This is a genomic window from Aidingimonas lacisalsi, from assembly GCF_008079445.1.
In the GTDB taxonomy this organism is placed as follows: Bacteria; Pseudomonadota; Gammaproteobacteria; order Pseudomonadales; family Halomonadaceae; genus Aidingimonas; species Aidingimonas lacisalsi.
In genome coordinates, this window is the sequence record NZ_VRYH01000007.1 from 1 (window position 1) to 55,681 (window position 55,681).

General features: G+C 58.0%; 58 protein-coding genes and 4 tRNA genes (1 of these 62 cut by a window edge). 27 read left to right on the forward strand and 35 right to left on the reverse strand.

Translation table 11 applies throughout. The annotated features are described in order from the left end of the window. Window positions 1-501 precede the first annotated feature (501 nt). On the forward strand, window positions 502-1,356 hold the full coding sequence (locus tag FVV99_RS14565) for an alpha/beta fold hydrolase (protein ID WP_148254828.1): 855 nt from the start codon (window positions 502-504) through the stop codon (window positions 1,354-1,356). 28 nt (window positions 1,357-1,384) lie between these two features. Further along, on the forward strand, window positions 1,385-2,464 hold the full coding sequence (locus FVV99_RS14570; RefSeq protein WP_148254983.1) for a patatin-like phospholipase family protein: 1,080 nt from the start codon (window positions 1,385-1,387) through the stop codon (window positions 2,462-2,464). On the opposite strand, the gene FVV99_RS14575 is transcribed toward FVV99_RS14570, so the two are convergent. Next, entirely contained in the window at window positions 2,459-3,046 is a 588-nt protein-coding gene (locus FVV99_RS14575; RefSeq protein WP_148254829.1) for a Smr/MutS family protein, read from the reverse strand. The genes FVV99_RS14570 and FVV99_RS14575 overlap by 6 nt on opposite strands. Before the next feature lie 146 nt (window positions 3,047-3,192). Between FVV99_RS14575 and prmB the strand changes: the two genes are divergently transcribed. From prmB to phaC, 5 genes are all read left to right on the forward strand, one after another. Beyond that, window positions 3,193-4,146 (forward strand): 50S ribosomal protein L3 N(5)-glutamine methyltransferase, encoded by a 954-nt coding sequence (gene prmB, locus FVV99_RS14580; RefSeq protein WP_148254830.1) that lies wholly within the window; start codon window positions 3,193-3,195, stop codon window positions 4,144-4,146. Window positions 4,147-4,167: 21 nt separating this feature from the next. Next, entirely contained in the window at window positions 4,168-5,253 is a 1,086-nt protein-coding gene (gene aroC / locus FVV99_RS14585; RefSeq protein WP_148254831.1) for a chorismate synthase, read from the forward strand. A gap of 113 nt (window positions 5,254-5,366) precedes the next feature. Then, window positions 5,367-5,783: a hypothetical protein gene (locus FVV99_RS14590; protein WP_148254832.1), complete on the forward strand. Its 417-nt coding sequence runs from the start codon at window positions 5,367-5,369 to the stop codon at window positions 5,781-5,783. A gap of 129 nt (window positions 5,784-5,912) precedes the next feature. Further along, window positions 5,913-6,353 (forward strand): phasin family protein, encoded by a 441-nt coding sequence (locus tag FVV99_RS14595; protein ID WP_148254833.1) that lies wholly within the window; start codon window positions 5,913-5,915, stop codon window positions 6,351-6,353. 65 nt (window positions 6,354-6,418) lie between these two features. Then, window positions 6,419-8,239, forward strand: a complete 1,821-nt coding sequence (phaC, locus tag FVV99_RS14600; protein ID WP_148254834.1) for a class I poly(R)-hydroxyalkanoic acid synthase — start codon at window positions 6,419-6,421, stop codon at window positions 8,237-8,239. 30 nt (window positions 8,240-8,269) lie between these two features. Here phaC and lnt read toward each other — a convergent pair whose 3' ends face one another. The 5 genes from lnt to miaB form a co-directional block, all read right to left on the reverse strand. Next, entirely contained in the window at window positions 8,270-9,751 is a 1,482-nt protein-coding gene (lnt, locus tag FVV99_RS14605; protein ID WP_148254835.1) for an apolipoprotein N-acyltransferase, read from the reverse strand. Continuing rightward, on the reverse strand, window positions 9,751-10,659 hold the full coding sequence (locus FVV99_RS14610) for an HlyC/CorC family transporter (protein ID WP_148254836.1): 909 nt from the start codon (window positions 10,657-10,659) through the stop codon (window positions 9,751-9,753). Before FVV99_RS14610 ends, lnt begins: the two co-directional genes overlap by 1 nt. Further along, the gene (ybeY, locus tag FVV99_RS14615) at window positions 10,656-11,174 is read right to left on the reverse strand and encodes an rRNA maturation RNase YbeY (protein ID WP_148254837.1); all 519 of its coding nucleotides are present in this window, start codon (window positions 11,172-11,174) and stop codon (window positions 10,656-10,658) included. Before ybeY ends, FVV99_RS14610 begins: the two co-directional genes overlap by 4 nt. Continuing rightward, the gene (locus tag FVV99_RS14620; RefSeq protein WP_148254838.1) at window positions 11,171-12,262 is read right to left on the reverse strand and encodes a PhoH family protein; all 1,092 of its coding nucleotides are present in this window, start codon (window positions 12,260-12,262) and stop codon (window positions 11,171-11,173) included. The genes ybeY and FVV99_RS14620 overlap by 4 nt, the downstream gene beginning before the upstream one ends. A 99-nt stretch (window positions 12,263-12,361) precedes the next feature. Continuing rightward, entirely contained in the window at window positions 12,362-13,705 is a 1,344-nt protein-coding gene (miaB, locus tag FVV99_RS14625; protein WP_148254839.1) for a tRNA (N6-isopentenyl adenosine(37)-C2)-methylthiotransferase MiaB, read from the reverse strand. 415 nt (window positions 13,706-14,120) lie between these two features. Between miaB and FVV99_RS14630 the strand changes: the two genes are divergently transcribed. Together FVV99_RS14630 and FVV99_RS14635 are read left to right on the forward strand one after the other, a co-directional pair. Beyond that, window positions 14,121-14,741: a TIGR04211 family SH3 domain-containing protein gene (locus FVV99_RS14630; RefSeq protein WP_148254840.1), complete on the forward strand. Its 621-nt coding sequence runs from the start codon at window positions 14,121-14,123 to the stop codon at window positions 14,739-14,741. A gap of 15 nt (window positions 14,742-14,756) precedes the next feature. After that, entirely contained in the window at window positions 14,757-15,407 is a 651-nt protein-coding gene (locus FVV99_RS14635; protein WP_148254841.1) for a class I SAM-dependent methyltransferase, read from the forward strand. A 23-nt stretch (window positions 15,408-15,430) separates the two neighbouring features. Here the strand turns inward: FVV99_RS14635 and FVV99_RS14640 are convergent, their stop codons facing one another. Further along, entirely contained in the window at window positions 15,431-16,018 is a 588-nt protein-coding gene (locus FVV99_RS14640) for a YajG family lipoprotein (RefSeq protein ID WP_148254842.1), read from the reverse strand. A gap of 112 nt (window positions 16,019-16,130) precedes the next feature. Further along, window positions 16,131-17,870, reverse strand: coding sequence for a gamma-glutamyltransferase (gene ggt / locus FVV99_RS14645; RefSeq protein ID WP_148254843.1), 1,740 nt, complete (start codon window positions 17,868-17,870; stop codon window positions 16,131-16,133). 163 nt (window positions 17,871-18,033) lie between these two features. On the opposite strand from ggt, the gene rpe reads away from it, so the two are divergent. Both rpe and FVV99_RS14655 read left to right on the forward strand, forming a co-directional pair. Continuing rightward, window positions 18,034-18,732 (forward strand): ribulose-phosphate 3-epimerase, encoded by a 699-nt coding sequence (gene rpe / locus FVV99_RS14650; protein WP_148254844.1) that lies wholly within the window; start codon window positions 18,034-18,036, stop codon window positions 18,730-18,732. Then, entirely contained in the window at window positions 18,729-19,043 is a 315-nt protein-coding gene (locus FVV99_RS14655) for a GIY-YIG nuclease family protein (RefSeq protein ID WP_148254845.1), read from the forward strand. Before rpe ends, FVV99_RS14655 begins: the two co-directional genes overlap by 4 nt. On the opposite strand, the gene FVV99_RS14660 is transcribed toward FVV99_RS14655, so the two are convergent. After that, window positions 19,018-20,316, reverse strand: a complete 1,299-nt coding sequence (locus FVV99_RS14660; protein WP_148254846.1) for an NAD(P)/FAD-dependent oxidoreductase — start codon at window positions 20,314-20,316, stop codon at window positions 19,018-19,020. The two genes, FVV99_RS14655 and FVV99_RS14660, sit on opposite strands and share 26 nt — an antisense overlap. Window positions 20,317-20,594: 278 nt before the next feature. On the opposite strand from FVV99_RS14660, the gene FVV99_RS14665 reads away from it, so the two are divergent. Continuing rightward, window positions 20,595-21,266, forward strand: coding sequence for a phosphoglycolate phosphatase (locus FVV99_RS14665; RefSeq protein ID WP_148254847.1), 672 nt, complete (start codon window positions 20,595-20,597; stop codon window positions 21,264-21,266). Window positions 21,267-21,574: 308 nt separating this feature from the next. Further along, window positions 21,575-23,059: an anthranilate synthase component I gene (trpE, locus tag FVV99_RS14670; protein WP_148254985.1), complete on the forward strand. Its 1,485-nt coding sequence runs from the start codon at window positions 21,575-21,577 to the stop codon at window positions 23,057-23,059. 266 nt (window positions 23,060-23,325) lie between these two features. Here the strand turns inward: trpE and FVV99_RS14675 are convergent, their stop codons facing one another. Continuing rightward, on the reverse strand, window positions 23,326-23,544 hold the full coding sequence (locus FVV99_RS14675; RefSeq protein WP_148254848.1) for a hypothetical protein: 219 nt from the start codon (window positions 23,542-23,544) through the stop codon (window positions 23,326-23,328). A gap of 452 nt (window positions 23,545-23,996) precedes the next feature. On the opposite strand from FVV99_RS14675, the gene FVV99_RS14680 reads away from it, so the two are divergent. Beyond that, entirely contained in the window at window positions 23,997-24,332 is a 336-nt protein-coding gene (locus FVV99_RS14680) for a zinc ribbon domain-containing protein (protein WP_148254849.1), read from the forward strand. Window position 24,333: 1 nt separating this feature from the next. After that, the gene (locus FVV99_RS14685) at window positions 24,334-24,669 is read left to right on the forward strand and encodes a hypothetical protein (RefSeq protein ID WP_148254850.1); all 336 of its coding nucleotides are present in this window, start codon (window positions 24,334-24,336) and stop codon (window positions 24,667-24,669) included. A 148-nt stretch (window positions 24,670-24,817) separates the two neighbouring features. On the opposite strand, the gene FVV99_RS14690 is transcribed toward FVV99_RS14685, so the two are convergent. The 4 genes from FVV99_RS14690 to FVV99_RS14705 form a co-directional block, all read right to left on the reverse strand. Further along, window positions 24,818-25,018, reverse strand: a complete 201-nt coding sequence (locus FVV99_RS14690) for a hypothetical protein (RefSeq protein WP_148254851.1) — start codon at window positions 25,016-25,018, stop codon at window positions 24,818-24,820. A 103-nt stretch (window positions 25,019-25,121) separates the two neighbouring features. Beyond that, window positions 25,122-25,343: a DUF1654 domain-containing protein gene (locus FVV99_RS14695; RefSeq protein WP_148254852.1), complete on the reverse strand. Its 222-nt coding sequence runs from the start codon at window positions 25,341-25,343 to the stop codon at window positions 25,122-25,124. Between the two features lie 623 nt (window positions 25,344-25,966). Beyond that, a complete protein-coding gene (locus FVV99_RS14700; protein WP_148254853.1) occupies window positions 25,967-26,161 on the reverse strand; it encodes a hypothetical protein in 195 nt (64 codons plus the stop codon). Window positions 26,162-26,251: 90 nt separating this feature from the next. After that, window positions 26,252-26,593, reverse strand: coding sequence for a hypothetical protein (locus tag FVV99_RS14705; RefSeq protein WP_148254854.1), 342 nt, complete (start codon window positions 26,591-26,593; stop codon window positions 26,252-26,254). A gap of 356 nt (window positions 26,594-26,949) precedes the next feature. On the opposite strand from FVV99_RS14705, the gene FVV99_RS14710 reads away from it, so the two are divergent. From FVV99_RS14710 to trpC, 3 genes are read left to right on the forward strand one after another with little or no spacing between them, the layout of a single operon-like run. Then, window positions 26,950-27,543, forward strand: coding sequence for an anthranilate synthase component II (locus FVV99_RS14710; protein WP_148254855.1), 594 nt, complete (start codon window positions 26,950-26,952; stop codon window positions 27,541-27,543). Window positions 27,544-27,558: 15 nt separating this feature from the next. Next, a complete protein-coding gene (gene trpD / locus FVV99_RS14715; RefSeq protein ID WP_148254856.1) occupies window positions 27,559-28,578 on the forward strand; it encodes an anthranilate phosphoribosyltransferase in 1,020 nt (339 codons plus the stop codon). Between the two features lie 18 nt (window positions 28,579-28,596). Continuing rightward, entirely contained in the window at window positions 28,597-29,406 is an 810-nt protein-coding gene (gene trpC / locus FVV99_RS14720) for an indole-3-glycerol phosphate synthase TrpC (protein WP_148254857.1), read from the forward strand. A gap of 12 nt (window positions 29,407-29,418) precedes the next feature. On the opposite strand, the gene FVV99_RS14725 is transcribed toward trpC, so the two are convergent. The 5 genes from FVV99_RS14725 to ydiJ form a co-directional block, all read right to left on the reverse strand. Beyond that, window positions 29,419-31,221 carry a cation:proton antiporter gene (locus FVV99_RS14725; RefSeq protein ID WP_148254858.1) on the reverse strand — a complete coding sequence of 601 codons (1,803 nt, stop codon included), beginning with the start codon at window positions 31,219-31,221 and terminating at the stop codon, window positions 29,419-29,421. Between the two features lie 96 nt (window positions 31,222-31,317). Next, complete coding sequence (locus tag FVV99_RS14730) at window positions 31,318-31,518, reverse strand: DUF2905 domain-containing protein (protein ID WP_148254859.1); 201 nt, start codon at window positions 31,516-31,518, stop codon at window positions 31,318-31,320. 89 nt (window positions 31,519-31,607) lie between these two features. Continuing rightward, window positions 31,608-32,246, reverse strand: coding sequence for a c-type cytochrome (locus tag FVV99_RS14735; RefSeq protein ID WP_161599010.1), 639 nt, complete (start codon window positions 32,244-32,246; stop codon window positions 31,608-31,610). 10 nt (window positions 32,247-32,256) lie between these two features. Next, on the reverse strand, window positions 32,257-33,501 hold the full coding sequence (locus FVV99_RS14740) for a PQQ-dependent sugar dehydrogenase (protein WP_148254861.1): 1,245 nt from the start codon (window positions 33,499-33,501) through the stop codon (window positions 32,257-32,259). 170 nt (window positions 33,502-33,671) lie between these two features. After that, window positions 33,672-36,806: a D-2-hydroxyglutarate dehydrogenase YdiJ gene (ydiJ, locus tag FVV99_RS14745; protein ID WP_148254862.1), complete on the reverse strand. Its 3,135-nt coding sequence runs from the start codon at window positions 36,804-36,806 to the stop codon at window positions 33,672-33,674. Between the two features lie 156 nt (window positions 36,807-36,962). On the opposite strand from ydiJ, the gene serS reads away from it, so the two are divergent. After that, on the forward strand, window positions 36,963-38,240 hold the full coding sequence (gene serS, locus FVV99_RS14750) for a serine--tRNA ligase (RefSeq protein ID WP_148254863.1): 1,278 nt from the start codon (window positions 36,963-36,965) through the stop codon (window positions 38,238-38,240). Window positions 38,241-38,340: 100 nt separating this feature from the next. Here serS and groL read toward each other — a convergent pair whose 3' ends face one another. The 3 genes from groL to FVV99_RS14765 all read right to left on the reverse strand — a co-directional run bounded on the left by groL (window position 38,341) and on the right by FVV99_RS14765 (window position 41,076). Further along, window positions 38,341-39,987, reverse strand: a complete 1,647-nt coding sequence (groL, locus tag FVV99_RS14755; RefSeq protein WP_148254864.1) for a chaperonin GroEL — start codon at window positions 39,985-39,987, stop codon at window positions 38,341-38,343. A 96-nt stretch (window positions 39,988-40,083) separates the two neighbouring features. Further along, entirely contained in the window at window positions 40,084-40,377 is a 294-nt protein-coding gene (locus tag FVV99_RS14760; protein ID WP_043526490.1) for a co-chaperone GroES, read from the reverse strand. Between the two features lie 207 nt (window positions 40,378-40,584). Continuing rightward, window positions 40,585-41,076, reverse strand: coding sequence for an FxsA family protein (locus FVV99_RS14765; protein ID WP_148254865.1), 492 nt, complete (start codon window positions 41,074-41,076; stop codon window positions 40,585-40,587). Window positions 41,077-41,273: 197 nt separating this feature from the next. On the opposite strand from FVV99_RS14765, the gene FVV99_RS14770 reads away from it, so the two are divergent. Continuing rightward, window positions 41,274-42,035, forward strand: coding sequence for an SDR family oxidoreductase (locus FVV99_RS14770; protein ID WP_148254866.1), 762 nt, complete (start codon window positions 41,274-41,276; stop codon window positions 42,033-42,035). Between the two features lie 50 nt (window positions 42,036-42,085). On the opposite strand, the gene FVV99_RS14775 is transcribed toward FVV99_RS14770, so the two are convergent. After that, the gene (locus FVV99_RS14775; RefSeq protein WP_148254867.1) at window positions 42,086-42,352 is read right to left on the reverse strand and encodes a ComEA family DNA-binding protein; all 267 of its coding nucleotides are present in this window, start codon (window positions 42,350-42,352) and stop codon (window positions 42,086-42,088) included. Between the two features lie 257 nt (window positions 42,353-42,609). Between FVV99_RS14775 and pyrF the strand changes: the two genes are divergently transcribed. After that, a complete protein-coding gene (gene pyrF / locus FVV99_RS14780) occupies window positions 42,610-43,311 on the forward strand; it encodes an orotidine-5'-phosphate decarboxylase (protein ID WP_148254868.1) in 702 nt (233 codons plus the stop codon). A gap of 1 nt (window position 43,312) precedes the next feature. Here the strand turns inward: pyrF and lapB are convergent, their stop codons facing one another. The 3 genes from lapB to FVV99_RS14795 all read right to left on the reverse strand — a co-directional run bounded on the left by lapB (window position 43,313) and on the right by FVV99_RS14795 (window position 45,186). Further along, window positions 43,313-44,494, reverse strand: a complete 1,182-nt coding sequence (lapB, locus tag FVV99_RS14785) for a lipopolysaccharide assembly protein LapB (RefSeq protein WP_148254869.1) — start codon at window positions 44,492-44,494, stop codon at window positions 43,313-43,315. Beyond that, complete coding sequence (locus FVV99_RS14790) at window positions 44,495-44,800, reverse strand: LapA family protein (protein WP_148254870.1); 306 nt, start codon at window positions 44,798-44,800, stop codon at window positions 44,495-44,497. An 89-nt stretch (window positions 44,801-44,889) separates the two neighbouring features. Further along, the gene (locus FVV99_RS14795) at window positions 44,890-45,186 is read right to left on the reverse strand and encodes an integration host factor subunit beta (RefSeq protein WP_148254987.1); all 297 of its coding nucleotides are present in this window, start codon (window positions 45,184-45,186) and stop codon (window positions 44,890-44,892) included. A 225-nt stretch (window positions 45,187-45,411) separates the two neighbouring features. Here FVV99_RS14795 and FVV99_RS14800 point away from each other — a divergent pair, with 225 nt between their 5' ends. Together FVV99_RS14800 and FVV99_RS14805 are read left to right on the forward strand one after the other, a co-directional pair. After that, window positions 45,412-45,705 (forward strand): FAD assembly factor SdhE, encoded by a 294-nt coding sequence (locus FVV99_RS14800; protein ID WP_148254871.1) that lies wholly within the window; start codon window positions 45,412-45,414, stop codon window positions 45,703-45,705. Window positions 45,706-45,736: 31 nt separating this feature from the next. Further along, the gene (locus tag FVV99_RS14805) at window positions 45,737-46,081 is read left to right on the forward strand and encodes a hypothetical protein (protein ID WP_148254872.1); all 345 of its coding nucleotides are present in this window, start codon (window positions 45,737-45,739) and stop codon (window positions 46,079-46,081) included. 57 nt (window positions 46,082-46,138) lie between these two features. Here FVV99_RS14805 and nadB read toward each other — a convergent pair whose 3' ends face one another. The 7 genes from nadB to uvrY all read right to left on the reverse strand — a co-directional run bounded on the left by nadB (window position 46,139) and on the right by uvrY (window position 51,415). Further along, complete coding sequence (gene nadB / locus FVV99_RS14810; protein ID WP_407921351.1) at window positions 46,139-47,713, reverse strand: L-aspartate oxidase; 1,575 nt, start codon at window positions 47,711-47,713, stop codon at window positions 46,139-46,141. Between the two features lie 52 nt (window positions 47,714-47,765). Further along, window positions 47,766-47,855 (reverse strand) — tRNA-Leu (locus FVV99_RS14815). A 67-nt stretch (window positions 47,856-47,922) separates the two neighbouring features. Continuing rightward, window positions 47,923-47,996: transfer RNA gene (locus FVV99_RS14820), tRNA-Cys, on the reverse strand. A 33-nt stretch (window positions 47,997-48,029) separates the two neighbouring features. Beyond that, window positions 48,030-48,104: transfer RNA gene (locus FVV99_RS14825), tRNA-Gly, on the reverse strand. Window positions 48,105-48,191: 87 nt separating this feature from the next. Beyond that, a complete protein-coding gene (gene pgsA, locus FVV99_RS14830; protein WP_148254873.1) occupies window positions 48,192-48,740 on the reverse strand; it encodes a CDP-diacylglycerol--glycerol-3-phosphate 3-phosphatidyltransferase in 549 nt (182 codons plus the stop codon). Between the two features lie 61 nt (window positions 48,741-48,801). Beyond that, the gene (gene uvrC, locus FVV99_RS14835; RefSeq protein WP_148254874.1) at window positions 48,802-50,616 is read right to left on the reverse strand and encodes an excinuclease ABC subunit UvrC; all 1,815 of its coding nucleotides are present in this window, start codon (window positions 50,614-50,616) and stop codon (window positions 48,802-48,804) included. A gap of 151 nt (window positions 50,617-50,767) precedes the next feature. Then, window positions 50,768-51,415 (reverse strand): UvrY/SirA/GacA family response regulator transcription factor, encoded by a 648-nt coding sequence (uvrY, locus tag FVV99_RS14840; protein WP_148254875.1) that lies wholly within the window; start codon window positions 51,413-51,415, stop codon window positions 50,768-50,770. 214 nt (window positions 51,416-51,629) lie between these two features. Here uvrY and FVV99_RS14845 point away from each other — a divergent pair. Continuing rightward, window positions 51,630-51,705: transfer RNA gene (locus FVV99_RS14845), tRNA-Ala, on the forward strand. 92 nt (window positions 51,706-51,797) lie between these two features. Here FVV99_RS14845 and argF read toward each other — a convergent pair. After that, window positions 51,798-52,718: an ornithine carbamoyltransferase gene (argF, locus tag FVV99_RS14850; RefSeq protein WP_148254876.1), complete on the reverse strand. Its 921-nt coding sequence runs from the start codon at window positions 52,716-52,718 to the stop codon at window positions 51,798-51,800. A gap of 201 nt (window positions 52,719-52,919) precedes the next feature. Between argF and grxD the strand changes: the two genes are divergently transcribed. Then, entirely contained in the window at window positions 52,920-53,270 is a 351-nt protein-coding gene (gene grxD, locus FVV99_RS14855) for a Grx4 family monothiol glutaredoxin (protein ID WP_148254877.1), read from the forward strand. A 33-nt stretch (window positions 53,271-53,303) separates the two neighbouring features. Here grxD and rnt read toward each other — a convergent pair whose 3' ends face one another. Then, complete coding sequence (rnt, locus tag FVV99_RS14860; protein WP_148254878.1) at window positions 53,304-53,969, reverse strand: ribonuclease T; 666 nt, start codon at window positions 53,967-53,969, stop codon at window positions 53,304-53,306. A gap of 203 nt (window positions 53,970-54,172) precedes the next feature. Between rnt and FVV99_RS14865 the strand changes: the two genes are divergently transcribed. Together FVV99_RS14865 and FVV99_RS14870 are read left to right on the forward strand one after the other, a co-directional pair. Beyond that, the gene (locus FVV99_RS14865; protein WP_148254879.1) at window positions 54,173-55,393 is read left to right on the forward strand and encodes an argininosuccinate synthase; all 1,221 of its coding nucleotides are present in this window, start codon (window positions 54,173-54,175) and stop codon (window positions 55,391-55,393) included. A gap of 19 nt (window positions 55,394-55,412) precedes the next feature. Further along, window positions 55,413-55,681: the 5' portion of an HlyU family transcriptional regulator gene (locus FVV99_RS14870; protein ID WP_148254880.1), read on the forward strand. Its footprint extends 28 nt past the window's final position; 269 of the gene's 297 nt are visible here — the first part of the coding sequence; the start codon lies at window positions 55,413-55,415; its stop codon lies off the right edge, out of view.

Genomic DNA, 55,681 nt, shown 5'->3' on the forward strand with positions numbered 1-55,681 from the left:
TGCGGCCGGTGTGCTACCAGAACCTGCCGGGCACCCTGCTGCCGACGGCACTGCAGGACGACAATCCGCTGAAGGTCACGCGCCTGGTGGACGGCAAGCGGGAACACTGAGAAATGAAGAGCAATGCCTGACTGGTAACGCAGGCAGTATATGTTCAGGGGCGGCTTTGCTTGGCAAAGCCGCCCCTTTTCGTCATGCACGGCCGCACAGTCGAAGAGTCAACGGGTCAGCCACAATCCCACAACGATGGCAATGACCACGGTAGTGAAGAATATACGGTTGCGACGTCGGGTATTTTTGGGCGATCCAGACAAGCACGACTCCAGTTGCGATGATTGGGATACCATGTAACGGGTTAAAACAATCGTTTTAATTCGGCGAGCAAGCCAGTAACCTAGCAGCATAAATGTGTGAGACCATATCTGCTAGGCACTATTCAGACAGCGCCTAGCGAAGACAAGAACTTCGCCTGTAATAGGTATTAACAATCGGTTGGCCGCTATGATCAAGCCAGAACCCATTGAATTTGGTGATGGACGTATTGCTGCGTTGTCGTGGGGGGAGACAGGCGCACCTGTCTGGGTAGCTCTACATGGCTGGCTGGATAATGCGGCCAGTTTTTCGCGCTTGGCGCCACTGCTGGTCGAGTCATTGGGTATCCGTCTGGTCGCCATCGACTTCTCCGGCCACGGCATGTCCCGCCATAGTGCCGCGGAAGGTTATGCGATCTGGGATTATGTGCACGATCTGCTCGATGTGCTGGATGATCTCGCTCTGGCATCGGTGCCTGTGCTAGGGCATTCGATGGGGGCGGGAGTCGCCTGTCTGGCAGCGGCGGCGTTACCCGAGCGAGTCGATCGGCTGGTGCTGATCGATGGGCTTGGAACCTTGACGACCCAACCAAACGACACGGCCAGTCAACTGCGTAAAGGCATTCTTCGACACCGTCGGCGAATCTCTCCGTCGCCGCGCTATCCTGACAAGGCAACGGCTGTCGCCGCTCGGGTAGCGGGCGGCGTGACACCGATGGATTCGGTAACGGCGGAGCCGTTGGTCGAGCGTAATCTGGCAATCCTCGCCGACGGCCACCTGCGCCTGCGTTCCGATGGACGGTTGTTACAGCCGTCACCGGTGCGCTTCAGTCCAGCCCAGATGTTGGCCGTGTTGTCCGATATCAAGGCGCCTACACTGTTGATCGAGGCAGAATCCGGTATCTTGGCGCAGTATCCGGCAGCGGCGGATGCGCGCGCAATGGTGAGCGATTTGCATCGTGTTGTGTTGGCGGGTGGTCATCACCTCCATCTGGAGCCTGCTGCCGTCTCCCGTGTTGCGGATGTCATGGTAGATTGGTACTAGGATCGATCACGCTGAGGGTAGGATGGAGATGCAGGCACGGGGAAGCACGCAACCTACGGAATCCGGACATCGGGTTGCCCTGGTGTTGGGTAGCGGTGGTGCCAGAGGTTACGCACATATTGGGGTGATCGAAGCGCTGGAAGCACGCGGGTACGAGATCGTAGCCATTTCCGGTTGCTCCATGGGCGCCCTGGTGGCGGGGGTATTTGCCGCCGGCAAGTTGGAGGCCTATCGCGAATGGGTGTGTGATCTCGATTATTTCGATGTGCTCAGATTGGTCGACGTGACCTGGAGTCCCATGGGGGCTATGCGGGCGAGCAAGGTCATGAGCAAGCTGGAAAGCCTGATCGGCGACAAGCGCATCGAGGACCTGGCCGTCCCCGTCACGACCGTGGCGACGGATCTCGTTCGTCAACGTGAAGTGTGGTTCCAGTCCGGCTCCTTGCTACAAGCGATTCGAGCCTCGATAGCGGTTCCCGGTATCATCACCCCGGTGCATCTGGGCGATCAGGTACTTGTCGATGGTGGGTTGATGAACCCATTGCCCATCATTCCCACCGTGTCAGCGCAAGCGGATTTCGTATTGGCCGTCAACGCTACGGCACATAGCCCTCGGCCCGTGAGCCTTCAGGACTTGTTGCCGCCGGCTCAGGCTGCCAGGGAGCAGGCGAGGGAGGAAGCTCTGGAGGCGGAAGGGCATGGCTTCGCTGGCTGGATTGGAGGCATCCGGGAACGCGCGCAGCGACTGTTTTCCGGTACGGCGGATACCCTGGAGGAAGCTGGGGACGCAGGCACGGCGCCATCGGACAGCCAACGCGCCTGGGGACGGCTGGACATGATTCTGGCATCCTTCGACATCGCTCAAGGGGCTCTGGCGAAATACAAAGTGGCAGGCTATCCACCGGATGTATTGATCGAGATCCCTAAAACGGTATGTGGCGCTTATGAGTTTCATCGTGCCCCGGCCTTGATAGATTTGGGCCGGCATCTGGCGTTGCAGGCGCTGGATCGGTACGAAGGACGTACCGGTGTCGGGGACATGACCTCCGAGCAAGTGAGTGTCGTCCCTCGAACACCGCCATCGGGCGATGAACCCGCATCGTCATAAGGCGTCCCCGTGCCGTCGTAGCAGAACGTAGACGGCCCCGGTTCCTCCGTCGAGTTCTCGTGCCGAACAGAACGCCAGCACGGTCGGCCATTCTCGCAACCAGGCATTGACATGGCTCTTGATCACCGGATAGTCGGTCAATCCGCTGCTGATGCTGGTTCTGGCCTTGCCGTGAACGATCAGTACACAACGGTAGCGGCGGGACAGGGCATCATGCAGGAAGCTTTCGAGCTCCTGACGTGCTTCATCCAATGTGTATCCATGCAGGTCAAGCCCAGCTTCCCAGTTGATCCGTCCGCGTTTCAGCTGCGAGTACGTTCGGTAGGGCAGGTCGCTGACGGCAAAGTCGAGAAAGGCGGAAGGACGCACCGGTTCGACGCGTCCATCGGAGGTGCGACTGGTATCATGATTCGCGGAAGCCGAGGTGGCGTCGGCACGCCGCTGAGCCTTGGCCTCGTCGGAGGTGTCGCGGGGTTTGCCGGGATCGGCGCGATTCGACGCTAGCCGCCTGACGCCGGCCTCTTCAAGTGCCTGGCGGAAAACGGAAACTTCGTCGTCGGGCAAGCCGCGGCGTCGATTCATGGATAAGACCTGTCGTGACAATGGTTGGCAGAAGCTATGTATAGTTTCAGTATACCTGCCTGCCAGTGGCTGTGAACCTTGCATCGAGGTGGGTACAATCGTAGCTCTAGATAACCGACATTCGCCTGACGATGACAGGATGACGCGTGGCAGCACTTCGACCCGATTCGACCTCGACATTGACGCTTACTGATCACGACCTCGTGGCTGGTCTGATCAGCTTGCGCGACTGCCTGCGCTGGGCCACCAGCGAGTTTCATAACCATGGCTTGTTCTATGGGCATGGGACGGCTTCCGCCTGGGATGAAGCCGTGGCCTTGACGTTGGGTGCCCTGCATCTTCCCTGGGATATCGATCCCTCGGTACTGGATGCACGTTTGTTGCCGCTGGAACGTCAGCGTGTCGTGACTCTCGTCAGGCAGCGTGTGGAGACCCGACGCCCCTTACCGTACTTGTTGGGTGAGTCGTTCTTTGCCGGTTACCCCTTCGATGTCGACGAGCGGGTGCTGATACCTCGCTCACCGATCGCTGAGTTGATCGAAGACGGCTTCGCAGCCTGGTTTCCCGAGCACCCTCCGGAACGCGTCCTCGATTTGTGTGCCGGGTCGGGCTGTATCGGTATCGCAACGGCCTTGCACTTGCCGACTTGCAGGGTGGACCTGACCGATATCAGTGCTGAGGCACTGGCGGTTGCCAAGGCCAACATCCGTCGTCATGACGTAGGCGATCGTGTGCGGGCGGTGGTGTCGGATGTATTCGACGGCATCGCGGGGCAACGTTACGACGTAATCGTTACCAATCCGCCGTATGTCGATGCCCGCGACTTGGCAGCCATGCCGGCTGAATTTCACCATGAGCCGGCGTTGGCGCTGGAAGCCGGACACGATGGTTTGGCGATCGTGCGGCGAATCCTGCGTCAGGCTCGCGATCACTTGCAGGATGACGGCATGTTGATCGTCGAAGTCGGTAACTCGGACCAGCAGTTGCAGGAAACCTTCCCTGATGTTCCTTTCCTGTGGCTTGAGTTCGAACGTGGTGGGCATGGCGTATTTGCTTTGTCAGCACTGGAACTCGAAGCTCATGCGGCGGCCTTCGCCTGATTCGTTGAGGATTCTACTCCCATGTCTGGCAATACCTTTGGCAAATTGTTTAGCGTGACGACGTTCGGAGAAAGTCATGGCCCCGCACTGGGTGCCGTCGTCGATGGATGTCCACCCGGGTTGGCGCTTTCCGAGTCCGACCTCCAGCATGATCTGGATCGACGTCGTCCAGGTAGTTCTCGCTATACGACGCAGCGCCGCGAGGCCGATGAAGTTCGCATTCTATCCGGGGTGTTCGAGGGGCAGACCACGGGAACGTCCATTGGGTTGCTGATCGAAAACACCGATCAGCGTTCCAAGGACTATGCTCGGATCAAGGATCAATTTCGTCCGGCACATGCCGATTACACCTATCATCACAAGTACGGAATTCGCGATTATCGCGGCGGTGGACGTTCCAGTGCACGCGAGACTGCCATGCGTGTGGCTGCCGGGGCGATCGCCAAGAAATATCTCGCCACGCAAGGCATTCGAGTCCGGGGTTACATGAGTCAGCTCGGCGACATGAGCATCGATTTCAAGACGTGGGCGTCAGTCGATGACAATGCCTTTTTCTGTCCGGATCCCGATAGAATTGCTGAACTCGAGGCCTTCATGGATCAGTTGCGCCGTGACCAGGACTCTGTCGGTGCCAGGATCACTGTCGTGGCGGAAGGTGTGCCTGTCGGCCTGGGTGAGCCGGTATTCGACCGGCTGGATGCAGAACTGGCTCATGCCCTGATGAGTATCAATGCCGTCAAAGGCGTGGAAATCGGGGATGGTTTTGCTGCTGTCTCACAGCGGGGCAGCGAGCATCGTGATGAAATGACGCCAGACGGCTTTCTTTCCAATCATGCCGGTGGTGTGCTGGGCGGGATCTCCTCCGGTCAGCCCTTGATTGCCCATCTAGCCCTGAAGCCGACGTCCAGCATCACCATCCCGGGGCAGTCGATCGATGTTCATGGCAATCCGGTCGAGGTCGTCACCCGCGGGCGTCACGATCCTTGTGTCGGTATTCGTGCGACGCCAATCGCGGAAGCGATGATGGCATTGACCCTGATGGATCACTTGATGCGGCATCGTGCTCAGAATGCTGACGTCAGCGTGGATACCCCGCGTCTGAGCTGATCCGTGGCCACATGTCCCATAGCGTTGATACTGCTGATGGGAAATACAGCGTGTCAGTCGCCTGTCGGCTGCTAGACTGGTGAGTAAATCACCCTTATCAGTCGAGTCACGCCATGAAGATAAACGTCGAGTTCGATCTCACGCCCGCCGAATTTCGTCAGGCCATGGGATTGCCGGATGTCGAGGGGTTTCAGCAGGAGCTGATGTCCCGTATCCAGAAACAGATGGATGCCGGCGTCGAAGGCTATGATCCCATGAGCTTGATGGAACCTTTCCTCAAGCAGCCTTATTTCAAAGAGGGTATGGCCAATCTTGGCAGTTATCAGCAGATGATGTTCGACATGTTGCGTCAGGCGGGTTCGGCCTCCTCGCGACAATCAGCGACCTCGGCATCTCATGATACTCAGACGGCCGATGACCAGAACTCCAGTCGTACCGGTCCCGAGACGGCCGGTGAGGGAGACGAATCGACGACTCGCTCATCAACGAAAGGTAGCGCCAGTGCCACATCGCGTGGCAAACGACGTTGAGAGGTCGGCTAACGTCGACCGGATGATTGCATGAGAGTGTTGCAAGCCAAGATGGGTCGGACTACGCTTGTTGCAGTGCAACAAGGCGATTGATATGCCGACCGTATCGATTCTCAGGAGGAATCCGTCATGCAAGACAAGATGTTTACTGCCTTCAATGAACAGTCGCGCAGCTTCTTCGAGCCGATGCGCAAGCTCAATACCCTGATGCTGGATAACATGGAGAAGATGACGCAGTATCAACTCGAGTCGATGAAACGGTACAGTCAACTGGGTACGGAACGATTGCGTGACGCCAGTGAGATCGACTCGGCCGAAGATTTACGCGATTTTGGATCGCGTCAGGCTGAAGTGCTCAACGAGCTATCCAAGCAGATGCTCGAGGACGCCCGTGCCATGACGGAGCTGAGCCTGCAGTTCAAGAGTGAAATGGAGCAACTGTTTGCCGAAGCAGGAGAGCAGGCAGCGGACAAGACGGAGAGTACCGCCAAATCCGCTGAGCCTGCCAAGGCAACGAGTCAGTCATCCCGCAACTCGGGGCAGTCATCGGGTAGCAAGAGCTCATCATGATCGCGCTGATGCCGATCGGATCATCGAGTCAACAGTAGCTAGCGGGCAGCCAATAGGAGCGGGGCATGCAGTCAGGGGCTGAAATACCATCCCAGGAAGAGATCCAGCAGTGGGCTGAACAGCTCGAAGCGATTGGACAGGAATATCAGGCGCTAACGCGGGAACTGTTGGCTCGGATGTTGCCCAGCGATGCAGGTAAGACGGTTTATGACGACATGCGCGATACGTTGCAGACCGGCCTGGAAGCGTTGTTGAGTGACCCTCAGTCGTTTTATGGGGCGCAAATGCGTCTTGCCCAGGATCAATGGCAGCTTTGGCAACAGCAGCTTCGCTCTCTGGCCGGCGAGGAGGTCGAGCCGTTGGTACAGCCCGAGCGTCATGATCGTCGCTTCAAGGATCCCGCCTGGTTCGATGATCCCTTTTATCGAGCGATCATGGAGCAGTATCTGCTCTTTTCCCGGTTGGTCGAGGAGTTGGTGGCTAACCTGGATCAGTTGCCCCCCGAGCAGAAACGCAATCTCGAGTTCTATGCACGTCAGTGTGTCAGCGCCATGGCGCCATCGAATTTCGTGACGACCAATCCCGAAGTGATGCGTTTGACCCTGGAAACTCATGGACAGAACCTGGTCGATGGGTTGGCCCGGTTGCGTGAAGACCTGGCCAACTCTGCGGAAGGTCTCAATGTCGCCATGACGGACCGTTCAGCCTTTGAAGTGGGGAAGAACATTGCCGTCACTCCGGGGCAGGTAGTCTATGAAAATGAACTAATGCAGTTGATTCAGTACTCGCCGAGTACGGAGAAAGTGTTCAAAACCCCACTGCTGATCATTCCCCCCTGGATCAACAAGTATTACATCCTCGACTTGCGTGAAGACAACTCCCTGGTCAAGTGGTTGGTCGATCAAGGACATACGGTATTCTTGATCTCCTGGCGTAACCCCGGTCCCGAACAACGAGATCTCTCTTGGGCCGATTACATGCAGTTAGGTCCAATCGATGCCATGAGTGCGATCGAGCAGGCTTGTGGTGAAAAATCGGTCAACTTGCTCAGTTACTGCATTGGCGGAACGCTAGCGGCATCGACGGTAGCGTATCTCACCAGTACTCGACGTGGCCGCAAGATACGGTCGGTGACCTATATGGCGACGCTTCAGGATTTCAGCGATCCTGGCGAAATCGGTGTGTTTCTCTCGGAACCGGTGCTGCAGGGGGTGGAGCGTCAACTCGAGGCCGATGGGTACCTCGATGGGCGTGTGATGGCGTTCTCGTTCAACCTGTTGCGTGAAAACGATCTGTTCTGGTCGTTTTATGTCAGCAATTATCTCAAGGGGGAAACGCCGGCAGCGTTCGATCTGCTCTACTGGAATACCGATGGCACCAATCTGCCGGCGGGAACGCATGGCTGGTATCTCCGCCATATGTACAAGGAGAATCGTCTCATCGAGCCGGGGGGAATCGAACTCGATGGTGTCAAGATCGACCTCCGTAAGATCTCTACACCCAGCTACTTCGTCTCGGCGCGTGATGATCACATCGCCAAGTGGAACAGCTGCTATGGTGGGACCCAGTTACCCAAGGGGCCGGTGACGTTCGTTCTCGGCGGTTCCGGGCATATCGCAGGCATCGTCAATCCGCCGGCCAAGAACAAGTACGGTTATTGGACCAATGAGGCATTACCTGCCGATCCGGATGAGTGGCTTGCGGGTGCGACGTTCCATGAAGGCTCCTGGTGGCCGCATTGGCAGGCCTGGATGACAGACAACGGGTATGCCGATACCGGCAGGATGGTGCCTGCTCGGCATCCAGGAGACGGCGAACTGTCGTTGCTGGAACCGGCACCGGGGCGCTATGTGAAACAGACCATTCCTGACGTGCTGGGCGAGTAGGTAACGTGTGCCTGCTTAGGCGCTTGCCCCCTAGCCCTGGCTGCGTATGCGCTTCAAGCCCGGCAGTACCAGAACGGTTGCCAGTACCCAGCTTGGCCAGCTCCCCGTGCGTGTGAAGGGAGTGTAGCCTTCCATGGCGTGGATATCATCGGTAAGGCTGGCCATCTTGAACTGTGGCGCACGAGCGGTGATTCGCCCTTGAGGGTTGGCGATGGCCGTGACGCCGTTGCTGGTGGCACGTATTACATAACGGCCATTTTCCAGGGCACGCAGCCGGGCCATCTGCAGGTGCTGCAATGGCCCGATCGACGCACCGAACCAGGTATCGTTGGATACGGTCAGCAGTATGTCAGTGTGTCTGGCACGTTTGGCGACCAGATCGGCATAGACGATCTCGTAGCAGATGGCGCTGCCGATATCGAGTCCGGCCGCTTTGATCGGCGGTTGATTCGGTGCGCCGGCTGTCGTGAACGAAGTGGGTAAGTCGAAAAAGGCGACGGCACCGCGCAGCACGCTTTCCAGTGGCAGATATTCGCCGAAGGGGACGAGATGCTCCTTGCGGTATTCCCCCTCGGTATTGCCCACACCAACGATACCATTGAAGAAACGCCCCTCGCTGTTTCGCTGAAGGATACCCGTCAGCAAGGCCGCCTGAGGCGGCAAGTTATCTTCCACGCGTTCCAGGATCGGTCTGGCATCCGCTTCCAACATCGGTAGGGCCGTTTCTGGCCACACGACGAGGTCGATATCGTCGCTCTGCTGACGGGTCAGATTGGTGTAAGTCGTGATGGCGTCTTGCTGCCCTTCTTCCGTCCACTTCATCAACTGAGGAAGGTTCCCCTGTAACAGTGAAACGCGTGTCGGTGTTTCACTGGCGGTGGTCCATTGTGCGGGCAGTCCCATGGGGATAAGCCATAATGCGGCGAGAGGCAGAGCGGCTAACCAGCGGCGATGCAGCAACTCTACGCCCAGAGTGCCGGTCAAAGCGGTGATCAGAGAGAGTAGATAGACACCACCGACAGGCGCCCAGGGCGCTAACGGCGAGTCGATTTGTGGTGTGCCGGCCAGCAGCCAGGGAAAGCCCGTAAATAGATAAGTGCGTAACACCTCACCGAGTACCCAGGCGCCGGCGAAACTCAGGGCGGCCCACCTCGGACCGGTCAGCCAGCGATATAGCCAGAACGTCACAGCGAAGAAGAGAGCGATCGACATGACGAACAGCACCGTCAGGAACAGCGCCAATGGAACGCCTGTATAACCATAGTCATGGATCGATACGTAGACCCAGGAGGCACCGGAACCAAACAACCCGATACCATACAACCAGCCCTTGATGGCTGCCTGCACAGGGGTCAATGCATGAATGCCGACATAGAGCAGGCCAATGGCGACAGGGCTTAGCCACCATAGCGAGAAGGGAGCCGTGGCAAGCGTCGTCAGGCCGCCGGCCAGCAGGGCGATCAAATAACCGATGGCCGGCGAACGGTGCCAGTCATGTGTCTGCGTTTCCATCACTCGCCCTTGGTTTCCGTGTCGTCGCTCTCTGAATCCTGGTGGGGGGAGGTGTCTGGCTGCGGCTCGACTTGCAGCAAGCGAATACGCCGGTTGTCGGCGTTGAGAACGGTGAAGCGCCATTCCCCCAGGTCGGTGAACTCGCCGCGGCGGGGCAAGTGTCCGAAGCGCTGCATCACCAAGCCGCCAACGGTATCGAAGTCTTCGTCGGAAAAACGGGTGTCGAAGTGTTCGTTGAAATCCTCAATGGGAGTGAGGGCGCGAATGGCGAAGGTCTGGTCTCCCAGTGCGCGTATGTCCTCTTCTTCGTCGGTATCGTGTTCATCTTCGATATCGCCGACGATCTGCTCGAGGATATCTTCGATGGTGACGATGCCTGCAGTCCCGCCGTATTCGTCGACCACTACCGCCATATGGTTATGGGTATCGCGAAACTCCTTGAGCAAGCTATTGAGCCGCTTGGATTCCGGCACGAACATGGCCGGCCTCAGCGTACTCTTGAGGTCGAAACTGTCGCGGTTGAGCTCGCTTTTACTGAGCAGCGGAAGCAAGTCCTTGACCAGCAGAATGCCGAGTACCTCGTCGAGATTCTCTCCGACGACAGGGTAGCGAGAGTGACCGGTTTCCAGGATGACGGGCAGATACTCGTCGGGAGGTTGGTCGATGGCGATGGCCGTGACTTGCGAACGGGGGATGAGAATTTCCCGAACCTGCTGGTCACTGATCTGCAGGGCGCCTTCGATGATGGTCAGGGCGTCCTGGTCGAGATGTAGGCGCGAACCGGCTTCACGTACCGAGTCCATCAATTCGACTCGCGAGTTCGGTTCGTCGTCGTCGGATGAAAATGCGCTGAACAACTTCTCGAGCCAGGACTTGCCGCCCTGGCTACTCGATCGGTCTTCGCTCATGCGTCGAGTCTCTCGTCCCCGTTATTGTGGTCACATGGCCGGTTGTAAGGGTCGTCGATACCGAAAGCCGCAAGGATCTCGATTTCCAACCGCTCCATGCGTTCGGCCTCGTCATCCTCAATATGGTCATGACCCAATAAATGCAAGGTACCATGGACCACCATGTGCGCGTAGTGTGCGGTGAGTGTCTTGTCTTGCTCGACGGCTTCCGCCGCCACTACATCATGGCAAATGACGAGGTCACCAAGTAGCGCAATGTCTAGTTCGGGAGGCATGTCGAACGGGAAGGAAAGCACATTCGTCGGTTGGTCCCTGCCGCGATAATCACGATTGAGAGCCTGACTCTCCTGGCGGTCGACGAACCGGACAGTGACTTCCTGATGAGGCGACATTCCCTGCTTGAGAAGCGTCTCGCCGATCCAGCACTCCAGTTCCTGTCGTGTCGGCAGCCATTCGTCCCCGTTGTCGTCGATGACTATCTGACGATCGACAATGACCTCATTGCTCGTTGTCATGATGACTCCGGACCCTCGTTCGAATCCCGTGAGGTCGTATTGTCCGAAGGCACCTGATACTGACGTTTGCGCTCTTCCCGGCGTTGCCGATCGGCTGATTCTTCCTCGGCTTCGAAGATATCGTAGGCTTCGATGATGCGTTGCACCAGGGGATGGCGGACGACGTCCTTGGCGGCGAAATGCGTGACACCGATGCCTGGAGTCTCCTTGAGAACATCCAGCACCTGGATCAATCCCGAACTCTGGCCGCGGGGTAGGTCCACCTGCGTGATGTCGCCGGTAATCACGGCAGTGGATCCGAAACCAATGCGGGTCAGGAACATCTTCATCTGCTCACGAGTGGTGTTCTGGCTTTCATCGAGAATGATGAATGCGTTGTTCAGTGTGCGACCGCGCATATAGGCTAATGGGGCAATCTCGATGATCTGCCGTTCGATTAGCTTGCCGACCTGTTCGAAGCCAATCATTTCATACAGGGCATCATAGAGCGGGCGCAGGTAAGGATCGATTTTCTGGGCAAGGTCACCGGGCAGGAATCCCAGCTTTTCACCAGCCTCCACGGCTGGGCGCACCAGCAGGATACGACGCACTTCCTGTTGATTGAGGGCTTCCACGGCCGCCGCGACGGCGAGATACGTCTTGCCGGTTCCGGCAGGGCCAATGCCGAAATTGATATCGTGAGCGCGAATACTCTGCACGTATCCTTGCTGATTGAAGCCGCGAGGTTTGATGACGGCCTTGGGCGTTCTCAATAACACCTCGCCGCTGGCCGCGTTGTCTTCCTCTTCTTCTTCAAGCGCTTCCAGGCCGGATTCCTGCAGAAACAGGTGGACCGTGTCAGGCGTCAATTCGGTGGCTTCGGTTTCCCGATAGAGGTGCTCGACCACATTGGCTGCTGCCTTGACCCGAGCATGTGGCCCGGCCAATTGGAACGTGTTGCCGCGATTGCGCAGGGTGACGCCCAGCCGCGATTCGACGAGTTTCAAGTGTTCGTCCTGCTGGCCACAGAGATTGGCCAGGCGCATGGGGTCGTTGGGTTCAAGGGTCAGAGTGATGATGCGATTGGCCTGGGAACTGTATTGGCTCAAGAGCAGAGGTTCCGTGCGTTGCGATGAGAATGGATGAGCTTACTGCCCCGAGGTGAATCGGGGCAATAAACAGAAGACTGGCTTGCCAGACGGTTCGGGTCAATAGCAGTAAGGACTGGCGAGTTCACCGCGTAGCGAATTGGGCAAAGCTTCGGTGATTTCGACGTCGACGAAATGGCCGATGAGATCGGTGGGATTGGCTGCGCGGAAATTCACCACACGATTGTTTTCGGTACGACCGGACAACTGTCCCGGATCCTTGGGGGAAAAACCGGTGACGAGAATGCGTTCGATCGATCCCACCATCCGACGGCTGATCTGCATGGCCTGCTGATTGATACGATCCTGCAGAATCGCCAGACGTTCTTTCTTGACGGCTTCAGGCGTATCGTCTTCGAGATTGGCTGCTGGAGTGCCTGGGCGAGCCGAATAGACGAAACTGAAGGAGACATCGAAACCGATTCGATGGATCAAGTTCATGGTGGCTTCGAAGTCGGCTTCGGTTTCCCCCGGGAAGCCAATGATGAAATCGGAAGAGAAACTGATATCGGGACGCAGCGCGCGAATGCGCTCCATCTTGTCGATGTACTCTTCGACGGTATGGCCGCGCTTCATGGCCGCCAGGATATCGTTGGAGCCGGACTGGACCGGAAGGTGCAAATGGCTGACCAGTTCGGGAATCTCGCCATAGGCTTCGATGAGAGAGTCCGAGAACTCGACCGGGTGCGACGTGGTGAAACGAATGCGATCGATGCCATCCACGGCTGCTACGCACGCGATCAATTCGGCCAGATCGATCTCATCGCCGAGCTGGTTTTCCCCCCGATAGGCATTGACGTTCTGGCCCAACAGGTTGATTTCGCGAACCCCCTGGTCGGCCAGGTGGATGACTTCGTCCATGACGGCTTCGAAAGGGCGCGACACCTCTTCTCCACGCGTATAAGGCACTACGCAGAAGGAACAGTACTTGGAGCAGCCTTCCATGATGGAGACGAAGGACGTGGCACCATCCGAACTCGGCTTGGGAAGGTGATCGAACTTCTCTATCTCGGGAAAGGTCACGTCGACCACCGATATCTGGTTCTCCTGGCGGGAGTCCAGCATATTCGGTACTCGGTGCAGGGTCTGGGGGCCGAACACCATGTCAACATGTGGAGCACGCTTGCGCAGCGCTTCTCCTTCCTGACTGGCCACGCAACCTCCAACCCCGATGACCAGGTCGGGATTGGCTTCCTTGAGTTTTTTCCAGCGCCCCAACTGATGAAACACCTTTTCCTGGGCTTTTTCGCGGATGGAGCAGGTATTGAGAAGGATGACGTCGGCATCCCGCTCATCGTCGGTCAGCTCCATTTGATGCGATTCGCCGAGCAGATCCGCCATGCGCGCGGAATCGTACTCGTTCATTTGGCAGCCGTGTGTCTTGATGAAGAGTTTCTTCGCCATAACAATAGGGTCGCGGCGCTTGACGCCTCGACATATCCGTCACCGATCTGGGAGATGAATGCGTGGCCTTGACGGCCTGATCAGAAATCTTGGGTCATTATACGCAGCCTTGGCGGTCAGGGCCAGCCATCTGCCGTCGCGCGCAGGTTGTGCTATTCTGCTGCCTTTGACGGGGAATGTAGGCCGGGTGGGGCTGGTTTCGCCATGATCAAAAAATGAACGATTTGTGGCAGAGGCAGATTCTCCGCAGAATGACGTGAGTTGATCGCCGGTTTTCCCAAGGCTTATCCACAGAAGTTGTGGATGTCGTCTCATCACCCGATGCCATCGACAGGACGTTGGATGGCTCGGCGTGTTATCGCTGGAGCCAGATCGTGTCAGTGAGCCTTTCTTTTGCCATGAAGACATCAGCATTATGCGAACTACCAAGACGTTGATTGCCGGGTGTGCCCTGAGTGCGCTCGCCACCGGATTGCAGGCCCAGCAGGATGACACGCGGTGGGTGTCGGATGAGCTCTCGACGTTCGTGCGCAGCGGCCCGTCCGATGAGTATCGCATCATTGGAACCCTGACATCGGGAGAACCCGTGACGGTGCTCGAGACGCAGGGCGATTACAGCCGGGTCCAGGCCGAGGATGACAATGAGACGGCGTGGATCCTCAGCGACGAGTTGCAAGCCGAGGAAAGCGCCCAGCAACGCTTGCCGGAACTCGAAGCCGAGATCGAGTCATTGACCGAGGAGCTCGATGGGATCAATGAAGAGTGGCAGAGCCGCATGGCAGGCACGGAAGACACTCTGGCGGATCGAGAAGCGCGTATCGATGAACTCGAAGACCGCAATGCCGAGCTTGATTCACGTTATCAGTCCGCCCAGGAAACGCTTCGCGAGCAGCAAGCACGCCTGGATACTCAGGAAGAGGACTTGCTGATTCGTTACTTCATGTATGGCGGTGGTGTGGCCGGTGCCGGTCTGGTCGTTGGCTTGATCGTTCCGCACTTGCCACGGCGACGCAAGAAACGCGATCGCTGGTTCTAGGCCGGGGAGGTCAATGTGAAAGAGGCGTGGTTGTCCCGGTGGCGTCAGGGACGGATCGGCTTTCACCGTGAATGGCCGCATCCGGCTCTGATCGAGTATTGGCCGGGCCTGGCGATCGTGCCGGGAACCAAAGTGCTGGTTCCGCTTTGTGGCAAGAGCCTGGACATGCGCTGGTTGTCCTCTCGAGGCTATCCGGTGCTGGGCGTCGAGCTATCGCTGGAGGCGATCGATCAGTTCGCGCGTCAAGCAGATGCGGAGACGCTGCGTTATCGTCAGGATGGCTTCGAGGTCTATCGGCAAGGCAACATAGAGCTCTGGGGAGGGGACTTCTTTCATTTCCATATCCAGCAAGCCGCCGATGTCGAAGCCTTTTATGACCGGGCCGCTCTGATTGCGCTGCCAGAGGCGGCACGCCACCGCTATGCCTTTCACCTGGCACAACTCTTGCCCCCTGGCGCCAAGGGGTTGTTGATCAGCCTGATACGCCCCTCAGACGATGAAGGCGGGCCGCCTTACAGTGTTTCTGCCGGTGAAGTCGATTGGCTGTTCAGTGCGAATTTCGAACTAACGCATCTGGCCGATGGTGAACCGGAAGAGAATGGGTGGCAGGAAAGCGTGTGGGCGCTGGTACGTCGCGGGCCGGGACGCTCATCGTCGGCCCGCTGACGCAGCAGCGTGCAGGTGGGCAGTCATCTGGCCAGCAGTCGGCCAAGTTCTTCATCATGGAATGTCCGCGCGAGCGCGTTGCTCAGTACCTGGTTGACCATCTTCGTATTAGCGGCTTCTCCCGGGCGGACCACGTAGCTCTGCTCGCGCCGTGCGGTATAGGAACCCGTGTAGGTCGTTCCACCGTTGACGGCTTTGGCGATAAATACGGCTTCCAACCTAGCGTTACCCAGCACGGGCTGGTCATCGCCGCGGCCATAGCCTAGGCGGTCGAGCGTTAGCGTCAAGCTGGGACGGCCTTCGGCCTCGTCACGCGTAGGCGAGAATCCCATGCGTTGCAGGGCATTCTCGGCTTGTGCCTGCAACTTGGGGATCAATTCATGGGCATATACGGTGATCGTCGCCGACGCGTTGGCGGCGCCACTACGAGTGCCGAGCACGTCGCTATCTCGCCCGTCCACCACGTTGACGGTGACCTGCTGGCCATTACCGCTACGGGGCAGGTCGCCGCTCACCCGTGGATCGGTTTCCAGGTAGTGGGGGCTGGCACAGCCGCCCACCAGGAGGAGTGCCAAAACCAGACATGAAAAGGCTAGCAGTCGTCGTTGCATTCGTGTGCTCCTGAATCGCTAGTCGGGGGCAATCCCGCGAAAACGCACCCGAGTATAAGTCGGGAAGGCGTTCTACGCGATAACATACGGGATCGCGCAGGTGCCGATACGATTACCAGCCTGCGGCTTTCGATGTCGAGCGGCGTGGGTCGGTACCGCCAAGGAAGAGCCCAGCGTCGACCATGACGGATTGGGCCGCTCCCATGGCACGGGTGGGCTCGATTCGATGACCCTTGGCCTCCAGTCGATCGATGGTATCCGGGCTGATGCCTGCCTCGATGGCGATCTCATCCGGGAGCCATTGATGGTGAATACGGGGCGCGCTGACGGCAGACTGAATGTTCATGCCGTGATCGATCACATTCATGACGACTTGCAGAGTCGTCGTGATGATGCGCGAACCGCCAGGGGTTCCCGTGGCGAGCAGGTTCTTGCCATCGCGCTTGACGATGGTCGGCGTCATCGACGATAGCATGCGTTTCCCGGGTTCGATCTTGTTGGCCTCGCCACCGATCAGGCCATAGGCATTGGGTTCGCCCGGTTTGGCGGAGAAATCATCCATTTCATTGTTGAGCAGGAAGCCTGCGCCGTCGACGACGATGCCGGAGCCATAGCTGAAGTTGATGGTATACGTATTGGACACCATCAATCCGTTGTCGTCGGCAATCGAATAATGGGTGGTTTCGCCCGACTCGTAGGGCCAAGGGTCGTCAGGGCCGATGTCGTCCGATGGCGTTGCGTGCTGAGGATCAATCTGATCGCGGAGATGGGTGGCATAGGCCTTAGCGGTGAGACCGCTCAAGGGAACGTCGACGAAATCCGTATCGCCGAGGAATTTCGACCGATCGGCATAGGCGCGCTTCATGGACTCCGCCATCAGGTGCAACGTGCTGGCGGAGTTGTGTCCTAACGCGGCAATATCGTCATTTTCGAGCATGTTCAGCATCTGGACGATATGCACGCCGCCGGACGAGGGTGGACTCATGGCATAAATGTCGTGACCGCGATACGTTCCATGGATTGGCTCGCGAATCTGCGGCTCGTAGCCGGCCATGTCGTCCATCGTGATCAACCCGTCGTTGCGCTCCATCTCGGCGACCAGCAACTCGGCGGTCTTGCCTGCGTAGAATTCACGGGGCCCGTGTTCGGCGATGCGCGTCAAGGTGGCGGCCAGGTCGGGTTGACGGAAGGTGTCGCCAGCCCGATAACGGCTGCCGTCCTCCTTGAAGAAAACCTGGCGCGTCGATTCCCAGGCACTGAGTCGATCCCGCGCTTCGTCCAGGCCGGCGGCAAAGCGTGGCGGCACCTTGAAACCGTCTTCGGCCAGCCGGATGGCCGGTTCCATTGCCTCGGCCAGACTCAAGGTGCCGTACGCATCGAGTGCCAGCGCCAGACCGGCGACGGTACCGGGGACGCCTGAGGCACGATGAGTGTACCGCGACCAGTCGCTTACCGCGTTGCCGGCCTCATTCTGAAACATGGTTTCGGTAGCGGCGGCCGGTGCCGTTTCGCGATAGTCGATAGCCACGACATCGTCGCTGTTTTCATCGGAAATCAACATGAAGCCGCCTCCACCGATATTCCCGGAGCGCGGCTGGACGACAGCCAGTACGAAGCCGGCAACAACGGCTCCATCCACGGCATTGCCGCCATCGGCCATCACGTCACGGGCGATGTCCGTGGCTAGTGTATGGCTGGAAGCGACCATACCATGGCTGGCCTGCTCGGGATGGAAACGCTCGCCTTCGAGAATCGCCGATTGGGCGTGGGCATCCAATGCATGTAGCGCTGTCATGAGAAGCAACGCCGTAGCCATCAGGCCGCTGGTGACTGGGCGCAGATGAAAAACCATAGTGATGATCCTCCCCTCGGTTCGTCGCATGAGCGGCATCGTCATGCTCTAACTATCGAAGCGAATCTCTTCAACGGCAAGCGCACGGTGTGCGGTGATCCTGCTAGAATGGCGTCTGTTGACATTCATTCGTACACAGAGAACCAGGAAATCCCGCAGACTCATGTCCGACAGAACGCTCGATTTCAAGATTGCGCCCTCGATCCTGTCCGCCGATTTCGCCCGTTTGGGGCAGGAAGTCGATGATGTCCTGGCATCCGGTGCCGATATCGTCCATTTCGATGTCATGGACAATCATTATGTGCCTAACCTGACGATCGGCCCGATGGTGTGCGAGGCCTTGCGTAACCATGGCGTGACGGCGCCTATCGATGCCCATCTGATGGTGAAACCGGTGGATCGTTTGATCGGTGACTTCATCGATGCCGGCGCCAGTTACATTACCTTTCATCCGGAAGCGTCCGAGCATATCGATCGTTCACTGCAGATGATCCGGGATGGTGGCTGCAAGTCGGGGCTGGTATTCAACCCCGCCACTCCTCTGACGTTTCTCGATTATGTCATGGACAAGGTCGATATGATCCTGTTGATGAGTGTCAATCCGGGGTTCGGGGGGCAATCCTTCATTCCATGGACGCTTGGCAAGCTGCGCGAGGCGCGTGAGCGTATCGAGGCATCGGGGCGGGATATTCGCCTGGAAATCGATGGCGGTGTCAATATCGACAATCTGCGTGACATTGCTCAAGCCGGAGCGGATACCTTCGTTGCCGGTTCGGCCATTTTCAAAGCGGCAAACGAACAGGATCCACACCGTTACGATAGTGTCATCGCTTCCATGCGGCGGGCGTTGGCCGAGTCATGACCGACGACACTGGTCAGGTCTGGCATCTATATGTCGTACGGACGGCCGGCGGGGCGCTTTATACGGGAATCACGACCGATGTCGAGCGGCGCTTGCGTGAACATCGTCAAAGTCGTCGTGGTGCAAGGGCCTTGCGAGGCAAGGGACCGTTGACGTTGTGCTATCACGTGGCTCTTGGCAGTCGAAGCGAGGCATTGAAGCTCGAAGCCAGGTTGAAGAAACTACCTGCCAACAAGAAACGCGCCTGGCTGGAAGCCAGGCGCAATGAGGCACCTGATCGCGGAATCAGTGCAACTTCATCTTGGGTCTGATAAAGCGGTTGAGGCCATCGACCACCACGGTCATACCGGTTTTTAGAGAGCCGTGAATGGCAAACTGATGCATACGGTAGAGCGACGCATAGAATATCTTTGCCAAACGCCCTTCGATGAACAGGCTGCGGGCCGAGGCGCCCCGCATCAAGCTACCCACGGCATCGAAATGGGCCAGCGAAATCAATGATCCCCGATCTCGGAATACGAACGGCTTCAATGGCTTTTCGTCGAGAACTGCCCGCAAGTTATGATAGAGGCGTGTTGCTTGTTGGTGAGCAGCCTGAGCACGAGGAGGTACCGGCTTGCCGTTGTCCTGAGGACAGCTGGCGCAGTCACCGAAAGCGAAAATATGTTCGTCATCGATGCTTTGTAGCGTGGGATGTACCTTGACCTGATGATTGCGCTCCGTCGACAGGCCGAGTTCCGACAGGAAGGCTGGTGCTTTGATACCGGCTGCCCAGACGCTCAAATCGGTCTCGATGTGTGTGCCTTCGACAGTGAGGAAGCCTGCCTCATCGACCTGAGTGACCTTGGTCTCGACGTGGATATTGACACCCAGCTTCTCGAGTTCGCGATGCACGGCGTTGCTGATACGGTCGGGAAGTGCCGGCAGAATGCTGGGGGCCGCTTCCAGCAAATGCACGTCGAGTTGACCGCTATCCAGTGAAGTGAAGCCATAGCTGTTGAGCATCTTGGAGGCATCGTAGAGCTCGGCTGCCAGTTCGACCCCCGTCGCACCGGCCCCGACGATACCCACCGTCAGCTTGGGATGCGCTCGACGTGCCGGATCGCTGTAACGCAGAAACGTATTGAGCATGTCATGCCGAAAGGTCTCGGCCTGCTGCGGGCTGTCGAGGAAGTGACAGTGTTCGGCGACGCCCGGTGTGCCGAAATCATTGGACACACTGCCGAGCGACAGTACGAGGTAGTCGTATTCGAGTTCGCGTGAGGGGAGTACGACACTACCGTCATCGTCGATGATCGGTGCCAGCGCGATACGGCGGGTGTCTCGGTCGATGTTGCTCAGCGTGCCGAGCTGAAAATGATAGCCATGAGCCTTCGAATGGCCCTGATAGGACACTTCATCGAGCCCGGAGTCCAGTGCTCCGGTGGCGACTTCATGCAATAAGGGTTTCCAGATGTGGGTCGGGTTGCGATCGACGAGCACGATTTCGGCACGCTTGCGCTTGCCGAGCTTGCGTCCGAGCCGGGTGACTAGCTCGAGTCCGCCCGCGCCTCCGCCGACCACCACGATACGTGGTTGGGTCATTCGAGACTCCTGCTTTCAATGTAAAGACATGAGAAAACGGTCGCCAGAGTCAGGAACACGTCTCAACACCGGTGGCTCGATGGCTGGCGAGGGTGGCAGCCTGTCGTTGGCGACATACTACGACCAGCATAAGCCTCTTGCTCGTTTCTGCCTATGGGGGAAGGGCGATTTTAGGCATGTTTTTTCGTAATATTACATGCGTAATGAGCAAGGTGGCGACGATAGTGGCACCATGGCGTCATCGAGCAAGCACCAGCAGGCGGAGGACACAGCGCAACATGCACCCCATAATGCAGGACATTCAACTCGTGGCATTCGACCTGGATGGCACCCTGATCGACTCGGTACCGGATCTGGCCGTAGCCGTGGACGCCGCATTGGCTTGGCTGGAGTTGCCGCCATGTGGCGAGATCGGGGTCAGGCATTGGGTGGGCAACGGTTCTCGCAAGTTGCTTGAGCGAGCACTACACGATGCCTTGGGCCGACAGCCGGACGAAGCTATGTTGGAGCGCGCTCATGACGCCTTTCTGTGCCATTATGCAGAGGCACCGGTGAAGCATACGCGCCTTTATCCCGGTGTTCAGGAAGCGCTTGACGGATTGTCTCGTCAAGCAATCAAGCTAGCCCTGGTCACCAATAAACCTCAGGCATTCCTTCAGCCGATTCTGGCACATTTCAACATGGACCGATATTTCGAGGTCGCCATTGGTGGAGATACGCTGGCGCGAAAGAAACCGCATCCCGATCCCTTATGGCATATTGCCGGGCATTGCCGAGTGTCGGCCGAACATTGCCTGATGGCCGGTGATTCGCGTCATGATATCGACGCTGGCCGCTGCGCCGGATTCCGTACGGTGGCGGTTCCTTATGGCTACAATCATGGTGAGTCGGTCGTGGCCAGCGACCCTGATGCCGTGGTTGAATCGCTTGAGGAACTCGTTTACTGTTGAGCTTCTGACGTCATGCGTGGCGCCATATACAAGTGTATTTCGCCAGTTTCAAGCGCAAAACGGATCGTTTCATGTCGCTGGAATCCCGCCTTTCTTCACAGTCTTTACGTATCGTCAGCGTTGCAGTAGCGCTGATGCGTGACGTCAAACGCTGGCGATGGTGATAGATGTCTCGCCAATGAGCCGCGGTCGTGCTTAGAAGGCTGGCGTAACATGGCCGCCGCCAGTGCAGTTGGCAGTAAGATAGACAGCGCCTTGAGCCCGATCGCGAAAGATTGTGAATTGACTGTAAGGAATGCCCCGGCATGATGACTCCTGAACGCTTCGCCGAGTTGGCGCAAGCCGGTTATAACCGTATTCCGGTGATGCGCGACGTCCTCGCCGATCTGGACACCCCGCTTTCCACGTACCTGAAACTGGCCGATGCTCCTTGGACTTTCCTGCTCGAGTCCGTTCAGGGTGGGGAGAAATGGGGGCGTTACTCGATCATTGGTCTGCCATGTCGTGAACGGATCGAGGTGCGTGGGTTCGAGGTCCGCCATATCGTCGATGACCAACCGCAGACGACGGAAACGGTCGATGACCCTCTGGAGTTCATTGAACGTTTTCAGGCCCGTTTCAAGGTTCCCCGACTTGAGGACCAACCACGTTTCGACGGCGGTCTGGTCGGGTACTTCGGCTATGACACCATCCGCTATATCGAGCCGCGTCTGCGCGGTGTCGATAAACCCGATCCGCTCGGCGTACCGGACATCCTGCTGATGGTCTGCAATGACCTGGTGGTCTTCGATAATCTATCCGGTCGCTTGACCTTGTGGACGCATGCCGATCCGGCCGATACCGCGGCTTATGACAATGCTCGTGAGTGGTTGGAACGCCTGGAAGTCCAGTTGCGTAGCGCGACCCACAACACGGTTAGCCCGGGGACCGGTCGCTACGTCGCCGAAGAGGATTTTCATGCCAGCTTCTCCGAACAGGGCTACAAGGATGCCGTCGAACGGATCAAAGAGTATGTGCTGGCTGGCGATGTCATGCAGTGTGTACCGTCACAACGCATGTCGATTCCGTATCATGCCCCTCCGCTGGACCTGTATCGGGCGTTGCGAAGCCTGAACCCGTCGCCTTACATGTTTTTTCTCAATCTGGATGATCACCATGTCGTTGGTGCGTCGCCGGAAATTCTGACGCGGCTGGAGGATGGCGAGGTTACCGTTCGCCCGATCGCCGGGACCCGTATGCGCGGACAGACGCCAGAGGAAGATCGCGCCCTTGAAGCCGATTTGCTCAGCGATCCCAAGGAGCTTGCCGAGCATCTCATGTTGATCGATCTGGGGCGTAATGATGTCGGTCGAATCAGTGAAACCGGGTCGGTCAAGGTCACCGACCAGATGGTGGTGGAAAAGTACTCGCATGTCATGCATATCGTGTCCAACGTGACAGGGCGTCTAACCCCCGGCATGTCCGCCATGGATGTTCTGCGCGCGACGTTCCCGGCCGGCACCCTGTCCGGTGCGCCGAAGATTCGAGCCCTCGAGATCATCGATGAACTCGAGCCGGTCAAACGTGGTGTCTACTCCGGCGCGGTGGGTTATCTTTCCTGGCATGGCAACATGGATACGGCTATCGCCATTCGCACGGGCGTACTGAAAGACGGCGAGCTGCATATTCAGGCCGGTGGCGGCATCGTGGCCGATTCCGACCCTGACGCGGAATGGCAAGAGACACTCAATAAACGCCGTGCCCTGTTCCGCGCCGTGACCATGGCCGAACGAGGGCTGGACAACCTCGAGTGAACACACGGGTAGTCACTGTTCGATGGTGCTCTTCGTCCGCGCCGTGAAGCGGACGATAGTCGGAGATTTCTCATGTCCGTGCTGATGATCGATAACTAGGGTACCGCTATATAGCACTATGCATGGCTATATATGGTGAAGGGAGAGCTTCCGGGGTAGGACGTACGTGATCAGCGAGGTCAACTGCTACCTCCGCTGGTCTATCCCAGCCCACCCGACTCCCCATCAAGGCTCGGGGATCAGGCATACCGTGCCGGGGCGTGCTATCAACTTAGCTTTCGTGTGACCGTGCAGTGGCACACATCACCCTCAATACTATCAATGCGAACAACAACCGGGCGATCCTCAGCCGGGCCCTCGGTGAACAGAAGCCAGGTATTTGAATCGAATCCTCGCACGTATTCCTTGCCTACCTCAGGTTCCTCTACCTGATGCGTGCCAATCTGAGTGGTCATGCCAACCTCAAGACGGTTTATATCTTGCATGGACTTTTCCTGTACCAACGAAAATGGAATACCCGCTGCCATGGGACATGGCGCGCTGAGCGCTCCTATGACCCTCTCCTGGAACCCAGCCTGCTATGCCCAGCATAGCACCGCGCCCCGTGGGGCATATATAGGCAAACCGGACGCCAAACTATGCCATCCGATGGGGTAGGGCGGTACTCCCTGGGTTTGGTTCAGAGATCCCCGACTACTGATTTTGCAGCGGCACGAGAATAGTGGCCCAGGCAGGCGCAGGGGGCAAGCGGTGGTGTTGTGTTAACCGTACCAGGATAGAGTCGCTAGATGGCCCGAATCGGTGGGGCGGATGGATGTTCAGTCATATGTAAGAGATTTCTGACAATGCTAATGGGGGGGTATGGAGACAGCCAGTAGGGTTCGCTAATCTAGCTCATGCAACCTAAGAAGATTGAGCAAGGGAACAGGAGGGGGCTATGGCTCTAATCGCGTGCCCTGAATGCGAGCATCAGGTGAGCGACACGGCCTACCAATGTAGCCAGTGCGGGAAGCGACTCCGCAAGCTGAAGCGTAGTTTCTTCGGCAAGCTGTGTAAGTGGGCGTTCATTCTCTTCAACATATTGATGATCGTCTGGCTGTTTGGCTACTGGACGGAGCTAGGTTCCATGTCGGATCAGTCGATGAGTGATGCGGAACAGACTGGCGCCGCAATTGGTGGCACCCTGGGAACGGGGCTGATCATCACGACCTGGGCGCTTGGCGACATCATTCTTGGCCTCTTTGTGCTTTTCACTCGCCCCAAGGAGAAATGACATGATCAAAGCGTTGATTGCCGGTGCAGCACTCGTGAGCGTGTCTGGTGTCGTGTCGGCCCAGGACGTTCCGAAGTACGACGTGGAGAGTCATTGCCAGGAAGTGGCCGATATTGGCGGTGGCTCCAGCAATACGATGTATAACAGCTGCATCGACATGGAACAGTCAGCCTATGACGGTCTCAAGGGCGTATGGGAGTCGGTACCGGCATCCACTCGCGAACACTGCGATCAGGTGGCTAGTGTCGGCGGGGCAGGCAGTTACTCGTTGCTGGAATCCTGTGTCGACATGGAAACCTCGGCGGCGGAGAACAAGAGCGAGTTCAGTTTCGACTGATCCTGCTTCGGCTGATGGGCGCCCGGCTCGACTTAAATGTCGCCGGGCGCCCTTCGTCTCGCGCTCCGCGATCAACTCCTCGAGTAGATCTGTCCTCGCTTGGCATGCCTGGTCGAGAGGCCGCTTTCGAAGCTTGGTGATGACCAGCTCAGGAGTGAGGTTTTTCTAAGTCGATCAAACTGCCGATATACTCATCTTCGGTGATTTCGTCTATCCGCAAACCAGCCTTACGCCAGTCGCCCTCACCAACCATGGTCAGGTTGCCGTCGCTGATCACATCTCCCTCTGCGCAGATACCTTGCACTTCAGCCTTTGAAATTGCCCACTTATGATTGTCTAACTGTCTCACTTTTAACTCCATCCGGATGATCGGATTAAGGCTATTCAATACCTAAATTAGTCTGCCATTTGGCGCCCAGCAATTAGGAGGCCGCTTCCGCCTAGGGGCCGCCTCACACCTCCGTGTGCACCCAGCTGACCAGCCAGCCTTCATCGGTGCGCGTCACGCCCAAGTTCTCGTTTTTGTCGAGCTCGCTGATGATCTGATCCCAGGCGTCGACGTCGTCGCTGTCCTCCGGCTTCAGATGCACCTGTCGGCACTGCCTGCGGTTCGCTCCTTGTATGGCGATCTGGATGCGTTGAGCCAGTTGGTCGTAGCTGGATGGTTGGTCCATGGTTGCGCCTCTCGATAACTGTACGGATGAACAGTGATAGAGGCATGGACGCGGTGATGCAAGGTTGTGATGGCAGTCACAAGCGTACAGGGATATTCAACGGGGCTAGGCCGAGTCGTGAGACAGAGGCGAAAAAGTGAGACAGAAAGTAGGGCAGAGCCCTGAAGGGGAAGGAGTTTTGGCCGGGGTGTGGCTCTACCATTGAACCGTACCCGCGAGACCTATTTCACAGCCACAGCATCTCGCAATTCCTGCCCAGCTGATAAGTATTTCTCGCGATTTTCTGGGCTGCAGGTGGGCTGACTGTACTCGTCCATTGAGCGTGCTTTTTCCTGAGAGGCTAAGTATTTACGCGCCTTAGGGGCAATACGCTTCCTGTCACGGTGACGAAGACTGGCTTTCATCTGGACCAAGTCACCTTCTGACGGAGCGCCCCTCTCTGTTTCGGGAGAGTGGCTGGCGATTAGTTTCTCCAATCCTACACGGACATCGTGGGTGAGATGGTTATATTCGGTCCTGCGAGAGTTCGCTAGGGAGCTTGCCCATCCAATAAAGCCACCTGCCAGTGTGGTGGCAACTGGTAGCGCTGCTTCTGTCCATATAGACATTATTAAAAGTCCTAGTTATGGATTGGCACCCATCCATGTGGCCTTGTCGGTGCGGTCACAGCACAGGCAATGGAAAGCAACGTCAGTGGATCCGTCTAAGCCCCGCCTGCGATTAAACTTGCTGAGGTGGTGTTCATCGCGGGCGGTTTCTGAGGCACCGCAAGGGCAGGTGATGGTGATCTCGTCAGGATTTTCAACAATGTTGAACATGGTGGTTTCTCCCGGTTCGTCTCTCTCGATAATGCCGTAAAACCTCGCCGGCACGCCAGTAACCGCGTGGAACTGTGCCAGCCTCTACGCTCAGGATTCTTTCGCCTCTGTGTCGGCCTGTGCAAAGGCTAATAATCGCTTTTGGGTATCATGATCTAGAGATAGTATCGCTTCCACTAGCTCGAATTCCTCTTTGCTGATTTTCAGCAGCCACTCGTTGTTTCGATCAAACCACCCCTCAGGCAAGCCTGCTGTCTGCTCGTATCGCCTGATCATAGGCGGATCGGGGGAATCAGTATCCTTATCAGCCCTAGTGTATTCGGAAATTTTGCTTTGCCCTCTTGGCTCCCCTAGCTTATAAGCAACGTTATGTTGAGTACCCTCTAGCCCAACTATGATCTGCATATTCCGAGCGGTCGTCGTGTTGCGCATGATTTCACCTTGGTTCCCTGAGCGTTCCCCCCCCATATCGTGGAAGGATAGGAGAGCCTTGACCACAACTCTAACCCCAGCGCTATAAAAGGATTGCCAATTGACACTCATAGTCGGACAGCGGCATCATTCCCTTATGATCAAATCAAATTCCGCACATATTTCCGGTCAGTGGTGGCGCTTCTAAGGCGAGGCGGCACGCGTATGTCTGTACAATGCCGCCGTCAGGGCGGCATTTTTGTGCCTGAGAGGATCCTGCACGGCTGGCGCAAGTACATTGATCAATCTGGGTAAGATCCTGGGTAAAGATGACAGAGAACTTTCAAAAGATTCAGCTATAACAGGTAGATAACGTCATGTCCGTGCTGATGATCGATAACTATGACAGTTTCACCTATAACCTGGTGCAGTATCTGGGAGAACTAGGGGCCAAGGTGGAAACGCACCGTAACGATACGATCACGATCGAGGCGATCGAGGCCATGGCCCCGAGCCATATCGTGATTTCTCCTGGCCCTTGCACACCTAACGAGGCAGGCATATCGATGGACGTGGTTCGCCACTTCGCCGGCCGGATACCGATTCTCGGGGTTTGCCTGGGGCACCAGGCGATCGGTCAGGTCTACGGTGGCGATGTCGTGCGTGCGCCACAGGTCATGCACGGCAAAACCTCTCGAGTGCACCATCGCGGTCAAGGGGTATTCCAGGGCCTGCAGGACCCTTTGGAAGTCACCCGGTATCACTCGCTTGTGGTTGCTGCCGAACATTTGCCAGAGTGTCTTGAAGTCACCGCTTGGGTCGATGAAGACGACGTTACCCCCGGCCTGATCATGGGGTTTCGTCACAGGACACTGGATATCGAAGGCGTGCAGTTCCACCCGGAGTCGATACTCACTCGCCAGGGCCATGAGCTACTGGCCAATTTCCTGCAACGCCGCGCCGCCCGCTAGACAAGGAGAACCAGCATGCAGATGAGCGATGCGATCGACGCGGTGATGCGCCGCCAGAACTTGAGTTTCGATGAGACTCATGCCGTCATGCATACGATCATGACCGGCGAAGCGACCGATGCGCAGATTGGCGGTTTCCTGATCGGCCTGTCCATGAAGGGGGAAACGGCGGAAGAGATCAGCGCTGCGGCTCAGGTCATGCGCGAGCTGATGACGCCGGTGACGGTGCATTCCGATAATATCGTCGATATCGTCGGCACCGGCGGCGATGGTGCCAACCTGTTCAATGTGTCGTCGGCCGCCAGTTTCGGGGCGGGTGCGCGGGGGGCCCCCGGGGGGCACCATGAGGACCTCAGTGTGGCATCGTCATCCGGGAGTGCGGATTTATTCTCGGTCGCGGGTATCAGTCTGGAACTCGATGCCGAGCAGGTTGCGCGGTGTATCGATCAGGTCGGCGTCGGCTTCATGTTCGCCCCCATGCATCATCAGGCGATGCGACATGCTGTCGGGCCGCGTCGTGAGATGGGAGTGCGGACGCTGTTCAACATCCTCGGTCCGTTGACGAATCCCGCCAGCGCACCCAACCAGTTGCTGGGGGTGTACCACGCCGATTTGGTACCGGTGATGGCGGACGTTCTCAAACGGCTTGGCAGCAACCACGTGTTGGTGGTGAATGCCGAGGACGGGCTCGATGAAATCTCTCTGGCGGCGCCGACGCGGGTGGCGGAGCTCAAGGACGGTGACATCCGTGAGTATCGTATCGCTCCCGAGGATTTCGGGATCGAGAGACAGGCTCTGGAACCGCTTAAAGTCGTGACGGCGGAGGACAGCCTGCGTTTGGTTCGGGAGGCCCTGGCCGGCGTAGGGCCGGCCGCTGACATCGTTGCTCTGAATGCGGGGGCGGCATTGTATGCAGCCGGCATTGCGGATGATATCGCCGAGGGTGTGACGATGGCAGAGGACGCTCAGGCTTCCGGGTTACCGCAAGAAAAAATGAAGGAACTCGCCGATTTTACCCGTATTTATGCGCAATAATCGTCACAGGATGGTGTCATGACATCTCAACCGTCGGTATTACCCACGATTCTTGCTCGGATCCTCGCTCGTAAACGGGAGGAAATTGCCGAGCGTCGCCGGGCCGTCAGTGATACTGACCTGCTGTCGCTGGCTGAGCGGCAGAGTATGCCACGGGGATTCATCCAATCGCTGCGTAAGCGTATCGCAGCGGGGGACCCGGCGGTTATTGCCGAGATCAAGAAGGCGTCGCCTTCCAAGGGCGTAATACGTGAGTCGTTCGATCCGGCGGCCATTGCCCGCTCCTATCGCGCGGGCGGAGCCGCATGTCTGTCGGTGTTGACTGATGCCGATTTCTTCCAGGGCCATGAAGATGATCTGACGATGGCTCGAGAGGCTTGCGACCTGCCCGTCATTCGCAAGGATTTTCTGATCGACGGCTATCAGGTGAACGAGGCGCGTGCCATTGGCGCGGACTGTATTCTGCTGATCGTTGCCGCTCTGGATGATGCCCAGCTTCAGGATCTGCACCAGCAGGCCGAATCGCTGGGGATGGATGTACTGGTGGAAGTCCATGACCGGCATGAGCTGGAACGAGCGATGCGACTCGAGCTTTCCTTGATCGGCATCAACAATCGCGATCTGCATACGTTCGAGACTCGACTGGAGACGACGTTCGATATGCTGACGGTGATTCCTGCCGGGATCACCGTCGTGACCGAATCGGGTATTCATCAGCGAGATGACGTCGCCTGCATGCGCCAACAAGGCGTTCATGGCTTTCTGGTCGGCGAAGCCTTCATGCGTCAGGAGGTGCCGGGGGAAGCGCTGCGCCAACTCTTTTTCTAGCGTCTCGCCGAGTCACCGAGCCGGTGAATCGGCAAAGATCAGACTGACTAGCGTATCGCCGCGCTTCGGCGTCAAGCCGGCCTCGGCCGTCGCGAGACGCACGCGGCCCGATTGACCGATGCACAGCAGGGGCAACCAGCGATCGCCATGACGACGGCGCTGCTCCTCGAAGCGGCTACCTTCGGCAATTGGCGCGCGACGCATTTCGCCGCCTTCGGCAACCAACCTCGATAGCTTGGCAAAGGTCACGTTGCGCCCGAACAGCAACGGCACATGATCCAGCGCCTGGCCATGGGGACGTCCTGCTCGTCGACCTTCATCCACCGCCAGTCGGAACACTCGGTCGCGCCCCAACAGGTGTTCGAAATGGAGAGCCGCCAAGTCGTTGAGTTCCCGGTATGGAGACAGCGGTAACAAATAACCGATACTGCTGAGCTCCAGGTGCTGGGCGGCATGTTCCGATAGCGGATCGCCATAATACGTGGAGAGCCCTGCTTGCTGGGCGAGCTGGATGGCATCCCAGTTACTGTCGGCGAGTACGACGCTGACGCCGGCGTCCTTGAGTTGAATGCCGACCTCGCGAGCGACCTGGTTGGCACCGATGATCAGTACGCCACTGGGGGATGGGCGCTGTACACCGAGCCAGCGGGCCAGTGGCCGTGACAACAGGCTCTGACTGACTACGGTGCTGATGATCACGAGGAAGGTGATCGGCACCAGCATCTCGGCGCCGGCAACGCCCGCTTCCTGTAGGCGGAGCGCGAATAGCGAGGCTACTGCCGCAGCGACGATACCCCGTGGTGATATAAAGGCCAGCAGGGCTTTCTCACGCAGTTCGAGGCCACTGCCCAGGGTGCATAGCCAGACCGTCAATGGCCGCGCTATACCCACCAGAATGGCGAGGAAGGCCCAGGCTGGCCAGTCCAGCAATGCCAGTTGATCGACGGTGAGCCTGGCAGCCAGCAGGATGAAAAGTCCTGAAATCAGCAATACCGACAGGGTTTCCTTGAATTCGATGATCGGGCGTGTCGGCACGCCGCGCATGTTGGCTAGCCATACCCCCATTACCGTGACGGTCAATAGCCCCGACTCATGGAATAGCCGGTTGGAGAGCGTGAATAGCGTCAGCATCAACATCAGTGTGCCGAAGCTATGCAACTGACGGGGTAGCCAATGGCGTCGTAGCACCAGTCCCCAGCAATAGCCGCCGGCGATACCCAACCCGAAACCAATCAATGCTGTCTTGGCGAAGAGCAGTAATGTCTGGGTCGCGGCTTCGCTGCCGCCTGATCCCAGTGCCACGAATTCGTAGACCAGTACCGCGCCGATGGCCCCCATCGGATCGATGAGAATGCCTTCCCAGCGCAGGATCTGGGTCAGGTGTTCCCGGGCGCGCAGGGTCTGCAGCATGGGCAGAATGACGGTGGGGCCGGTGACTACCAGCAGGGCTCCCAGAACGCTGGCCATTTCCCAGGTGAGTGCCAGCAGATAGTGAGCAGCCAGTGTTGCGGTCGCTCCGGTAATCAGGGCGCCCCATGTCACCAGCCGACGAACTGTCCGGCCATGACCACCTAGTTCGCGGAAGTTCAGGGTCAGACTGCCTTCGAACAGGATCACGGCCACGGCCAGCGATACCAGAGGAAACAGCAGGTCGCCGAAAAGAGCATCAGGGTCGAGCAGCCCCATGACGGGGCCCACAGCAATACCGGCGACCAAGAGTGTCAGGATCGCCGGTAACTTGAGTTGCCAAGCCAGCCATTGGCATATCAAAGCCAGCAGGCCGATTGCCGCCAGGTTGAAACCCGCATGCTCCATCGCTTACGCGCTCCATCTGATGAAAGGGGCGCGCAGCCTAGCGTTGCCGGACGAAACTTGCAATCCATCGAGTCGATGAAGTTCGTGTATGTCGTGCTAGCGGTGGAACAACCAGAGGAGCAGTGACAGCGCGACGCTGACCAGTATCATGGTGGTGATCGGAAAGTAGAAGGCGACATTGTCTCGTTTGATGACGATGTCACCGGGTAAGTGCCCGAGGGGAAGCTTGCTCAACCAGGGCCATAGCAACCCAATGGCGATGATCGCCAGACCCAGAATGACTAACGTGCGGGACATGGCACTATGTCGACTCTGTATGACCTTGATGGCAATGACTATGAAAGCGCCGACCTGAACTCGTCAAGCCGACGCGATTGCGCGTCGCGTCACTGTGACGTGGACTGCGATTCGTAGTGAGCGAGGAAGTGGGCCAGTGCTTCGATCTCCTCGTTAGACACATCACGCAGGATATCGATCATTGTGGTATCCGGGCCGCCGCGGTTGCGTTCACGGTAATCCTTCATGGCCTTGATCAGGTAGTCCTCGCGTTGTCCGGCCAGGCGAGGCATCTGCTCATTACCGGAAAAATCCGATCGGTGACAGGAAGCGCAACGCATCTCCCTGGCCAATGTCTTGCCTTGCTCGTAACGCCGTGAGTCAAGGTCCGACAGGTCGGGAGCCGGTGACACTGGCTGTTTCGCATAATAGGCGGCCAGCGCCTCGATTTCCGCGTCACTCAACCCTTGGGCCTGTGGCGTCATGACATCGTTGTTGCGTAGCGTTTCACGGAAATAAATCATCTGGTTGGTGATGGTCAAGGCCGGTTGGCCGGCTAGCGAAGGGATCTCCGGTGTCGTGGAGTTGCCATTCTCGCCATGACAGTCGGCACACACTTCGACCTGTTCCTCCAGAGGAAGGCCGGCAGCCGGTGCCTGGCCATTCGCTGCCGGTACGAAGCCGAGGACGGTCAGCGCCAGAAGCGCTGACCTCCCTAGATGCCATCCTTGCTTGCCGAATTGCATCATCGTCAATCCCTTAGTAGTCAGGCGCTTCGTAGGTGATGCGATACACGGCGCCGTTCTGATCATCCGATACCAGCAAGGAGCCATCGGGAAGTTCCTGAACATCCGTCGGACGACCGCTGAACTCGTTGGTACGCGGATCGAGGAACCCATCCATGAACGTCGAGGTCGAGGCAGAGTCGCCGTCGTCGGAGATCATGGCCACCTTGACGTCGAAACCGCTGTTCATGGTGCGATTCCAGGAGCCGTGTCGGGCTATGAACATGGCGTTGCGATACTCGTCGGGGAACATGTCGCCTTGGTAGAAGCGCATGCCCAGTGGGGCCGTGTGCGGTCCCATCAAGGCGGCAGGGTAAGTAATGTCGTCACATGCCCCTTCGCTTCCCCGTTCGGGATCGACAAAACCATTGGCGTGGCACGCCGGGAAGCCGAAATGCTCGCCACTCTCGCTGATCCGGTTGAGTTCATCGCTGGGGATATGCTGGCTGATCCAGTCCTGGTTGTTATCGGTGAACCAGAGCTCCCCGGTTTCGGGATGGAAGTCGAAGCCGACGGTATTGCGTACCCCCCGCGCCTCGATGCGCATATCCGTGCCATCTGGCTCATAACTGCGGATAGTGGCATGGACATCGGCATCCACGTCACAGCCGTTGCAAGGGGCGCCTACCGGTACATACAGCCGGTCATCCGGACCAAAGGCGAGGAACTTCCAGCCATGGTGTTCGTCGTCGGGCAGGTCGAATTCATCGGTCAACTCAACAGGTTCAGGAACATTGCCATCCGCAAGATGGGATTCGATATCGTCGTAACGGTAGACCTCATTGATAGCGGCGACATAGAGGCTACCATCCTTGAAAGCGACACCATTGGGTTGAGTCAGGCCGTTGGCAACCGTCATGGTTTCGCGTTCGTCGCCATTGTCCATGACAGCATAGACACGACCGATGGAACGGGTGCCTAGAAACAGCGTGCCTTCATCGCCGAGGGCCATCATGCGAGCGCCGGGCATGCCATGTGCCCAGACCTCGGCATTGAATCCATCCGGTAGACGAATGTGGTCGAGAGGCAACTCCTCTTTAGGCGTTTGCGTCATCTTGCCGGCGTGGGGTGCCATGGGAGCGTCCTGCAAGGAGTCCGGACGACCCTGGGCCCATGCCGGTTCATCATCCTGTGCGAGGGCTTGCGTGGTGATGCCCAGGGTCGCCAAGCCGCCTATGGCCAACAGCATGGGAGCTAACGTCGAGCGTGCTAATTTCATGGCCGATATCCTTTCTTGTTCGTTGCGCTCTGCCCGAAGAAGGCGTGTGCAGGCCGATCTTTCGGGCGAACACGGTGAGTACCATGGATAGGGACCGTTGCTTGACGTGCGAACGGCATTGGTCCCCTACACAGTGTAGTCGGCTTGTCGTTGCTTGCAGGCTGATGGATCTATGGTGCATTCCCGCGTTGCTTCATGCAGGTCAGCAGCGCTTGCAACGGGTGAGGGAGTGCCCGCTCCGAAAGACGCCTAGCCTGGCTGCGGCACGAATAACCGGTGGCCAACAGGCGTCCTTCAAGCGCGTCATCCTCGACGATGGATTGCCATGATTGACCGTAAATGGTCTTTGAGGTCTGCAGGTTTCTGGCTTCGTGACCATAAGTGCCTGACATGCCGCAGCAGCCGCTGGACACCAGTTCCAGATCGAGGCCAAAGGCAGCGAAGAGCTGTTGCCAGGCCTTGGGGCTGCCTGGAGCAGTGGTCTTCTCGGTGCAGTGAGACAGTAGCTTGAACCCCGGATCATGCAGTGTCGGCGCGTCGGGAGCGAGGTGGTGTGCCTGGGCAACCAGCCATTCCTGAAGCATCAATACCTCGGGTACTGCCTCGCTGCCGAGTGCCTTGGCGTACTCCTGACGATAGGTGAGCGTCATGGCGGGGTCGATCCCGACCAGCGGAACATCGAACTCTGCCAACGTGCGTAGTCGTTGAGTCTGTTTTTCCGCGGCACGCTCGAAGGCGCCCAGGAAGCCTTGCACGTTAAGCGGTTTGCCATTAGGACGAAAAGGCGCTATGAACACACGGATATCCAGTCGTGACAGCAATTCGACGATATCCATTACCACCTGCGACTCGAAGTAGCTGGTGAACGCATCCTGAACGAGCACGACACTGCGTGCCTTCTGGGCATCGGTCAGTAGCCCCAGCGAGGTGGGTGTCGCTTCGGCCACGCCCCAGGCATCGAGCTGCTTGCGGAGACGAGCGCGTGAGAGCTTGGGACTGTCGACCATGCCGATGGGGCCGGCAAGAAACCGATCCACCCAGCGAGTGTCAAGCAGGCCATTGTAGATCGGGGCCATTGGTGCCAGGTACGGCACGATGAACTCGAGTCCACCGATCAGATAGTCACGGAGCGGCCGCAAGTACCGTCCATGGTAGACTTCGAGAAACTGCGAGCGAAATTCCGGCACATTGACTTTGACGGGGCATTGACCGGCGCAGGATTTGCACGCCAGACAACCGGCCATGGCGTCATAGACTTCATGGGAGAAATCTTCCTTGCCTCGACGCTTGCCTAGCGTGTTGACCAGTCGGAGAGGGAAGTCCCTGATGAATCCCCAGGCACCCTCGGTTTTTTTCTTGCGTGACTCCTCGACCACATCGATGTGTTCATGCCCTTGTAGCCTCAGCCACTCGCGCATCAGGCTGGCGCGACCTTTAGGCGACTGGACACGGTCCCGGGTGGCCTTCCAGGACGGACACATGGCGTCATCGGGATCATAGTTGTAGCAGGCACCATTGCCGTTGCAATAGACTGCGCTGTCATGCGCCTGCCAGACGCGTTCATCGATTTGTCGGTCGGACTGCCCGCGAGTCGGTACGCCATCGATGGTCAACAGTTCCGGGTCGACCCACTTGATCGTGGCTTCCGCGGTCGTTTCGTCGCGATTGGCAGAGGGGGATGCCTGTGGGGTGGCGATCTTGCCGGGGTTGAGCTGATTGTATGGGTCGAATGCTGCCTTGACGCGTTGCAGGCTGGGATAGAGCTCGCCGAAAAAGGCGGGTGCGTATTCCGAGCGCACTCCCTTGCCGTGTTCGCCCCACAACAAACCATGGTAGCGACGCGTCAGTGCCGCGACCTCATCGGAAAGTTCGCGAATCAAGGCTTCCTGCTCGGGATCCTTCATGTCGATGGCGGGGCGTACGTGCAGCACGCCAGCGTCGACATGGCCGAACATGCCATAGGACAGCTCATGGGCATCGAGCAACGCCCGGAACTCGGCGATATACGCTGCCAACGATTCAGGCGGTACGGCGGTATCCTCGATGAATGGGATAGGGCGCTTTTCCCCCTGTGCATTGCCGAGCAGACCGACGGCGCGCTTGCGCATGGCGTAGACACGTCCAATGGCGTCGCGTCCTTCGGCCAGTGTATAGCCCAGACGCGTGACCGTCGTATCGTGTTCGATATGGGCGGTGAATGCTGCGACTCGTGAGGCTAGTCGCTCAGGATCGTCGTCGTTGAATTCGACGAGATTGATCCCGAGGGTGGTGTCGTTGCCATCGTTGTCGGGAAAGAACTCGGCAACGCTGTCCCAGACGAAATCCTGCATGGCCAGCAGCAACACCTGGTCATCGACCGTTTCGATGGAGGTAGGACGGGCGTCGCTGGCCATCAACGCCTTGGCATCTCGCAGGGCATCCATGAAGCTGGCATAACGAACATTGACCAGCGTCGAATGCTTGGGTATCGGTAAGACATTCAGTGTGGCCTCGCCGAGCAAGCCGAGAGAGCCTTCCGAACCGCACAACAGGCTGTTGAGATCGAGCTGTCCGTCTGGCGTGCGTAAGTGCGCCAAGTCGTAACCGGTTAGGCAGCGATTGAGATCGGGGAAGGTCGCCTGGATCAGATCGGCCTGGTGGTCAGCGATATCCTGTGCCGTGCGATAAACGGCCCCGATGGGCTCATCGCGATGACACAATGTCTCGAGTTGCGCATCATCGACGGGACAACTCGTCAGTCGGTACCCCCCCAGTAACACGCAGTCGAGTTCCAGTACATGGTCGCGGGTCTTGCCGTATTCGCAACTGCCCTGGCCGCTGGCATCGGTGGAGATCATGCCGCCGATGGTGGCTCGGTTTGACGTCGACAGTTCCGGGGCGAAAAAGAGGCCGTATGGCTTGAGTTCTGCGTTGAGTTGATCCTTGACCACACCGGCTTGAACGCGAACACGGTGATTCTCGGCATCGATATCGAGGATCCGGTTCATGTACCTGGAGACATCGACGACCAGGCCGTCAGTCAGCGATTGGCCATTGGTACCGGTACCACCGCCACGCGGAGCCATGACGATGTGGCGGTATGCCGTTTGACCGGCCAGCTGCGCGATACGCTCGAGATCGGCCATATCGCGTGGGTACAGTACGGCCTGTGGCAGGCGCTGGTAGATGGAATTATCTGTCGCCAGCACCGTTCGGTTGCCGTAATCCGGCGCAATATCGCCGGTGAAGCCATCAGTCTTCAGGGCGTCGAGAAATGTCAGGTAATCGGTGTCAAGGCGTTCACTGGGTTCCAGTCGTGCGATCATGGAGTTTTCATGTGTTGTAAATGGAATCTACTTTACCCGACCCTGGTTCACTTGGCACGGCCCGGCGATGGGACATGGTGAAAGACTCTCGGGTTCCTTACAATAGTGGGCCAATTTCACGACTCATCATCTGCTGACTGTAACGGACGGAAATCCATGCTCGATCCGAAACTGCTGCGTGGCGACCTGGAGTGGGTCGCCGAACAACTGGCCAAACGAGGCGTGACGCTGGATCTCGAGCGCATCGAAACGCTCGAATCGCGTCGCCGAGAGCTTCAGACGCGTACCGAACAACTTCAGAACGAGCGCAATACGCGTTCCAAGGCGATCGGCAAGGCCAAGGCGGCAGGCGAAGACATTCAGCCGTTGCTGGACGAGGTCAGCGATCTGGGTGAACGGCTGGACACCGCCAAGCAGCAATTGGCGGAGATTCAGGCCGAGTGGGAAGACTGGGCCGCCGGATTGCCCAACCTGCCGCACGAGAGTGTACCAGTGGGTGATGACGAGTCGGATAACGTCGAACTGCATCGATGGGGAGCACCGGGCGCGTTGTCTTTCGAGGCCAAGGACCATGTCGATCTCGGCGCCAAACGGGGGTATCTCGATTTCGACATGGCGGCCAAGTTGACCGGGTCTCGATTTGCCGTGATGCGTGGGCCCATCGCTCGCCTGCATCGCGCCCTGGCACAGTTCATGCTGGACAAGCAGACGCTCGAGCATGGCTACGAAGAGTGTTATGTCCCCTATATGGTCAATACCGAGTCGTTGACGGGGACCGGTCAGTTACCCAAGTTCGGTGAAGACCTGTTCCAACTGGAAGATCAGCCGGATTACTATCTGATTCCCACGGCGGAAGTCCCGCTGACCAACTTTGCCCGAGACACGATCGTCGAGTACCGGTCTCTGCCCATGAAACTGACGGCCCACACGCCCTGTTTCCGTAGCGAGGCGGGGTCGCATGGACGCGACACGCGCGGGATGATTCGTCAGCACCAGTTCGACAAGGTCGAAATGGTGCAACTCGTCGATCCGGAGACGAGCTACGATGCACTGGAAGAAATGCGAGGGCATGCCGAGGCCATTCTGCAGGCACTCGAGCTACCGTACCGGGTCGTGACCCTGTGTACTGGCGACATGGGCTTCGGAGCGACCAAGACCTATGATCTTGAGGTATGGCTACCGAGCCAGGAAACCTATCGCGAGATCTCCTCCATTTCCAATTGCGAGGATTTCCAGGCACGCCGTATGCAAGCCCGTTTTCGACGTCCGGATGCCAAGAAACCGCAGCTTCTGCATACTCTCAATGGCTCCGGCCTGGCGGTGGGGCGTTGTCTGCTGGCAGTGTTGGAAAACAATCAGCAGGCCGACGGTTCGGTCGTCATTCCCGAGGCGTTACGTCCCTATATGGGGGGGATCGAAACAATCAATGAATGAGTGTGGCTAGCGCACGCAATTGCACTCATCAAAAGAAAGCCCCGCCGGCTGACGCCGACGGGGCTTCGTTTTTCAGGCGATTCCTGAAAGGCCAGGGGGCTTACATCATGCCGCCCATGCCTCCCATTCCGCCCATGTCCGGAGCGCCGCCACCGGCAGCTTCCTTCTCGTCCGGATCTTCGGCGATCATGCACTCGGTGGTGATCATGAGGCCAGCCACGGAACCTGCGGCCTGCAGGGCACTGCGCGTGACCTTGGCCGGGTCGATGACACCCATCTCGAAGAGATCGCCGTACTCGCCGGTCTGAGCGTTGTAACCGAAGTTACCTTCGCCGTCCTTGACGCGGTTGATGACCACAGAGGACTCTTCACCGGCGTTGTCGACGATCAGACGCAGCGGTGCTTCCATGGCACGCAGAGCGATAGCGATGCCGTGCGTCTGGTCTTCGTTGTCGCCCTTGAGACCGGTGACCTTGCTCACCACACGGACCAGAGCAGTACCGCCACCGGGCACGACGCCTTCCTCGACCGCAGCGCGAGTGGAGTGCAAGGCGTCTTCGACGCGCGCCTTCTTCTCCTTCATTTCGACTTCAGTCGCGGCACCGACACGGATGACGGCAACACCGCCAGCCAGCTTGGCAACACGCTCCTGAAGCTTCTCGCGGTCATAATCCGAGGAGGTTTCCTCGATCTGGGTGCGGATCTGTGCAACACGTGCTTCGATGTCGGCCTCGGCACCGGCACCATCGATGACAGTCGTATTTTCCTTGGACATGGTGATGCGCTTGGCATTACCGAGGTGATCTAGGGTCGCCTGCTCGAGGGTCAGACCGACTTCCTCGGAGATCACGGTGGCATTGGTCAGGATCGCGATGTCCTGGAGCATGGCCTTGCGACGGTCGCCGAAGCCGGGTGCCTTGGCGGCCGCGACCTTGACGATGCCACGCATGGTGTTGACCACCAGTGTCGCCAGCGCTTCACCTTCAATGTCTTCCGCGATGATCGCGAGCGGCTTGCCTGCCTTGGCAACGGCTTCCAGGGTCGGCAGCAGTTCGCGGATGTTGGAGATCTTCTTGTCGACCAGCAGGATGTACGGGTCTTCCAGTTCGACCTGCATGGTGTCCTGGTTGGTCACGAAGTAGGGTGACAGGTAGCCACGATCGAACTGCATGCCTTCGACGACTTCCAGTTCGTCTTCCAGGCCGCGGCCTTCATCGACAGTGATGACGCCTTCCTTGCCAACTTTCTGCATGGCATCGGCGATGATTTCACCAATGTTGGCATCGCCGTTGGCAGAGATGGTGCCTACTTGAGCAATCGACTTCGGCTCGGTGCAAGGCACGGAGAGCTCACGGATCTGCTCGACCGAGGCGGTCACTGCCTTGTCGATACCGCGCTTGAGATCCATGGGGTTCATGCCGGCGGTGACACCTTTCATGCCTTCGGCGATGATCGCCTGCGCCAGTACGGTTGCCGTCGTGGTGCCGTCACCCGCGTCGTCGGAAGTGCGAGAAGCGACTTCCTTGACCATCTGGGCGCCCATGTTCTCGAACCGGTCCTTGAGTTCGATTTCCTTGGCTACGGACACGCCATCCTTGGTGACGGTCGGTGCACCAAACGATTTTTCCAGCACGACGTTGCGGCCTTTCGGGCCGAGAGTGGCCTTGACCGCGTTGGCGAGGAGGTCGACGCCGCGAACCATGCGCTTGCGGGCATCATCGGAGAACTTGACTTGTTTCGCTGTCATTTTCGCTTCTTCCTAGCGCAGTTGTTTAACGAAATGTCTGTAGAACGTGGAGGCGAGGGTGCTAGACCTCTCTCCTCGATTGAACTTCCGCTACTCTCAGCCTTCTACGACGGCGAGAATGTCGGATTCGCTCATGATCAGGACTTCTTCGCCGTCGATCTTCTGTTTTTCGACGCCGAAGCCTTCCTTGAAGATCACGGTGTCGCCGACTTTGACGTCCAGTGGGCGAACTTCGCCGTTATCGAGAATCCGGCCGTTACCGACGGCGAGGACTTCGCCACGTGTCGGCTTTTCCTGGGCATTGCCCGGGAGCACGATGCCGCCTGCGGTTTTTTGCTCTTCCTCGACGCGACGGACGACGACGCGATCGTGCAAGGGACGGATATTCATTGCTCTCGTTCTCCTAATGAGTTGATTTGTCATGACATAAGCCACAACGGGGCCATACGATTTCCAGAAGTTCTGCTTCCGGAAAGAAGGCATGCGCCTTCCTTGTCAATGGCCGGTCAGCTTGGCTGATCGGCCGAAGCACGTTGCTAGCCCATGTGTGGGGGCTGGCAGCAATCTTTCAAGGCCTGACCTTAAAAAAATTGCTTATTAACGTCTCTCATCGTGATCGATGAACTCGCCTTCAAGCGGTTCGTCACGGTCGCTGGGTTTCGCACCCCACTGAGTGCTGCCGAAATCGGCGCGATGGTTATCGTCCGTGTTCATGTTGGTACGAAAGGCGAAACCTTTGACTCGAATGTTGGCACGCGTCAGCCATTTGCCCAGCAGACGCCGCGATGTCGGGATCAGGCACATGAAGCCCAGGGTATCGGACAGGAACCCCGGGGCCATCAATAGTGCGCCGCCAAAGATGAGTGCCGCACCGGTGAGTAGCTCATCCGACGGCAGTTCGCCGTTGGCGAAACGGTGTTGTGCCCGTGTCAGTGTGGCCACCCCTTCACGACGAACCAGGTGCAGGCCAATGAAGCCGGTCGCCAGTACCAGGGCGAGCGTGGTCAATAGACCGATTTCACTGCCGACAGCAAACAAGATGACGAAATCGAGCAGTGCAAAGAGGGTGAAGAACAGCAGTATGGGCATAGAAACTCCACAGTGGTGGCTTGCTGAATAGATGGTGGTGGAATGCATGATTTCAAGCCGAATCATATCGGTGAGTCTTTCGTATGGATATGCCATGCGCTCTTTAGTGGTGTGTGCGATTGAGTGCAGGCATGCTATGTTTGATGTGTTGCAGTGCACAACAAACAATGCCGTACGACAGGTGTGGAGGGAATGAGATGCAAGTGGAGAATGAAGTGATAGCCATTACCGGGAGCGCCCGTGGGTTAGGCTATGCCATGGCGCGTGTGTTGGGGCGCCGTGGCGCCCGACTGGCGTTACTCGACAGAGAGCGCGAGGCTTTGGATCAAGCTGTCAATGCCTTGCTTGACGAGGGCATCGAGGCGAGATCATTCGTGGCCGATGTCGCCGAGGAGTCTTCAGTGGAGCAGGCGTTCAGTGATATCTGTCGCGAACTGGGGCCGGTGTCGGGACTGGTCAACAATGCCGGTGTCACTCGTGATGGGCTGCTCGTTAAAGCGGCGAATGGTAGCGTCGAGAAGAAAATGTCGTTGTCTCACTGGCAACAGGTGATCGATGTCAACCTGACCGGCACGTTCCTATGCACGCGTGAAGCTGCCAGTCAGATGATCGAGTCGGGAAAGCCGGGTGTCATCGTGAATATATCGAGTATCTCCCGAGCGGGAAATATCGGACAAAGCAACTATGCAGCATCCAAAGCAGGTGTGGCTGCCTTGACGGTGACCTGGGCCAAGGAACTGGCGCGGTATGGCATACGGGTCGGTGCTGTGGCTCCTGGCTTCATCGAGACCGAGATGACGGCGGCAATGCGTGCCGACATACTGGAAAAGCTGACACACGGCATTCCTTTGGGGGCGCTCGGACAACCCGATGACATTGCGCAGAGCGTGGCCTTCATCTTCGACAATGATTACTTCACCGGCCGGGTTCTCGAGTGTGACGGTGGATTGCGGCTTTGATGCGCCGAGCCAAGGCTGGACTCGGCACATGCTGACGACTGAGGGGAGAGTCAGAATTCGACTTGGTCACGTAGTGCTTCGACCGTCGTCTCGCCGATACCTGAGACACGACTGATGTCGTCAGCACCACTGAAGTCGCCATTCTTTTCCCGGTCTTCCACGATGGCTTCGGCCTTGACGGTACCGATGCCGGGTAGCTCGGCCAGCGTCGCCGCATCGGCGGTGTTGACGTTGACCGAAGCCGCGTCCTGTGCGAATACCGTTGATGTCATGCCGAGTACCAGGGCGAGAGTCAAGGCAGTGAGTGCGGTTTTCATAGGATCCTTCCTCTATTCATGCATTATGTTGCCGCCGTATGCGCATGCTTGGCAGCGTGAGTGACGATATCCGAGCGGGATATCGTCCTCTTACTCGAGAGGGAAATACCAATCATTTAGATAAGATATTTCTACATAAGCATGTAGGATATTGACGCCAGTTTGGCGAGGTTATCGCTTACGCAGAGAGTCATGGGATAACGCCGGCCACGACGGCTGGTACAATAAAGCCGCCATACACCGCCGGAGAGGTTGCCATGTCGTTATCATCGCCCCTGATCATTGCTCTCGATTACCCGTCGCTTCATGCGGCGCTCTGCATGGCAGATCAACTGGATCCGACTCGCTGTCGTGTCAAGGTGGGAAAGGAGTTGTTCACTCGCAGTGGTCCATCCGTGCTTGAAGCTCTACATGGCAGAGGTTTTGACGTCTTCCTGGATCTCAAGTTTCACGACATCCCGAATACCGTTGCGGGCGCGGTTCAGGCGGCAGCCGAGCAGGGGGTGTGGATGGTCAATGTGCATGCCTCGGGGGGGCGTCGTATGATGGAGACGGCACGCGAGCGACTGGAGCGAGACAATCTCGAGACGTACCTGATCGCGGTGACGGTCCTCACCAGCATGGATGCGGATGAGTTGAGAGCAGTGGGAGTTGATGCAACACCCGTCGAACAGGTGGAACGCCTGGCTCGATTGACTCGGGACAGCGGTCTTCATGGCGTCGTGTGTTCGGCGCAAGAAGCCTCGCGGCTACGTTCCGTGTGCGGCGATGACTTCCTCAAGGTGACACCGGGAATTCGTCCGTCATTTGCGGCTCGGGGAGATCAGCGACGCATCGAGACGCCGAGCGATGCCATCGCCGCTGGCAGTTCGCATCTGGTCGTTGGGCGCCCGGTCACACAGGCTGAGGATCCCATGGCGGCACTGACGGCCATCGAGGCAGAACTTGAGGGGCATTGAATCACTCACCTTCGATGCCCGTTACCGGCCGCGTCATACCCCAGCTACGACAGCGGGGACATTGCCAGTGAAGTTGTGCACCGGAGAAACCGCAGCGAGAACACCGATACCGGGGAGTGGCTTCGATGAGAGTCTGGGTATGGCGCTTCAGCAAATCGATGCGTTCGCGCTCCCGGCCATCGAGGTCGGAGCGATACAGGCCCAGCAAGTAATCGATGCCGCGTAGGCTAGGGGTGTATGACAACTGATCGCGAATGAAGTCTTCGGCAGCCTCGTCGCCTTTGCGACGCTGTAATGTCTCTGCCAGCAGAATCACTGCCGTGGTATACGATCCTCGCTCGATGACTTGTCGTAGTGCGTTCTCGAGGCCATTGGTGTCTTCCAGCAAGTGATAGGCATCACGCAAGGGCTCGAGAATGATGGAGGTGAAGTCGCTGTCTTGTTCGGGAATGCGCTTCAAGAAGCGAATTTCCGCTTTGTACTGGCCGGTGTCGTGTTCGAGTTTGGCGAGCAGCCAGTTGGCCCTCACGCAGCGCTCATCGATGGAAAGTGCCTGGCGAAGCCGCTTGCGTGCCAACGAAGGGCTCGCCGATCGCATATTCTGTTGCGCCAGCTCGCATAACCAGTGGGCGGCCGCGCGTCTAATATCGTCGTCCTGACGGATCAGTGCCGGTTGGGCGACGTCCAGGGCGGCTTGCCATTCTCGTTCGCGCTCGTACAGGTCGACCAGCAACCGCTTGCCGGAATGGCGCAGCACGTCATCCGAGGTTTCACGGACCAGGCTCTGCAGTAAGCGTTCAGCACGATCCATCAGACCAAGATGAAGGAAATCGCGTGACAGCTCGAGCTGGACTGTCTGGCTTTGCATGCTCGTCAGAGTGGGGCGAGCCAGTAGATTCTGGTGGACCTTGACGGCACGGTCGGCTTCGCCACGGGACCGAAACAGATTGCCCAGAGCGATATGGGTCTCGATCGTGTCGCTGTTGACCTCGAGAGCCGCCACGAAGGTTTCTATCGCCCGGTCGGGTTGCTCGTTGAGCAGATAGTTGAGGCCCACGAAATAGTCGCGCGACAGCGATGACTGCTGTGCCGAAGACGCGCGACGCTTTCTGTCCCGGCGGCCGAGCCACCAACCGATGGCGACCGCTGCCAACAACAGGGCCAGCAGCAGAAGGTCGGGCATCTAGGGCAGTTCCTTGAGCTCCTGAATACGCAGCCTGTCGATCTCCTTGCGTTGCTGCTGATTATGGCGCTGTGCGCGAGTCAGCAACGTACGCAGGCGAAGATAGACCCCGCTCATCGCCACCATGCCCAGCAGCACACCGCAAGCCAGTGATGCCAACAGCCAGACGGACAATGAAGCGGCGGGCAACTCGACCCAGATGAGATTGAGCGGTACGGCTTCGCGGTTGTTGACGGCGAAGAGAATACCGATCAGTAATACCGCCACTAGAATGACCGCGAGAATCACACCTTTGAGCCAACGCATGATGGTTTCCTTTATCGATCTCCTCGAAACGAGTGACGTCGGCCGACGGTTGGGTACCCATATGGGGCCGCGATGTCGACGCTTGCCACTCAGTATCCCAGTGCCCGACTGGCATTCACCTGTTCACGCAGCTCTTTGCCCGGCTTGAAGTGGGGTACGAACTTGCCGTTCAATTCGACCGGTTCGCCGGTTTTCGGGTTGCGTCCGGTTCTGGGTTCCCGGTAATGCAGTGAAAAACTTCCGAAGCCTCGAATTTCCACCCGGCCTCCGTCGGCCAGAGCATCGGTGATGTCCTCCAGGACGATTTTGACGGCGGCTTCGACTTCCTTGATCGACAGTTCGGGCTGCCGCATTGCGATCTGCTCAATCAACTCGGACTTGGTCATCGGCTTTCTCCATGCAGTCATGCCGGCCGGGATCGTGAACATCCCGACGTCATTGTTTTTATCACAGCAAATCGTTTCGCTCTCAGCATACTGTGCAAATCGAGATAAAACAACGGACTAGAACGATGGATGATAATCTTGGCGGTATCAAGAACGGCGCTGGTGCGGCCGGGGTTCCCATCGGTATACTAGAAGGTCTATTCAGCCAGGTATAGCGAGGTCTCTGTGAGTGAGTCGACGACAGGCGAGGATATCGAACGGAAAAGGCTCTATTGGCACGCTCGTCGTGGTATGTGGGAGCTGGATCTGCTCTTGATCCCGTTTCTGGAACACCGGTATGACGGGTTGTCCGCGTCCGATCAGCAGGTGTTCCGCGACCTGATCAAGGAAGAAGACCAGAACCTGTTCGCCTGGTTGATGCGACGCCAATGGCCTGAGGACGACGCGCGACGTCGTGTCGTCAAGATGATTGTCGAGTATGCCGAAACGACCGATAACGATCAGTATCGTACCCTCTAGGTTGGCATGGTGGGTTCAACTGGGGATGGCCATGTTGCCGGTAATCATCTCGTTCGCTGTCGGCCCCTTCTGGTATGCGGTACTGGCGTCATTGTTCATGGTGCCGCTCATTGGCTGGGTCAAACATCGACAAACTGGCTGGCAGCTGCAGTGGCGACCGGAGGGTGTGGCCGGCGGTGGATGGCACCAGCGTCTCGATAACGACTCTCTCTGGCACCCTGCGCATGTCGAGTGCCACTACCTGGGGCCCTGGATGATGGGCATCAAAATCGACGGGCGCCTGCGATGGTTGTGGCCGGATAGTGCCACGGCAGCGGAGTTGCGAACATTGCGTCGCCACTGGGTCATGGCATCGTCCCAACGGTCTCCCGTCTAGCCGATCCTCGTTCGCACAGAGGCTGTTCCGCCTTTCCGTACAGTCGGGTGCAGTGAGTCACACTCTCTGTCGAGAAGGGTGGGGGGGCTCCGTTGCGTGTGCCGAGCAGTCAAGGTTGAAATGCAGTCCCCGTGACTCGCGACGCTCGCGTGCCGCAGCCACGACCAGAGTGGCCAAGCGTGCGGCTTGATCCAGCCGACTCAGTGCGATATCCGGGGCGTGACGGGCACGTAATTCATGACTTTCCTGGCTGAGCGCGGCAAGTTGGGCCGAGGCTCGATGCAGTCCCTCGTCGTGGCGAACGATGCCGACATATTGGCTCATGATCGTACGCAGACGTTCCATCATTGCCGCGATTCTGTCAGGCGCGAGCCGAGTGGTGTGTGCAGGCGGTATGACAATGGGAGAGACGTCAGTACCGGGTCGCGGTCTCGATGCCGCTCGTTTCAAGCGGTCGGCAGCGGCGTGAGCAAATACCAGGCACTCGAGCAGGGAATTGCTGGCCATCCGGTTGGCTCCGTGTAGTCCGGTATACGCGACCTCTCCAATCGCATAAAGGTGGGGAACGTCGGTGGCGCCTGTCAGGTCGGAAGCAATGCCGCCGCAACTGTAGTGTGCGGCCGGGACGACCGGGATGGGGCTGTCGGTGATATCCAGGCCCCGGCCGATACAGTGACCATATATCGTGGGAAATTGCCTCATTACCTGGTCCGCGGGGAGATGCGTCATATCCAGCCAGACATGGTCGCTGTGGCTACGATGCATTTCCGTATCGATGGCTCGGGCAACGATATCCCGTGGCGCTAACTCGGCACGCGGATCGATGCTCGGCATGAACCGGTGCCCATCGAGCGTACGCAGATAGCCACCTTCACCGCGAAGCGCTTCACTGATGAGAAAAGGAGGGCCATCGGGATCGTAGAGACACGTCGGATGAAATTGTTGGAACTCCAGATTGCGTAATTCACAGCCTAGCTCGGCTGCCATCATCATGCCCTCACCGCAGGCAGGATGCGGGCTCGTCGTATGCCGGTAAAGGCCACTGGCGCCGCCGGTGGCGAGCACTGTATCGCCGGCACGCAGTTCATGGAGCCGTCCAGCGCGATCCAGGCAGCGGGCACCCAGGCAGCCAGTGCCATCGCCAAGCAGGTCGATGACCATGAAATCGTCATGAAGAGTGATGCCGGGATGTCGCTTGACGTGATGCAGCAGCGTTTCGATCAGGGCACGTCCGGTAGCATCGGCTGCATGGATGACGCGTCTGGCGCCATGACCGCCCTCGCGGGTCAGGTGATAGGGGTAGTGCGACCGAGGGTCGGGATCGGGAGTGAAGGGCATGCCTAGCTGAATCAGCCAATCGATGGCTTGCCGACCGTGCTCGACGGTAAAGCGCACTGCCCCGACATCACAGAGTCCGTCACCCGCGTCGAGTGTATCCTGAATGTGTGCTTCGATATCATCATCCGGCGATAGCACAGCGGCGATCCCGCCCTGTGCCCAGCGACTGGCGCCGTGATCGTCGCTGGCTGGTCGCAACAGCGTGACGGGGCGAGTATCGGCAAGCTCTAGCGCCAGTGCCAGGCCAGCAACGCCGCCGCCGACAATCAATAGCGAAGCGGGCGTCCGCATCATCGGGCAAGGCCTCGGCAACGTGTCAACGAGTGGGATCGTACGATATGGATCATGGTGCCCGGAGCCGGACTTGAACCGGCACGGAGGGTCAACCTCCGAGGGATTTTAAGTCCCTTGCGTCTACCAATTTCGCCATCCGGGCCGTCGCCAATTTCGCCATGTCGGCGGTATCGCCAATCGGGGGAAATCGCTTGGGAAGGAATCCAAGATGGAGGCTGGAGTCGGAATCGAACCGGCGTACACGGAGTTGCAGTCCGCTGCATAACCACTCTGCCATCCAGCCTCGTTGAGCCAATGCATTCAAAATGGCATTGAATGGAGCGGGAAACGAGATTCGAACTCGCGACCCTCGCCTTGGCAAGGCGATGCTCTACCACTGAGCTATTCCCGCTGACTCGACCGCGCATTATACGTGTACGGGCTTTGCTGTCAATGTCTTGATGGTCAAGGAGTTAATAAACACAGGTTCGGGCCCCGGTTACATGGAGCGGCTGAGGTGCGGCCAGGCAGCACGCAGATACTGAATCATCGACCATAGCGTCAACAATGCTGCGGCATAAAGAACCACGACGCCAGCGATGGCGGGGAGTGTGCCGGGCGCGAACCCCAATAGGATCAGCAGAGCCACCATCTGCATGGTCGTCTTGAATTTCCCGGTCCAGGAAACGCCGACACTGGCGCGTTTTCCCATTTCCGCCATCCATTCGCGTAGCGCCGAGATAACGATTTCACGGCCGATGATGACCAGCGCCGGCAAGGTTAGCCAGACGGCGTCGTAACGTTCGATGAGCAGAGCTAGCGCTACGGCCACCATCAACTTATCGGCCACTGGATCGAGGAAGGCGCCAAACGGTGTGCTCTGATCCCAGCGTCGTGCCAGGTAGCCATCCAACCAGTCCGTCACCGAGGCGCAACCGAAGAGCAGCGCCGAAACCGGCAGACTCCAGCTATAAGGCAAATAGAATATGACGACCAGCAAAGGGATGAACGCGATACGTGCCAGGGTGAGAAGGTTGGGAATATTCATGGAGCGCTCGCGAATCCTTGCTGATAAACGGAAATGCCCATTCTATATACCTTGGCCGGGATCATCCATGTAATGCCTGGTGAATGGACGTTGCCAGGCTGGCGCTGATGCCTGGCACGCGAGCCAGTTCATCTCGACTGGCTTGACGTACGCCTTGAAGTCCGCCGAAGAAGCGTAGCAACTCACGTCGTCGTTTCGGGCCGACCCCGGGGATATCCTGCAAGGTCGATGTACGGCGTCGCTTGTCACGCTTGGCTCGATGGCCACTTATCGCGAAGCGGTGGGCTTCGTCACGGATATGTTGAATCAGATGAAGTGCTGGCGACGATCCTTCGAGATTGAGTGTACGGTCGACGGTTTCGAGGAAGAGTGTTTCCAGCCCGGGTTTGCGTGTCGTCCCCTTGGCGACACCGAGGAGCAGGACGTCATTGACGCCGAGGTCGGCGAAGACATCGCGTGCCATGTTCAGTTGTCCTTTTCCCCCGTCCACCAGCAGGACGTCCGGCCGTTTCCCTTCGCCGTTGACCATGCGTTTGAAACGTCGGGTCAACGCTTGTTTCATGGCTGCATAGTCGTCTCCGGCAGCCACGCCATCGATATTGTAGCGTCGGTAATCTTCCTTGACGGGGCCTTGGGGTCCGAACACCACACAGGAGGCGACCGTGGCTTCCCCATGGCTGTGACTGATATCGAAACACTCCAGTCGTTGCAGCGGCTCGTCGAACTGTAGTGCGTCTTTCAATGTGTCGAGGCGTTTCTCCATTTGGGATTGATCGGCCAACTGGCTGGCAAGTTGCTGGTCGGCATTGGTTTGTGCCAGTTGCAACCATTGTGCGCGATGGCCGCGAACTTCACTGGTCAGGCGAATACGCTTGCCGGCACGTTCCGTCAAAGCGCCCTGTAGCAGGTCTCTGTCAGGAAGCGGGTGCGAGGTGATGACCTCGTTGGGTAGCTCACGTCCCTGGCCAAGATAGTACTGGCTGACGAACTCACCGAGCAGGGCCTCCGGCCCCAGGTCCAGGCCGTTTTCCGGGCGATGATGACGGGCGCCGAGCATGCGACCTTGACGCACTGTCAGGACCGAAACGCTGAGGCCGCCAGGCCGGTCGGCCAGTGCGAAGACATCGGCGTCTCCGCCGTCGGTATCGACGAACTGCCGTGATTGCAACTGACGTAGCTGCTGTATCTGGTCGCGCAGCCGGGCGGCTTCCTCGAACTGCAATGCGTTGCTGGCTGCCTCCATGGCATTGGTCAGGGCATCCGTGACTTGTTCGCTCTTGCCTTGTAAACACATGATGGCGTGCTCGACGTCACGTCGGTAATCGGATTCGCTGATATAGCCGACGCAGGGAGCACTACAGCGATTGATCTGGTATTGAAGACAGGGGCGCGTACGATTCTCGAAGACGCTATCTTCACAGTTGCGCGTGCGAAAGATCTTCTGCATCAGTGACAGGCTCTCGCGTACGGCGGTGCTGCTGGGGTAGGGCCCCAGGTAACGGCCGTCATCACGCCGGATTCGGGCCCGCTTGTACTCCAGTGCCGGGTAGGGATGGCGGTCGCTGACGAATACGAACGGATAGGACTTGTCGTCACGCAGCAGGATATTGTAAGGCGGGCGTAACTCCTTGATCAGCGATTGTTCCAACAGCAGCGCTTCGAGCTCACTGCGAGTGACCGTGGTCTGGATGTCTGCGATACGGGCAACCAGTGCCTGAGTCTTGGCATTGAGATTACCGCGGAAATAGCTGGCCAGACGGGACTTTAGCCGTTTGGCTTTGCCCACATACAACGTGTTCCCCTGGTCGTCGAACATGCGATAGACACCAGGTGATGCGCTGACGGTGCTGAGGAATTGCTTGGCGTTGAAACTCATGCGGGTGCCAGTACCACTATACCGGGTTATGGGTCGGCCATTAGTTTATCAGAGCCTGCTTGGCAGGTATTCAGAGTCATCTCTCCAGTCAATCGGAGCGTGGATGACATGATATTGGGTGCACGCCCTTCCGGATCAAGGCCGAGAGATGTCAGGTTTCGCTTCGATAGCCATCGACTAGGCCGTAGCGGAGCCCTAGGTGGGTCAATTCGACATCGGAAGTGACACCGAGTTTCTCGAAGATTCGGTAGCGATAGGTATTCACGGTTTTGGGGCTCAGGAAAAGACTGTCGGAGATTTCGCTGACCCGCTGGCAGTTGACGATCATGATGGCAACTTGCAGCTCGCGGTGCGATAGATTATCGAAAGGGTTGTCCTCGGAGTCGATTCTCGCGAGCACCAGGCGCTGAGCGATTTCGGGGCTGATATAGCGCTGTCCGGCAAAGACGGTACGTATGGCCATGACCATATCGGTGGGTTCCGCCCCTTTGCTGATGAAACCGCTGGCACCGGCATCCAGCAGGCGTTGAGCGAAAGTGTCATCGAGGAAGGCAGTCAATACCAGCACATGGACATTGGCGATACCGCTGGCGATCTTGCGTGTCGCCTCCAGCCCGCCGATACCCGGCATGCGGATGTCCATGAGCACGATGTCCGGGTGCACCTGGCGGGCCAAGGCAATGGCACCTTCACCATCGACGGCTTCACCGACGACGGTGATGCCTTCTTCAGCGTCCAGCAGCCGGGCGATACTGGCCCGTACTATATGGTGATCGTCTGCGACTAGAACCTTGATCAAAAGAACACTCGCTACCTAGAAGGCCTGGTTGCCGGATGCGGCCATCCGTGACCGCAGGAAGCCACTATATTAGCTGTGAATGGCTTATCTATCCAGACAGTCAATAGTCAATGTGCGATGTGTCAAAATGAGTCGCCAAGAGTTGACGGCGCATGGGTGGTTACTTATCATGCTTTGCGTTCTGGGGCTGCATGTTCACGCAGTTTCCGGTAGTGGGGCCTTAGCTCAGCTGGGAGAGCGCAACACTGGCAGTGTTGAGGTCAGCGGTTCGAGCCCGCTAGGCTCCACCATATGGATACTAAGAGAAAGCCGCCATGCATTTCGCATTGGCGGCTTTCTTGTATCGGCTGAGTCAGGAGGCTGGGCGCCGTCCCGGGCCGATTCAATGCTCGATGCGGCCCAGCAATAGAAACTCAAGCAGTGCCTTCTGGGCATGCAGCCGGTTACCGGCCTCTTGCCAGACCACGGCACGCGGGTCATCGAGCAATGTTTCACTGATCTCCTCGCCACGGTGTGCCGGCAGGCAGTGCAGGAAAATGGCATCGTTTGACGCCCTGTCCAGCAAAGCTTCGGTGACCTGAAAACCCTTGAAGTCAGTTTCACGGCGGGCTTGTTCCTCTTCCTGACCCATTGAAGCCCAGACATCGGTCGTTACGAGATCGGCCCCGTCGACGGCCGCTTGGGGATCACGCAGGATAGTGACACGATCACCGGCTGCTGCGGTGATGGCGGAGTCAGGATCATAGCCTTCGGGACAGCAGATACGCAGATTGAAGTCGAATTGACGCGCTGCATTGATCCAGGAGTGGCACATGTTATTGCCATCACCGATCCATACGGCGGTCCTGCCACGGATGTTGCCGTGCCGTTCGGCCCAGGTCATGACGTCGGCAAGCAACTGACAGGGATGGTAATCGTCGGTGAGGGCGTTGATGACCGGCACCTCGCTGGCGGTCGCAAAGGCATGCAGGTCGTCATGGGAAAACGTACGGATCATGACCGCATCGACCATTTCGGACAGCACCCTGGCCGTGTCCCCGATCGGTTCGCCACGACCTAGCTGCGTGTCGCGCGGAGACAGGAAGAGAGCATGGCCGCCGAATTGTGCCATGGCAGTTTCGAAGGAAACGCGCGTGCGAGTCGACGATTTCTCGAAAATCATCGCGAGCGTACGATTGCTGAAGGGGGTATAGGTCGGTCCATGCGTCTTGAGGCCATTCTTGATGGTAATGGCACGTTGTATGAGATAGGCCAACTCATCGGATGACAGATCAAGCAGGGTCAGGAAGTGGCGGGTTGCCATGGCATCGCTCCGCGAAGAAAAACTTCCATCCTAGCCAGAAGCCCGGTGACGCGCAATCACTCGTAGGCGTGGTTGCGACTAGGGGTGTTTTCAGCGTCCCGGCATCAGTAGAATGTGATGACGACCATTAGTCGACCACTGCACTCAGGTATTTACCTGCTGTGTCATGCTGGTCGATGGAGACTTTTGTGGAGGCTTGTCATGAGTGAGACCGTCGAAAAAATCGAGCAGCAGATTCGTGAGAACCCCATTCTCATCTACATGAAGGGGACGCCTCAATTACCGCAATGCGGATTCTCTGCTCAAACTGTGCAGGCGTTGATGGCATGTGGTGAGCGATTCGCGTTCGTCAATGTGCTCGACAATCCGGACATTCGCGCGGAGCTGCCTAAAGTCGGCAATTGGCCGACCTTCCCGCAATTATGGGTTGAAGGGGAGCTCGTCGGCGGCTGCGATATCGTGGCCGAAATGTATCAGAACGGCGAACTCGAAACCCTGATCAAGGAAGCAGCATCTCGAGCGGGCGCCAGTGAGGATCAGAACGACGCTTGAGTCGTTGATGCCGGGCGAATGGCGGCATGTGGGTCAGTCTTCCTCCATGCCCTGTTCGCGCTGGGCCAGATTCCAGCCACCAAGATCCTTGAAACGGTTGACGATCGTACAGAACAATTCCGCGGTGCGTTCGGTATCGTAGCGTGCCGAGTGTGCTTCCGTATTGTCGAACTCGATACCGGCTGCACGGCAGGCTTTGGCCAGCACTGTCTGGCCATAGACGAGCCCTGACAGGGTTGCGGTGTCGAAGCTCGAGAAAGGGTGGAAGGGGTTGCGCTTGATGTTGCAGCGATTGGCCGCAGCATTCAGGAAACCATGGTCGAAAGCCGCGTTATGCCCCACCAGGATGGCGCGCGTGCATTGGTTTCCCTTGATCGCCTTGCGCACCGGGCGAAAAATTTCCCCCAGGGCTTCCTGTTCCGAGAGTGCGATTCTTTTGCGTAGTGGGTCGTCGAGCTTGATCCCCGTAAAATCCAGAGCAGATTGTTCGATGTTGGCTTGCTCGAAGGGTTCGATGTGGAATGCGTAGGTGGCATCCGGTATGAGATTACCCTCGGGGTCCATGCAGAGGGTGACGGCAGCCATTTCCAGAATGGCATCACGCTGGGGGTCGAACCCGCCCGTCTCGATATCCACCACAACGGGCAGGTAACTGCGGAAACGTTGCGCCATCAACTCGCGAGCATGTGCCTCGCTCATTCATTTCTCCCTAACCCAAGATATGACACACCCTGCCTTTGATGTTGCCTCGTTGTCAGGCGTCGGCTAGCGACGAAACGTCGCTGCCAAGGGCTGCGCGCCAGTCTAGCAGCTTTGATGGTGGAGCGTCGCGTGGGGCGGTATTCGTGACGCTCCAACAACGCTATAATCTAATGATTCACTATGAGTTACAGGAGCCCAGAATGTCCGATGTCAAGAAGGTCGTGCTTGCCTACTCCGGCGGCCTGGACACGTCCGTGATCGTCAAATGGTTGCAGGAAACCTATGATTGCGAAGTGGTGACCTTCACCGCCGACATCGGTCAGGGTGAGGAAGTCGAGCCCGCACGCGCCAAGGCACAGGCACTGGGTGTCAAGGAGATCTACATAGAAGATCTGCGCGAGGAGTTCGTTCGGGATTACGTCTATCCGATGTTTCGGGCCAATACGATATACGAAGGTGAATACCTGCTCGGTACTTCCATCGCCCGGCCGCTGATCACCAAGCGCTTGATCGATATCGCCAACGAGACTGGCGCCGATGCCATTGCCCATGGGGCGACCGGTAAAGGCAACGACCAGGTGCGTTTCGAACTGGGTGCCTATGCGCTCAAACCGGGAGTCAAGGTCATCGCTCCTTGGCGTGAGTGGGATTTGACGTCGCGCGAGAAACTGATGGCCTATTGCGAGGCGCATGAGATCCCCGTCGATTTTGCCGCTAACAAGAAGAAGTCACCGTATTCGATGGATGCCAACCTGCTGCATATCTCCTATGAAGGCGGCATTCTCGAAGATCCCTGGGCGGAAGCCGAAGAGGACATGTGGCGGTGGAGCGTCTCTCCCGAGGCAGCTCCCGATACGCCGACTTACGTCGAGCTGACCTTCGAGCAAGGCGACATCGTGGCCATCGATGGTGAACGGCTCAAGCCCCATGAGGTGCTTAGCAAGCTCAATGCGCTGGGGGGCGACAACGGCATCGGTCGTCTCGATATCGTCGAGAACCGTTATGTCGGCATGAAATCCCGTGGCTGCTACGAAACTCCGGGTGGCAACATCATGCTGCGTGCCCATCGCGCCATCGAATCCTTGACGCTGGATCGCGAAGCGGCTCACCTGAAAGACGAACTGATGCCGAAGTATGCCGAAGTGATTTACAACGGTTATTGGTGGAGCCCCGAGCGCAAGGCGTTACAGGCGGCCATTGACGAGACCCAGCAGCATGTTTCCGGCGTGGTGCGCATGAAGCTCTACAAGGGAAGTGCAACCGTGGCCGGACGTAAGTCGGATCAGTCGTTGTTCGATGAGTCGATTGCGACCTTCGAGGATGATGCCGGGGCGTACGATCAGAAAGACGCCGAAGGCTTCATCAAGCTGAATGCGCTGCGCTTGCGTATCGCCGCATCCAAAGGCAGAAACGCTCGTTGAACGCCAGGAGGGAGGTCGCATGCTGAAGAAACTATTGGCCGGTTGGTTCGGTGGCGGCGATGAGACCTCCTCTGAAGCGGAACCGGTGGAGTACAACGGTTATCTTATCGTCGCCGATCCTCAGGATGTCGGTGGGCAATATCGCGTTAGCGGATGGATTCGCAAGCCGGTCGAAGGCGGTGAAATGCTGGAACATCGCTTCGAGCGCTCGGACGTCGTGGCAGGCCGTGACGCTTGTGAGGAACTGATGATCAGCAAGGCCCAGCGCTTCATCGATGACCTGGGCGA

Bases quoted from the DNA above. Each gene is read 5' to 3' on its own strand.
- FVV99_RS14565 (WP_148254828.1), top strand. From the start codon at position 502: ATGATCAAGCCAGAACCCATTGAATTTGGTGATGGACGTATTGCTGCG.
- FVV99_RS14570 (WP_148254983.1), top strand. From the start codon at position 1,385: ATGCAGGCACGGGGAAGCACGCAACCTACGGAATCCGGACATCGGGTT.
- FVV99_RS14575 (WP_148254829.1), bottom strand. From the start codon at position 3,046: ATGAATCGACGCCGCGGCTTGCCCGACGACGAAGTTTCCGTTTTCCGC.
- aroC (WP_148254831.1), top strand. From the start codon at position 4,168: ATGTCTGGCAATACCTTTGGCAAATTGTTTAGCGTGACGACGTTCGGA.
- FVV99_RS14590 (WP_148254832.1), top strand. From the start codon at position 5,367: ATGAAGATAAACGTCGAGTTCGATCTCACGCCCGCCGAATTTCGTCAG.
- FVV99_RS14595 (WP_148254833.1), top strand. From the start codon at position 5,913: ATGCAAGACAAGATGTTTACTGCCTTCAATGAACAGTCGCGCAGCTTC.
- phaC (WP_148254834.1), top strand. From the start codon at position 6,419: ATGCAGTCAGGGGCTGAAATACCATCCCAGGAAGAGATCCAGCAGTGG.
- lnt (WP_148254835.1), bottom strand. From the start codon at position 9,751: ATGGAAACGCAGACACATGACTGGCACCGTTCGCCGGCCATCGGTTAT.
- FVV99_RS14610 (WP_148254836.1), bottom strand. From the start codon at position 10,659: ATGAGCGAAGACCGATCGAGTAGCCAGGGCGGCAAGTCCTGGCTCGAG.
- ybeY (WP_148254837.1), bottom strand. From the start codon at position 11,174: ATGACAACGAGCAATGAGGTCATTGTCGATCGTCAGATAGTCATCGAC.
- miaB (WP_148254839.1), bottom strand. From the start codon at position 13,705: ATGGCGAAGAAACTCTTCATCAAGACACACGGCTGCCAAATGAACGAG.
- FVV99_RS14630 (WP_148254840.1), top strand. From the start codon at position 14,121: ATGCGAACTACCAAGACGTTGATTGCCGGGTGTGCCCTGAGTGCGCTC.
- FVV99_RS14640 (WP_148254842.1), bottom strand. From the start codon at position 16,018: ATGCAACGACGACTGCTAGCCTTTTCATGTCTGGTTTTGGCACTCCTC.
- ggt (WP_148254843.1), bottom strand. From the start codon at position 17,870: ATGGTTTTTCATCTGCGCCCAGTCACCAGCGGCCTGATGGCTACGGCG.
- rpe (WP_148254844.1), top strand. From the start codon at position 18,034: ATGTCCGACAGAACGCTCGATTTCAAGATTGCGCCCTCGATCCTGTCC.
- FVV99_RS14655 (WP_148254845.1), top strand. From the start codon at position 18,729: ATGACCGACGACACTGGTCAGGTCTGGCATCTATATGTCGTACGGACG.
- FVV99_RS14660 (WP_148254846.1), bottom strand. From the start codon at position 20,316: ATGACCCAACCACGTATCGTGGTGGTCGGCGGAGGCGCGGGCGGACTC.
- FVV99_RS14665 (WP_148254847.1), top strand. From the start codon at position 20,595: ATGCACCCCATAATGCAGGACATTCAACTCGTGGCATTCGACCTGGAT.
- trpE (WP_148254985.1), top strand. From the start codon at position 21,575: ATGACTCCTGAACGCTTCGCCGAGTTGGCGCAAGCCGGTTATAACCGT.
- FVV99_RS14675 (WP_148254848.1), bottom strand. From the start codon at position 23,544: ATGCAAGATATAAACCGTCTTGAGGTTGGCATGACCACTCAGATTGGC.
- FVV99_RS14680 (WP_148254849.1), top strand. From the start codon at position 23,997: ATGGCTCTAATCGCGTGCCCTGAATGCGAGCATCAGGTGAGCGACACG.
- FVV99_RS14685 (WP_148254850.1), top strand. From the start codon at position 24,334: ATGATCAAAGCGTTGATTGCCGGTGCAGCACTCGTGAGCGTGTCTGGT.
- FVV99_RS14695 (WP_148254852.1), bottom strand. From the start codon at position 25,343: ATGGACCAACCATCCAGCTACGACCAACTGGCTCAACGCATCCAGATC.
- FVV99_RS14700 (WP_148254853.1), bottom strand. From the start codon at position 26,161: ATGTTCAACATTGTTGAAAATCCTGACGAGATCACCATCACCTGCCCT.
- FVV99_RS14705 (WP_148254854.1), bottom strand. From the start codon at position 26,593: ATGCGCAACACGACGACCGCTCGGAATATGCAGATCATAGTTGGGCTA.
- FVV99_RS14710 (WP_148254855.1), top strand. From the start codon at position 26,950: ATGTCCGTGCTGATGATCGATAACTATGACAGTTTCACCTATAACCTG.
- trpD (WP_148254856.1), top strand. From the start codon at position 27,559: ATGCAGATGAGCGATGCGATCGACGCGGTGATGCGCCGCCAGAACTTG.
- trpC (WP_148254857.1), top strand. From the start codon at position 28,597: ATGACATCTCAACCGTCGGTATTACCCACGATTCTTGCTCGGATCCTC.
- FVV99_RS14725 (WP_148254858.1), bottom strand. From the start codon at position 31,221: ATGGAGCATGCGGGTTTCAACCTGGCGGCAATCGGCCTGCTGGCTTTG.
- FVV99_RS14730 (WP_148254859.1), bottom strand. From the start codon at position 31,518: ATGTCCCGCACGTTAGTCATTCTGGGTCTGGCGATCATCGCCATTGGG.
- FVV99_RS14735 (WP_161599010.1), bottom strand. From the start codon at position 32,246: ATGATGCAATTCGGCAAGCAAGGATGGCATCTAGGGAGGTCAGCGCTT.
- FVV99_RS14740 (WP_148254861.1), bottom strand. From the start codon at position 33,501: ATGAAATTAGCACGCTCGACGTTAGCTCCCATGCTGTTGGCCATAGGC.
- ydiJ (WP_148254862.1), bottom strand. From the start codon at position 36,806: ATGATCGCACGACTGGAACCCAGTGAACGCCTTGACACCGATTACCTG.
- serS (WP_148254863.1), top strand. From the start codon at position 36,963: ATGCTCGATCCGAAACTGCTGCGTGGCGACCTGGAGTGGGTCGCCGAA.
- groL (WP_148254864.1), bottom strand. From the start codon at position 39,987: ATGACAGCGAAACAAGTCAAGTTCTCCGATGATGCCCGCAAGCGCATG.
- FVV99_RS14760 (WP_043526490.1), bottom strand. From the start codon at position 40,377: ATGAATATCCGTCCCTTGCACGATCGCGTCGTCGTCCGTCGCGTCGAG.
- FVV99_RS14765 (WP_148254865.1), bottom strand. From the start codon at position 41,076: ATGCCCATACTGCTGTTCTTCACCCTCTTTGCACTGCTCGATTTCGTC.
- FVV99_RS14770 (WP_148254866.1), top strand. From the start codon at position 41,274: ATGCAAGTGGAGAATGAAGTGATAGCCATTACCGGGAGCGCCCGTGGG.
- FVV99_RS14775 (WP_148254867.1), bottom strand. From the start codon at position 42,352: ATGAAAACCGCACTCACTGCCTTGACTCTCGCCCTGGTACTCGGCATG.
- pyrF (WP_148254868.1), top strand. From the start codon at position 42,610: ATGTCGTTATCATCGCCCCTGATCATTGCTCTCGATTACCCGTCGCTT.
- lapB (WP_148254869.1), bottom strand. From the start codon at position 44,494: ATGCCCGACCTTCTGCTGCTGGCCCTGTTGTTGGCAGCGGTCGCCATC.
- FVV99_RS14790 (WP_148254870.1), bottom strand. From the start codon at position 44,800: ATGCGTTGGCTCAAAGGTGTGATTCTCGCGGTCATTCTAGTGGCGGTA.
- FVV99_RS14795 (WP_148254987.1), bottom strand. From the start codon at position 45,186: ATGACCAAGTCCGAGTTGATTGAGCAGATCGCAATGCGGCAGCCCGAA.
- FVV99_RS14805 (WP_148254872.1), top strand. From the start codon at position 45,737: ATGTTGCCGGTAATCATCTCGTTCGCTGTCGGCCCCTTCTGGTATGCG.
- nadB (WP_407921351.1), bottom strand. From the start codon at position 47,713: ATGATGCGGACGCCCGCTTCGCTATTGATTGTCGGCGGCGGCGTTGCT.
- pgsA (WP_148254873.1), bottom strand. From the start codon at position 48,740: ATGAATATTCCCAACCTTCTCACCCTGGCACGTATCGCGTTCATCCCT.
- uvrC (WP_148254874.1), bottom strand. From the start codon at position 50,616: ATGAGTTTCAACGCCAAGCAATTCCTCAGCACCGTCAGCGCATCACCT.
- argF (WP_148254876.1), bottom strand. From the start codon at position 52,718: ATGGCAACCCGCCACTTCCTGACCCTGCTTGATCTGTCATCCGATGAG.
- grxD (WP_148254877.1), top strand. From the start codon at position 52,920: ATGAGTGAGACCGTCGAAAAAATCGAGCAGCAGATTCGTGAGAACCCC.
- rnt (WP_148254878.1), bottom strand. From the start codon at position 53,969: ATGAGCGAGGCACATGCTCGCGAGTTGATGGCGCAACGTTTCCGCAGT.
- FVV99_RS14865 (WP_148254879.1), top strand. From the start codon at position 54,173: ATGTCCGATGTCAAGAAGGTCGTGCTTGCCTACTCCGGCGGCCTGGAC.